Genomic DNA, 56,886 nt, shown 5'->3' with positions numbered 1-56,886 from the left:
CGCGGGACAAGCTCCGGACCACGCTGTCCGAGCCTTGCGATAGTGCCGCTTTCTCATTGAAAAAAGTTTAATCCCGCCGGTGCAACACCGGCAAAAACGCACCATTTTCGGACATTTGCGAAATGCACTAATTTGCGAATGATTTGCAATAGCGTTGACAAGCGTGATTTTATAACAGATGGTATTGCGAATTAATCGCAACAAAATCTGGTGAGCCCCGTGAACTTCCATAAAATCCGCCACGCGATTTTCGCTTTTTCGCTTTTTCTGCCCGGCGCTGCCGTTGCTCAGGAAAAGCCGACTGTCGTGACGACCTTCACCATCATCGCCGACATGGCGCGCAATGTGGCGGGCGATGCGGCCGAGGTGGAAAGCATTACCAAGCCGGGCGCTGAAATTCACAACTACCAGCCGACACCGCGCGATATTCTTAAAGCCCGCAAGGCCGATCTGGTGCTTCGCAATGGCCTCAATCTGGAATTGTGGTTTGAAAAGTTCCTGGCCAACCTTTCCGGCGTGCCGAGCGTGACGGTGAGCGACGGCGTGGAACCCATGGCGATCAGCGGCGGCGCCTATCAGGGCAAACCCAATCCGCACGCCTGGATGTCCCCCGATAACGCCTTGATCTACGTGGAAAATATCCGCAAGGGCTTGACCGAGATCGATCCCGCCCATGCCGATGTCTATGCCGCCAATGCCAAGGCCTATTCGGACAAGATCAGAGCCACCGTGCAGCCGATCCGCCACACGCTTTCCGTTCTGCCGGAAAACAAGCGCTGGTTGGTAACGAGCGAAGGCGCGTTTTCTTATCTCGCCCGCGATTTCGGCCTGAAGGAACTGTTCCTGTGGCCGGTCAATGCCGACAGCCAGGGCACACCGCAGCAGGTGCGCGGCGTGATCGACGCCATGCGCGAGCACAATATCCACGTCATCTTCAGCGAAAGCACGGTTTCCGCCGATCCCGCAGAGCAGGTGGCCAAGGAAACCGGCGCGGCCTATGGCGGCATCCTCTATGTGGACTCGCTGAGCGAGGCGGACGGCCCGGTTCCGACCTATCTGGACCTTTTGCGCGTGACCAGCGAAACCATTGCCAAGGGGCTGTCTTCATGAGAATGGGCAGTAAAAAATCAGGCGGCGGCCTGACGGTTCAAAATGCGACAGTGACTTATCGAAACGGCCACACCGCATTAAGAAATGCCAGCTTTTCCATCCCCCGCGGAACGATCACTGCACTTGTCGGCGTCAATGGCGCCGGCAAGTCCACGATTTTCAAAGCGATCATGGGTTTCGTGCCGCTGGCCGCCGGCTCCGTCTCTATTTTCGACCTGCCGGTGAAGGAAGCGCTCAGGAAAAACCTCGTCGCTTATGTGCCGCAGGCCGAGGAGGTGGACTGGAGCTTTCCGGTGCTGGTGGAGGATGTGGTGATGATGGGCCGTTACGGCCACATGAATTTCCTGCGCATTCCCTCGAAACGCGACCATCACATGGTCGAAGAGGCGCTGAAACGCGTCAATATGCTGGACTATCGCAAGCGCCAGATCGGCGAACTCTCCGGCGGGCAGAAGAAGCGGGTGTTTCTGGCCCGCGCGCTGGCGCAGGAGGGTCAGGTGATCCTGCTGGACGAGCCTTTCACCGGTGTCGACGTAACGACGGAAGAGCAGATCGTCGCACTTTTGAAGGCGCTGCGCGACGAGGGCCGCGTCATGCTGGTCTCCACCCATAATCTCGGCAGCGTGCCGGAATTCTGTGACCGCGCCGTCTTCGTCAAGGGCACGGTGCTGGCATCGGGCAAGACGGCGGATACCTTCAACGAGGAGAACCTGCAAAAAGCCTTCGGCGGCAGCCTGCGCCACTTCGTGCTGGGCGGGGCAGACCTGCATAACGACGCCGATCCGCGCCGGGTGAAGGTTATCACCGATGACGAGCGGCCTTTCGTGATCTACGGCAAGAATGGCCAGAACGGGCGCGATCCTGAGGCTCCGAAAGAAAAAGTCGATGATAGACAGCCTTCTTGAGCCTTTCACCTATGGTTACATGCTGAACGCCATCTGGGTCAGCGCACTGGTGGGCGGCGTCTGCGGCTTTCTCTCTGCCTATCTGATGCTGAAGGGCTGGTCGCTGATCGGCGATGCGCTTTCCCATGCCATCGTTCCGGGCGTGGCGGGCGCCTATATGCTGGGCCTGCCCTTTTCGCTGGGCGCGTTCCTTTCCGGCGGGCTTGCGGCCGGTTCCATGCTGTTCCTGAACCAGAAGACACGACTGAAGGAAGACGCGATCATCGGGCTGATCTTCACCTCGTTTTTCGGGCTCGGCCTGTTCATGGTGTCGCTCTCGCCCACCTCGGTGAATATCCAGACCATTGTGCTCGGCAATATTCTGGCGATCACCGCCGAAGACACCATCCAGCTCGCGCTGATCGGCGGCATCAGCCTCATCGTGCTGGCGCTGAAATGGCGTGACTTCATGGTGGTGTTCTTCGATGAGAACCACGCCCGCACCGTGGGGCTGAAGCCGGAAGTGCTGAAGGTGATCTTCTTCACCCTGCTGGCCGCTTCCACGGTTGCCGCCCTCCAGACCGTTGGGGCCTTCCTCGTCGTCGCCATGGTGGTGACGCCAGGCGCCACCGCCTATCTCTTGACCGACCGTTTCGAGCGGCTGATCCTGATGAGCCTCATCATCGGCGCGGCCACCAGCTTCGTCGGCGCTTATCTCAGCTATTTCCTCGATGGTGCGACCGGCGGCGTCATCGTCGTGCTGCAGACGGCGATATTCCTTGCTGCCTTCGTTTTTGCGCCCAAGCACGGCCTGCTTGCTTCCCGCGCCAAGGCCCGCAGGGCGCTGGAGGAGACGCCATGAGCGACTATCTCGAACTCGCCATCCTGCCGTTTCAGCTGCCCTTCATGCAATATGCCTTCGTCATCACCCTGATGATCGCGGTGCCGATGGCGATGCTCTCCTGTTTTCTGGTGTTGAAGGGCTGGTCGCTGATGGGCGATGCGGTTTCCCACGCCGTGCTGCCCGGCGTGGTGCTGGCCTATATCGTCAACATCCCGCTTTCCATCGGCGCCTTCATCGCCGGCATGATCTGCGCGCTCGGCACCGGTTTCATCAAGGAAAACAGCCGCATCAAGGAAGACACGGTGCTGGGCATCGTTTTTTCCGGCATGTTCGGGCTGGGGCTGGTGCTTTATGTGAAGGTGCAGAGCGATGTGCATCTCGACCACATCCTCTTCGGCGACATGCTGGGCATTGCGCCGTCGGACATGCTGGAGACGGGCCTGATCGCACTTTTCGCCACCCTATTTCTCGGCATCCTGCGAAAGGACCTGCTGGTCAACGCCTTCGATGCGCAGCATGCGAAAGCCATCGGCCTGCCGGTGCGGGTGCTGCATTACGGTCTGCTGATGGTCCTGTCGCTCACCGTCGTCGGGGCGCTGAAGGCGGTGGGTATCATCCTCTCGGTCGCCATGCTGGTCGCGCCGGGCGCAATCGCCTTCCTGCTGACCCGGCGTTTTTCCGCCACGCTGCTGGTGGCCATTGCGGTGGCGATAACCTCATCGCTGGCAGGCATATGGCTGAGCTTCCTCATCGACAGCGCGCCGGCCCCCACTATCGTCATGTTCATGAGCCTTGCTTTCGTTGCCACCTTCATCCGCACCACCTTGAAGGCGAGGCGGATCGATGCGGCAGGGGAAACAGGCTTCTAGAGCATTCCCAGGAAAAGTGGACCCCGGTTTTCCGTCCGGAAATGCGCCAAAACAAGAGTTAGAGTGTTTTCGCTATTCGAAGAAAAGCGAAAACACTCTAAAATAACGATTTTTGCGGGCGTATGGAACATTTTCGCCTTTTGCGCGTCATTTTACCGAGCCTGTCGCGGGGCGGCGGGCTCGGGAAATTATGCAAAAGGGGAAGCGCCATGCTGAAGTGGGCTCTTATTTTCTTTGTTATCTCTTTGATCGCGGGCGTATTCGGCTTTACCGGCATTTCGGCAGCCGCGGCGGGCGTGGCCCGAATCCTGTTCTTCATCGCCGTGGTGATCTTCCTGGTCTTCCTCGTGCTTGCACTGATGGCCGGAAGCGCCGTCGTCTGAATGAAAAAAGGCGACCGGTTTTCACGCCGGTCGCCTCTCCTTTCTCCCTTAAAAAGATTCAGCCAGTCCAGCCGCCGTCAATGACGTGAATCTGGCCGGTGGTGAAACCTGCCTCGTCCGAAGCGAGATAGGTAACCAGCGCCGCGATTTCTTCCGGCGTGGCGATACGGCCCATCGGCTGGCGGGCGATGAAATCGGCCAGCGCCTGTTCGTAATTGCCGGTGGCGCGCAGGCGGTCATGCAGGGACGGGCTATCGACCGTGCCGGGGCAGATGGCGTTGCAGCGAATGCCCTTTGTCACGAAATCGGCGGCGATGGCCTTGGTCAGACCCACCACGGCCGCCTTGGAGGCGGTATAGGCGAAACGGTTCGGCACGCCCTTCACACTGGAAGCGACGGAAGACATGTTGACGATTGCGCCCTTGCCCTTTTCCAGCATGCCGGGCAGGAAGGCGCGGCAGGTGCGATACATGGCCTTGGCGTTGAGATCGAAGGAGAAATCCCAGTCCTTCTCTTCGCAATCGAGAATGGTGCCGGAATGAACGAAACCCGCGCAGTTGAACAGCACATCCGCATGGCCGATATCGGCGGCGAAATCCTTGACGCCATCGCCATCCAGCACGTTAAGAACCCGGGTTTCCGCACCTTTAAGCGTCGAAAGCGCCTGTTCGTTGATATCGGTGGCGATGACGCGCGCGCCGAGCGACACGAACCGCTCCGCCGCCGCCCGGCCGATACCCTGACCGGCGGCGGTGATCACCACTGTCCGGCCGTTAAAATCCTGCACCATGAATAGCCTCCCGCTAAGGCCCGCCCGTCCTTCAGGCACCGGACCGCTGAATTTCGATGATCTCAAATATGGATCGACAATTCATATGTAAACGCGGTATTCATATGGCGTCAAGCAAACTTGCGTCGATGTCGGCTATCGGGCAACCATATTTTCAGGCTGCCCACCCGGCGACCGCGCAAAACACCATCGAGGCCAGATGACCGACGACGACAGCGAAAGATATCGCGCTCCCGCCCTCGACAAGGGTCTGGACATTCTCGAACTTCTGGCCCGTACCGATGGCGGGCTGACGCAGATCGAGATCGCCAAGTCTATCGGCAAAAGCCCGAACGAGCTTTATCGCATGCTGGACCGGCTGGTGCGCCGCGGCTATGTGCAGCGACTTGACGGAGACCGCTTCTCACTGACGCTGAAGATGTTCGGGCTGGCGCATTTCCACGCGCCGATCCGCCGGCTGGTTTCTTTCGCCGCACCGGTCATGCGCGATTTTTCGGCAAGCGCCGAGCAGGCCTGTCATCTGGGGGTTTATGATCGCGGCAGCGTCGTTGTCATCGCCCAGCAGGAATCGTCCACCTATTGGGCCATGTCCATGCGGGTCGGCGCGCAGATGAGCCTGTTCCACACCGGCTCCGGCCATGTGCTTCTGGCCTTCCAGACGGAAGCGCAGCGCCAGATCATGATAACCGAACAGGTGCGCGGCAGCGGCGAAACCGTGCCGCCGGACCTCGCCGGGCGGCTGGCGGAGGTGCGCAAAAACGGTTTCGAATCCATGGACAGCCTTCAGACCGCCGGCGTGCGCAATATTTCCGCCCCGGTGCTGACGCTGGACGGCACTGCGCTTGCCGTCATCACCTGCCCCTATATTACCCCGCTTGGCGGCAAGGCCCCGACACGCGAGGCCTGTGAAGCGCTGATCCGCGAGGCGGCAAAGCGGATTTCCGAAGTGGCGACGGGAAACGGAAATTCCTGAAACGCACAAAAAAACGCGACCGGCAGGGACCCGATCGCGTTTTGAGTGACTGGAGATTTATATCTCTTAAACGCAGGGGGAACGTGGATGGTTCCCCCTTTTTGTATCAGGCCGCAGCCAGCGTCAGTTCCTTGCGGACCATTTCGCGCAGCGTCACCAGATCCTTGGCGAAGAGGCGGATGCCTTCCGAGAGCTTCTCGGTGGCCATCGCATCTTCGTTGAGCGCCCAGCGGAATGCCTTCTCGTCGAGCGACTGCAGCGGCTCTGCCTTGACATTGTCGGGCGAAAGCTTGCGCTCCAGCTTGCCGCTGTCCTTGTCCAGCTCTTCCAGCAGCGCCGGGCTGATCGTCAGGCGGTCGCAACCGGCCAGCGCTTCGATTTCGCCGACATTGCGGAAGGAAGCGCCCATGACGACGGTGCTGATGCCATTGGCCTTATAGTAATTGTAGATGCTGCGCACAGAAACGACGCCCGGATCGGTCTCGGCGGTGTAGGTCTCACCGGTGGACTTCTTGTACCAATCGAGAATACGGCCGACGAAGGGCGAGATGAGGAAGACCTTGGCTTCGGCGCAGGCAATCGCCTGTGCCTGCGAGAACAGCAGGGTCAGGTTGCAGTCGATGCCTTCGGACTGGAGAACCTCGGCAGCCTTGATGCCTTCCCAGGTGGAGGCGAGCTTGATGAGGATACGTTCACGCTCGATGCCGCGCTCCTTATAGGCGGCAATGATGTGGCGCGCCTTGGTGATGGAGGCTTGCGTATCGAAGGAAAGGTCGGCATCGACTTCGGTCGACACACGGCCCGGAACGAGGCCGGCAAGCGCCGCGCCCACGGAAATGGCGAGACGGTCGGCAACGGCGGCAACCACGGCGTCAGACTGGCCGCCCTGCTTCTTGCCCCATGCGACGGCTTCCTTCACCGCATCGGCAAAGGCCGGTGTGCCGAGCGCTTTGAGAACGATGGTGGGGTTGGTGGTGCAATCCACCGGCTTCAGGCGCGCAACCGCCTCGATATCGCCGGTATCGGCAACGACCGTGGTGATGGCGCGAAGTTGTTCGAGTTTGGATGTCATATCTGATGATCCTTCATGATCTCTTGAAAACTTGCTCAGCCGTCATTTCGTTCCCGCACCGGGGGTGCGCCCAAGGCCGAAATCGCGGTTTATCCGGCTCCGACTATCGCAAGCGGCACGGTCGAAAGTCAAGACATTTGCGCATCGCAATTGACATAAGTTTCACGCCTGCGATACTCGGTCACTCATAAAGAATGGCGGAAACCGTGGCGAAACTGAGAAGAGAAACCCATACGGCCTATTCGGAAGCGGCGTCTCTGCGGCTGCGCGCCGCATGGCTCTATTATAATCAGGGCATGACGCAGAAGGATGTCGCCGAGAAACTGGGCATCAGCCGCTCCACCGTCATCCGCCTTCTGGACGAGGCGATGAAGCGCTCCGAAGTGCAGATATGGATCAACGAAGGCATTGAGGATTTCGTCGAGCTGGCTGGCCGGCTGGAGGCGGCTTACGGGCTGGACGAGGCGGTGATCATCCCTTCCCCGGATAAGGCGAACGCCGAAGGCACGGCCAAAGCCGTCGGGCTGGCGCTCGGCCAATTCCTCTCAGAAGCGGTGCCGAATGAGGCCACCATCGGCGTCGGCTGGGGCCGCACCATGACCGCCTCGCTTTCCAGCTTTCGCCCGCCGCGCCGGGAAAACTGCAAGGTCGTCTCGCTGCTCGGCGGTATCGTCGCCGTGCACCAGACCAACCCGTTGGATTACACCTGGCGGCTGGCGAGCGCGCTCGGGGCGGAATGTTACATGTTTCTCGCGCCGCTTCTGGTAGATTCCGTCGAGACAAAACGGGCGCTGATCGAAAAATGCGGGCTCGCGACGCTTTATGATCTCGCCGAAACGCTCGATCTCGCCATCGTCTCCTGCGGCGATATTGGCCCGCATTCGACCTCGCTGTCGGAGGGTTTCATTTCCAAGGCGACGCTGCAGGAACTCATCGATGCCGGCTGTGTCTGCGACACCATGTTCAATTTCATCGATGCCGAAGGTCGCTCGGTCGATCACCCGATCAACCAGCGCGCCATGGCAATCGATCTCGACACGCTGCGCAAGGCAAAACACATCGTGCTGGCCTCCGGCGGCGCCCACCGCGCCATCGCCATCCGGGCCACGATCAAGCGGATCGGCTGTAATACGCTGATTACAGACGAGGCGGCGGCAAGAGCGTTGATGGAGCTGGTTTAGGCCTCGTCGGGCCATTCGCGAGCGGCATGTTGCACGAACAGGATTTCGACCTGTTGCTCCGTCACGCGATAGGCGACGATGTAGGGCAGGCCGGAAATAACCAGCTCCCTAGTCCCTTCGATTTCGCCACTGCGTCCTAAATGAGGATTATCGGACAAAAGACGTGCCGTCGTCTGGTGAATTGCCCTAACGACTTTTACTGCCGCACGCGGATTACGTTCGGCGATATAGTCGCCTATAGCATCAAGCTCCCGGAGATAACGCCGCGTCCAAACCAACCGCACGCGTTTCAGGCCTTGGCATATTTATTCAGAACGACGTTGATTTCTTCTTCAGTAACAAACTCCCCGGCATCGGCCTCCGCCAACCCTGCCCTCACGCCGCTCGTCCATTTCTCCTGCCATGCCAGAGAACGTCCATGAGAAAGCGCATCTTCTATGATGCGGCTTGGAGTCGAGTTCGAGCGCTCGGCCAAGATATCCAGCCGGTGTTTAAGATCGTCGGGAAGTTCAATCGTGCTTTTCATGGGCCAAGAATAACCGATCCCAGGCAGATCGGCAAAGACAATCCAAGCCTCGCCTCACACCTTCCCCGTTTCCCAGCCGAGCATCGCCCGCTTGCGGGTCAGGCCCCAGTGATAGCCCGTCAGCGCCCCACTTTTACCGACAGCGCGATGGCAGGGAACGACGAAGGACACCGGGTTGGCGCCGACCGCCGTACCGACCGCACGCGACGCGGTGGGCTGGCCGATATCGCAGGCGATATGCGAATAGGTAACCGCGCGGCCCATCGGAATTTTCAGGAGACTTTCCCAGACCCGCACCTGAAAATCCGTGCCGAGCAGCACGACGCGCAGCGGCCTGTCCGCCGACCACATGGACGGATCGAAGATGCGCGCGGCATAGGGTGCCGTCGCTTCGCGATCCTCGACATAATCGGCATTCGGCCAGCGGCCGGCCATGTCCTCGAAACAGGCCCTTTCCTCGCCCGGATCGGCGAAGGCGCAGCCGGCAAGGCCACGATCGGTCACCATGACCAGCGCAAGCCCGAAGGGCGAGGTGTGGAAACCGTAACGGATCGTCAGCCCGCCGCCCTTGGCCTTCCATTCGCCGGGCGACATGGCCTCATGGGTGACGAACAGATCGTGCAGGCGTCCGGGGCCAGACATACCGACCTCAATGGAGGTTTCCAGCAGCGGCAAATCCTCTTCGCGCAACAGCCGCTTGGCATGATCGAGCGTTACGGCCTGCAGGAATGCCTTGGGCGAAAGGCCGGCCCAGCGGGTGAAGGTCTTCTGCAATTGCGTCGGCGACTGGCCAAGCTCTGCGGCAATGGCTTCGAGGGAGGGCTGCTCGCGATAATCCAGCGTCAAAAGCTCGATAACCCCGCGCACCGTGTCGTAATCCGATCCGATGGGGGTGATGTCTTCGTTCAGCGTAATATTGGCGTTCATCGCAAATCTCCTAACGGGTAAGAGAAAACCATTAAAGCGACTGCGTCTCCACCCGTTTCTTGCGCCCTGCTCCATTTCTACCGTCATACCGGCCTCGAGCCGGTATCCAGCCAGCCCAAGTCCTTGGGCTGAAAGGAGTCTTTTCCGCCGCGCGGACGCGCGTCGGCTGGATTCCGGCTCAGGGCCGGAATGACGGAGGGAGAGCTGGATTATCCTCTTACATCCGCCGCCTGACAGTCGCCAGCGCACCGCCAAACGCCTTCGCGAAACTTTCCCGGTCATCCGGATTGAGAAACGAACCGATATCGGTCGCCCGGCCTTCACCCGTCACATGCATGGAGACGATGCCGATCTCGTCATGCCGCCTCACCCTGAAGCGCGCCCAGAAGGGATTGAAGCGATGCTCCACCATCCGCCCGGCGGGAGAAAATTTGCGGATCGACAGGCTGGTGCGCGAGACGCTGACCTCTTCCCGCGCCTTCGCCGCCCGGTAATTGGCGCGGAAGGCGGCATAAAGAAGCAGGAAATCCAGCCCTAAAAACAGGCCGACCGGCCATGCCCCGGTGGCGAGGAAAAAGCCACCATAGACAAGGCAGGCCAGGCCGGAGAAAAGCAGGAGCAGCCGGAAACCCCTTCTGCCAAGCGAACGGTGCGGAACGAGTTCCGCCGCGAAAATCGGCTGGTCGTTGAGCGTATCCACGTTGCTTTCCTCAGGGCGGGCTGGCTATAGATAGTCCATGACAGTCGTCAAAAAACGATCCAGCACCCAAACATTGAAAAAGTCAAATCCGGCATCCGCGCGCAAGCCGGCGCGGGTGAAAACGGCCTATTCGAAGGACGAGCTCACCGAAATCTTCCGGCGCTTTTCCATTCAGCGGCCGGAGCCGAAAGGCGAGCTGGAACATACCAATCCCTTCACCCTGCTGGTGGCTGTGGCGCTTTCCGCGCAGGCGACCGATGTGGGCGTGAACCGGGCCACACGCGCGCTGTTCAAGGTGGCCGATACGCCGGAAAAGATGCTGGCGCTCGGCGAGGAAGAACTGATCGGTTATATCAAGACCATCGGACTTTACCGCAACAAGGCGAAAAACGTCATTGCCCTGTCGCAGATGCTGATCGACAATTTCGGCGGCGAGGTGCCGAAAACCCGCGAGGAGCTGGTGACGCTGCCGGGTGTGGGCCGCAAGACGGCCAATGTGGTGATGTCCATGGCCTTCGGCGTGCCCACGCTTGCGGTGGATACACACGTCTTCCGCATTGCCAACCGGCTCTGTCTTGCGCCGGGCAAAACCCCTGACGAGGTTGAAGACCGGCTGATCCGCATCATTCCCGAACAATATCTGTTCCATGCCCATCACTGGCTGATCCTGCATGGGCGTTATTGCTGCAAGGCGCGCAAGCCGGAATGCGAACGCTGCGTGATTGCCGATATCTGCAAATCACCGGAAAAGACCTTCGATATTCCAGCGCCGCTGGTGGAATTACCCGCGCAGCTGTTCGGTGCGGCCGCTAGCGAATGAGGGATCGCGCCGGCTGACGGCCTTGTGCAGATGCACCATCATCGAGGCGGCAAAAAGCGGCGTCAACAGGTTGAGGAACGGCACCGCCAGGAAGGCCGCTATCACCAGCCCGGCCATGAAGACGGTGGTGCGGTGTTTTGAGCGGAACAACCTCGCTTCGGCGGGCGAGCGGAAGCGCATCGCCGCGAATTCGAAGAATTCCCGGCCGAGCAGATAGCCGTTCACCAGAAAAAACGCGATGAGATTGATACCTGGCACCAGAAGCAGCAACAGCGCGACAATGTTGCCGGCAATGACGACACCGAAGAACTTGATGGACGACAGAACGGCCTCGCCGACCGGCATCGCCTTGCCCGGCGGATCCTTCGGATAGCTCTTTTTCTCGACCACTTCGGCGACATCGTCGAGAAACAGGCCGGCAATGACGGCGGTGACCGGCGAAATAAGCAGCGCGAGCGCCAGCGCCAGCCCGATGCCGGCGAAAATGGCGAAAACGAAGGTCAACCAGCCCGCCCAGTCCGGCACGCCGGGGATAAGCGTATCCACCCACGGCAGGGCGAAATAAATGAAGATCGAGCGGATGGCGAACCACAGCGCCGCAAGCATGAGAAGCGTGAGCCCCAAAACCTTCCAGAAGACCGACCGGGTTTCGGCGGCAAAGAGATTGTGGAAGGCAAGCCTCGCCGCATCAAAAATCATCCGGAACTCCTCGACGCCTTTCGCGTTGAAACACGCTTACCAGACGAGAGATAAGCGCTGCCAGCCCGCTCTGCAAGACGGGCGGAAATATGCCAAATGGCTGGATTTAAACCGCAGATGGAATTTCTCTTGAATAAAAGGTATCTCTAAAATATAATAATATACCTATTATATTTCGCATTCCGGTCCGGTGGAGGACAAGGCCGGAAAAGCTATCCCCCACCGTCAAATTGCGGTTCGCACGCTCGTTTGCGCGCGCGCATGCATCATCGTTCAAAAAAGATAAAAGAATGAGGCGTTGGTGGAAAAGCTGCTGTTGAACCTTACGCGCGCCATGAAGGCAGGCACCCCTTCAGAGCGCAAGATCGCCAAATATCTGATCGAACATCTGGACGAATTGCCGTTCGAGACGGCCCAGACGCTGGCCGCCAAGCTCAGCCTCAGTCCGATGACGGTCGGCCGTTTCCTGCGCTCGCTGGGATACCGGCAATTCAGCGACATCCGCGCCGATCTGCGCCATGCCGAAGAAACGGCCGGCGCGGACCAACCCGCCATGGCCGAAGGCGGCGAACGCCGTTCCAACCCGTTTTCACAGCTTCTGTCCCAGCAGATTCAGGCCATCCAGACCGCTTTCGACATGACCACCCAATCGATCTGGCGGGTCGCCATGAACGAGATCGCCACGGCGGGCAATGTTTTTCTGGCAACCTCTCCGGAAGGTCTCGATGCCGGGCGGCATTTTTACGGGCGGCTTCTGGAGAGCCGGGGCCATATCCATTATCTCGGCAGCGACAGCGCGGCCTATGTGGCCCTGTGGGATTTCGACCCCGCGCAGGCGCTGCTCGTCATCATGGATTGCGGCGGCGCCCTGTCGCCCCTGCAACGCCTGTCGGCAATGGCGCGCAAGAGCGGCTACAGGACATTGCTGATCACCACACGCTTTTATGAATGGGGACCGGAAAGCGCAGATCTCTGCCTTGCCATGCCGCAGGCGCAGAATGGCGGCCAGGGCCTGCTGCAACTGGTCTCCCTGCTGGAATTTACCCTCTGTTCGCTTGGCGCCAGCGCCGATGACAGCGGCAGGGCAAGGGCGAAGAACCTCACGGCCCTGAAACGCTCGCTGCGCAGCTGAACGACAACAGTGCGTGCTTATGGATCGAGCGGCCACAGCTTGTTTCTTCTCCCCGCCGGGGAGAAGGTCGCGGCAGCGGGATGAGGGGGCGACGGTAGAGATATTCGGAGAGCTTGCCCCCTCATCCGACCCTTCGGGCCACCTTCTCCCCCACGGGGAGAAGAAAGAAGCGGCACCCGCCAGCAATGCGCTCTAACCTGTCATTTCCTTTTAGAAAATCAAAGGCTTTCCAGTTCCTGACGATGGCGGTACATGGCGAGAAAACGGCGGTAATCCCGCTCATAACGGGGGCCACGCGCAGGATTGCCTGATATTTCTGCATTGCCCGGATACATGGCGGCCCCTGCTGCGGCAAGGTTCGCATGCACCCCGCCGGCCGTCGCCGCCGTCATCGCCGTGCCGAGCAGCACCGCATCGGCGGTGGCGGGAACGACGATGCGCTTGCCCGTCACATCGGCATAAAGCTCCATCAGCAGCGGGTTCTTCACGTGCCCGCCGGTAACGTGCAGGCTTTCCACCGCATAACCGAAACGCTCCATCGCATCGAGCACATGGCGGGCGCCAAGCGCAATGGCGACGGCCGTGCGCCAGTAAAGACGGCAGAGACTGTCGAACGACGTATCCAAAGTCAGTCCGCTGATGACGCCGACGGCGTGCGGGTCGGCAAGCGGCGAGCGGTTGCCGTGGAAATCCGGCAGCACATGCAGCCGCTCGGCGAAGGCCTCACCCTCAAGCGCGCGCAATTCCGTTACCCGCGCAACGATGCGGGCATGCAGCGCCGTATCCGGCTCACCGCCAGCCGCGTGCATGCGTACAATATGGTCGAGCAGCGCGCCGGTGGCCGATTGCCCGCCCTCCACCAGCCAGTGACCCGGCAGGATCGCCTGCCAATAGGGCCCCCAGAGGCTGTGGCCGGGCATCTGCCGTTCCGACATGGCGACAAGGCAGCTCGATGTACCGGCGATCAGCGCCACATGCCGGCCCACATCCGCAGACAGGCAGCCGCCCAGCGCACCGAGCGCGCCGGCATAGGCGTCGATCATGCCCGCCGCCACCTGGCAGCCGGTATCGAGACCCAGTTCGGCGGCGGCTTCGGGCGAAAGCGGGCCGATGCTATCACCCGGCATTACCGTGGTTTCGGGAAGCCCTGCCCGCTCCCTCAAATCGGCAAGGCCCGCCAATTCGAGATAATCCGCCTGCCAGCCGGGATTTTCCTGCGCCAGAAAATTCCACTTCGCCGTCTGCGTGCAATTTGAACGCTGCGCTGAACCGGTCGCCTTCCACGTCAGGAAATCCGCCAGATCGAAGGCGAAGGACATGCGCGACCAGCTTGCCGGCATATGCGTCTTCAGCCACATCAGCTTCGGCATCTGCATTTCCGGCGAGACGCTGTTGCCGGCGAAATCCAGCACCCGGTGGCCGGATGCCGTCAGGCTATCGGCCTCCGATATCGCCCGGTGATCGAGCCAGACGATGGTGTCGAACCGGTCTTCACCGGTAACGGAAACCGAAACCGGCTCACCCCGCCCATCGCGGATGACCAGCGAGCAGGTGGCGTCGAAACCGATGGCGGCTATGCTTTGCGGCGAAACACCGGCCTCGGCAAGCGCCGCCCTCACCACGATGCAGACCGCCTTCCATATGTCGGTGGAATCGTGTTCGGCGTGGTTTTCCTGCGGCCTCTGCATCAGGATGGGATGGGTGGAGCGGGCAAGCAGCCGGCCGGCCGGATCGAAAATGCCGGCCCGGGCGCTGGCGGTGCCGACATCGACAGCGACGAGATTTTGACGCATCAAGACTGCAATTCCATCCCTTGCGCAACGACCCGGCGACGGCGGCAGGCAAAATCTGCTTCAGCCCGCATCACGTTCCATTTGGCCGTCAAAACCGCCCTTCCCCACATAGCTGCCGACAAGTTGGACCAAATCCGGCATCGCGTCAAACACCGCATCCGCACCAAGCCCGGCGATCTTTTCACGGAATGCGGGAAAGCGCGCATGCGAACCGCCGGTAAAGGCAAAAACGCCCATGCCAGCCGCCTTTGCGGCGGCAATGCCGGCCGGGCTGTCCTCGATCACGATGCAGTGACGCGGCTCGACGCCCATTTCGCGCGCCGCATGCAGGAAAAGATCGGGTGCCGGTTTGCCGTTCTTCACCATGGTGGCGCTGAAGACATGCGGTTCGAATTTGTCGATCAGGCCCGTCAACCCCAGCGAATAACGGATGCGTTCCGGCTGGCTTGAGGAAGCGACGCAGCGCCGCAGCGGCAGGAGCCTGTCCAGCGTTTCGCCAATGCCGTCAATCGGCCGAAGCTCGGTGCGGAAACGCTCAAACAGCGTCGCCCGCATATGGTCGAGAAAATCGATGTCGGTTTCGACACCGTAATCCTCAAACAACGTCGCCGTCATGCTGGCGACGCTGCGACCGAGGAAGCGCTCATAGGCCTCTTCCTCTCCCATCGTAACGCCGAGATGGGAGAGCATATCGAGAAGGACGGAGATGGAGACCGGCTCGCTATCGACGAGAACGCCGTCGCAATCGAAAATCAAAAGGGGCCCGGTCTCGTCTTCCATCTCATGGTCACTTTTCAGCCAGCTTGTCATCCAGATAAAGCTGCAACGTCTTCGCCGTGCCTTCTTGCCACAGCGTCTTCAATGCATGGGCAAAGCGTTTACGGAAAAGCTCCGATTCGGCAACCGTTCCGAAGATGTCTTCAAGCGCGAGGAAGGCCATCGGATCGTCCTTGGCCTTGATGGCAGCCGCCTGAAGCCGCTCGGCGCTGGCGTCGTTGAAGGTGATTTCCTTGCCGCTATCGGAGGTGCCCTGGAAATAACGGCACCACAGCGCCGAAACCAGCGAAAGGCCGACGATATCCTCGCCGCGCGCCAGACGGTCGGCGGTGGATGGCAGGATGAATTTCGGCTGGCGGTTGGAACCGTCCTGCGCCAGACGCGGAATGGTGTCGCCGATCTTCGGATTGAGGAAACGCCGCTCGATCAGCGCGAAATAATCGGCAAGATTCGTATCGGGAACCGGCGGAATGACCGGAATGATCTCGTCATTTTCAAGCTTTGCCAGAAATGCCCGGATCAGCGGATGTTCCATCGCCTCATGCACGAAATGAATGTCGAGCAGTGCCGCCGGATAGGCGATTGCCGCATGGCCGCCATTGAGAATGCGGATTTTCATGTGCTCATAGGGCGCGACATCCTTGACGAACTGCACGCCAGCCTTTTCCAGCGCCGGGCGGCCGGCGGGGAAATTATCCTCCATAACCCATTGCTTGAACTCCTCGCAGAAGACCGGCCAGTTGTCCTCGATGCCGAAATCGTCGCGGGCGATATTGCGTTCGCGCTCGCCTGTCGCGGGCGTAATGCGGTCGACCATGGAATTGGGGAAAGCGACATTTTCGCCGATCCAGTTGGCGAAGGCAGGATCGGACAGGGCCGCCAGCCCGACCACGGCATTTTTCGTGACCTTGCCATTATGCGGAATGTTGTCGCAGGACATGACGGTAAAGGGTTGCAGCCCCTTGTCCCGCCGCGCCTTCAGCCCGGCGACGATGAGGCCGAACACGGTTTTCGGCGAAGCCGGGTTCCTCCCGTCCTCGGCAATGGCCGGATGCTGCGGATTGAAGGAACCGGAAGCATCGATGAAATAACCGCCCTCGGTAATCGTCATGGAAACGATGCGGATTTTCGGATCGGCGAGCGTATCGATGATGGCCTTCGTGTCGCCGACCTTCAGAATGTCGATCATCGGCCCGGTGACGCGCGCACCGGTGCGGTTATTGTCCTGCTCCACCACTGTCGTCAGGAAATCCTGCGCGGCAAGCTTTTCGCGCATCACCGCATCGGACGGCAGAACTCCAGCGCCGATGATGGCGAAGTCATGGTCCGCACCTGTGTTGAAGAGGTCATCCAGATAAACCGCCTGATGGGCGCGGTGGAAATTGCCGACGCCGAAATGCACGATGCCGGCGGAAAGATCGGCCCGGGAATAGGCCGGAACCGCCGCGGTTTTTCTGGCGTCGTCAAGCGTTGCGAGGGAGAGTTTGCATGTCATGTCACGATCCTCGAAGGGGAAACGTTGTTCGTGCCAAGGCCGGGCGGCAGGCGCCCGATACTCAGCTCATCCAGTTGCCGCCATCGACATTATAGGTCTGGGCGACGATGTATTGTGCCTCATCGGAGGCAAGGAAGATCGCCATGCCGGTCAGGTCTTCGGCACGGCCCATGCGGCCGAAGGGTACTGCCTCCCCGACCAGCCGCTTCTTTTCACCGGTGGGGCGGTTTTCGTATTTCGCAAACAGCGCATCCACGCCGTCCCAGTGCTCGCCATCGACCACGCCCGGCGCAATCGCATTGACGTTGATGCCGTGCCGGATGAGATCGAGCCCCGCCGATTGGGTGAGGCTGATGACGGCGGCCTTGGTGGCGCAATAAACCGCCACCAAGGCCTCGCCGCGCCGGCCGGCCTGGCTTGCCATGTTGATGATCTTGCCGCCTTTTCCCCGAGCGATCATTGTTTTTGCGGCGGCCTGCATCATGAACAGCGTGCCGGACACGTTGATCGAAAACAGTCTTTCGTAGCTCTCGCGTTTGATCTCGACAATCGGTGCGAGGTCGAACAGCGCGGCATTGTTGATGAGGATATCGAGCCCACCGGTCTGGCCCTCCACCGTGCGGATAGCGGTGTCGATGGAATGCTGCTTGGTCACGTCGAGTTCGACGGCATAGGCATTCTCGCCGATCTCGCGGGCGGTCTTGCTGGCGCGCTCGAAATCGATATCGGCAATGGCGACGGTTGCCCCCTCGCGTATATAGGCTTCGGCAAAGGCACGGCCAATGCCGCGCGCCGAACCCGTTATCAGCGCGGATTTGCCTTCCAGTCTTCCCGTCATATCGCCACACCCTTTTCATCGAACCTGTGGATCTTGGTGTCATCCGGCGTGATGAAGACGGTATCGCCGTGTTTGCACTCGAACTCGCCATCGGTCCTTGCGGTAATCGGCCCGATGCCGTTCACCTCGAGATGCAGGAAGGTATCCGATCCGAGATGTTCGGCGACGGTGACCTTGCCCTGCCAGAGCCCACTTTCCTTCGACAGCACCAGATGCTCCGGCCGCACGCCGGCGGTGGTCGCACCCTTTTGGCGGGCAAAGTCGCCGGTGATGAGGTTCATGCGCGGCGAGCCGATGAAGCCGGCGACGAAGAGGTTGGCGGGGGAGCGGTAAAGCTCCATCGGTGAGCCGACCTGCTCGATATTGCCGCGGTTGAGCACCACGATCTTGTCGGCCATGGTCATGGCTTCCACCTGGTCGTGGGTGACGTAGATCATCGTCGTCTTCAGCGTGTTGTGCAGTTCTGAGATTTCCAGCCGCATGGTGCCGCGCAGCGCCGCATCGAGGTTGGAAAGCGGTTCGTCGAACAGGAAGGCGGAAGGTTCGCGCACGATGGCGCGGCCGATGGCGACACGCTGGCGCTGGCCGCCCGACAGCTGCGAGGGCCGGCGCTCGAGATAGTCGGTAAGGTTCAGCACCCTTGCGGCGTCTTCGACCTTCTTATCGATGATCGCCTTGTCAAGCTTGGCCATCTTCAGCGGAAAGGCGATGTTGTTCCTGACACTCATATGCGGATAAAGCGCATAGGACTGGAACACCATGGCAAGGCCGCGCTCGGCCGGCGCCTTTTCCGTCACATCCTTGCCGTCGATGACGATCTTGCCGCCGGAGACGTCTTCCAGCCCGGCAATCAGGCGCAGCAGCGTGGACTTGCCGCAGCCGGAGGGGCCGACGAAGACGACGAACTCGCCGTCATGAATATCGAGATTGATCGACGGGATGACTTTCGCCTCACCGAAGACCTTGGACACGTTCTGAAGGGAAATGCTGCCCATGTTTGTCGTTCCTTATTTCACGGCGCCAAAGGTCAGGCCACGCACGAGTTGTTTCTGCGAGAACCAGCCGATGACGAGAATGGGGGCGATCGCCATCATCGAGGCGGCCGAGAGTTTTGCCCAGAACAGCCCCTGTGGGCTTGAGAAGGAGGCGATGAAGGCCGTCAGCGGGGCTGCATTGGTGGTCGTCAGCCGGATGGTCCAGAAGGATTCGTTCCAGGCGAGGATGACGTTGAGGAGCAGCGTTGAGGCAATGCCCGGAACCGCCATCGGGGTCAGTACATGGACGATCTCATTCCACAGCGATGCGCCATCCATGCGGGCGGCTTCGAGAATCTCGCCGGGGATTTCCCGGAAGTAGGTGTAGAGCATCCAGATGACGATCGGCAGGTTGATGAAGGTGAGCATGATGGTGAGCCCGATGCGGGTATCGAGCAGGCCGGCATTGCGGAAGATCAGATAGATCGGCACCAGCACGGCGACGGCCGGCATCATCTTGGTGGAGAGCATCCACATCAAAATGTCCTTGGTGCGCTTGGTCGGCGAGAACGCCATGGCCCAGGCGGCGGGAATGGCGATGATCAGCGCGATGATCGTCGAGCCGAGCGACAGCACCACCGAATTCATGAACGGCTTGAAGTAATCGCGCTGGGTCTGGACCGTCACGTAATTCTCGAGCGTGCCCGACGGAATGAGGCTGAAGCCGGCGATTGCCTCGGGCTCGGTCTTGATCGAGGTGAGGAAGGCGTAGAGGATCGGGAAGAACAGCAGCAGCGCCACGGCCCAGGCCGCGATGGAAAAGCCGATCTTTGCGCGTGTGGTTGTCTTGCGGGCCATGATGTTTCCCCCTTACCGGTCGAGGTTCTTGCCGACGGCGCGCATCAGGAAGATGGCGACGATATTGGCGAGGATGACGGCGATGATGCCGCCGGCCGAAGCGCCGCCGACGTCGTAGCCCAGAAGTGCTGTGCGATAGATGAGGAAGGCGAGGTTGGTGGAAGCGTAACCGGGGCCGCCATTGGTGGTGACGAGGATTTCCGCGTAAACGCCGAGCAGGAAGATCGTCTGGATGAGAATGACGACGGTGATGGCGCGCGACAGATGCGGCAGGGTCAGATAGACGAAGCGGTTGACGAAGTTGGCGCCATCCATCTCGGCGGCTTCCTTCTGTTCGCCATCGAGCGACTGCAGGGCGGTCAAGAGGATCAGCGTTGCAAAGGGCAGCCATTGCCAGGCGACGATGATGATGATGGACAAGAGCGGAAACTGCGCAAACCAGTCGACCGGCTGGAAACCGAAGAAGCGGGAGAGATCGGCCAGCACGCCGTAACCGGGATGCATGATCATGTTCTTCCAGACCAGTGCGGCCACTGGCGGCATGACGAAGAAGGGCGAGATGATCATGATGCGCACGATGCCCTGGCCGAAAATGTCATTGTCGAGCAGAAGCGCAATGGCGATGCCGCCAACCACCGTGATGAGCAGCACACCGCCGACAATCAACAGCGTGTTCCAGATCGACTGGAAGAAGGCCGGGTCGGTGTAGAAATACTGGTAATTGAACAGACCAGCGAAGCTGACATTGGCCGGGTTGAGGAGATTGTAGTTCTGGAACGAGAACCAGAGCGTCATCGCCAGAGGCACGATCATCCACACCAGCAACAACAGCACCGATGGCGCAAGCATCACCCGCGCTAATCCGCTCGTGTTTCGGGTTGCCATTGCACTCACCTCCCCTTGGGCCGGGGCGTCACGACATGCGCCCGGCATATCCGGAAGAACCGGCTCATTCTTGTTTTGATTTGAAAGGCTTAAACGCCGCCGTACAGACCGGCGGCTTTCCATCCCAAGGTTCGCTGCCCGGCATTGGCGCCGGGCAGCGATCTTCGGGAGGATTACTTGATGTAGCCGGCGCGGGTCATTTCACGCGTCGCGGTCGACTGGGCGCCCGCAAGCGCATCGTCAACGCTGGACTGACCGGCAACGACCGCCGAGAACAGCTGACCGACCGTGGTGCCGAGCGCCTGGAATTCAGGGATCGCCACGAACTGACCGCCGGTGTAAGGCACGGGCTTTACGGTCGGCTTGGTGATGTCAGCGGCATCCATCGCGGCAAGCGTCGGCTTGGCGAAGGCGGCGGCCTTTTCATACTCGGCATTCTTGTAAAGCGAGGTGCGGGTGCCCGGAGGCACATTTGCCCAGCCTTCCTTGGAAGCGACGAGCTCGGTATATTCCTTGCTGGTTGCCCAAGAGATGAACTTCTCGGCCGCTTCCGCCTTCTGCGAGCTCTTCGGGATCGCGAGGTTCCACGACCACAGCCAGTTGCCGTGGTTCTTCAGCTCGCCATGCGTCGGGAAGATGGCATAACCGACCTTGTCGGCAACGGTGGAATCCTTCGGGTTGGAGACGAAGGAAGCAGCGACCGTAGCGTCGATCCACATGCCGCACTTGCCCTGCTGGAACAGCGTCAGGTTTTCGTTGAAGCCGTTCGAGGATGCACCGGAAGGGCCGGCATCTTTCATCAGATCGACGTAGAACTGCAGGGAGCTCTTCCATTCCGGCTGATCGAACTGCGGCTTCCAGTTTTCATCGAACCAGCGGCCGCCGAAGGAGTTGGTGAGCGCGCTGATGAAGGCCATGTTTTCGCCCCAGCCGGCCTTGCCGCGCAGGCAGATGCCGTTGATATCGGCCTTGCGGTCAGTAATCTTGCGGGCAGCGTCGCCGATGAATTCCCAGGTCGGGTTATCGGGCATCTTCAGGCCGGCTTTTTCGAACAGGTCCTTGCGATACATGATCATGGCGGATTCGCCATAGAAGGGCGCGGCGTAAAGCTTGCCTTCGCTGGAGAGGCCGCCGCGGATCGCCGGCAGCAGATCGTCGACGTCATATTTGTCGCCGAGCTTTTCGAGCGGCAGCAGCCAGCCCTGCTTGGCCCAGATCGGCACTTCGTAATTGCCGATGGTCATGATGTCGTATTGGCCGCCATTGGTGGCGATATCGGTGGTCACGCGCTCACGCAGGACGTTTTCTTCAAGCGTCACCCACTCGACCTTGATGTCGGGGTTCTTGGTGGTGAAGTCCGAGGTCAGACCCTGCATGCGGATCATATCGCCGTTGTTCACGGTCGCGATGGTCAGCGTCTCGGCGGAAGCAAGGGTCGAAAAGGCGAGTGCCGAGCATGCGCCCAGCAAAATGGTCTTCAATGTCATATCTTCCTCCCAGAAGAAAAATGATGAGCATTCGCTTTGCTCTAGGGCATTTACTCACCTCATCAGCAAAAAAGTCAAGCGACATCCTGTGCTGCGACGCACATGGAAAAACCAAGCCATTGATTTTATGTGTTTAATTTTTGCTCAGTGCGTGAGCAAATATTCGCTTGTGACTTCATCGGTGATGAGGCCGTTCAGCAGACCACCCCTCAACGCCGCCAGAATCGAGGCGTTCTTGCGTGCGCCCTGCGCCATGCCGATGACGGTGCAGGTGTCTCTTGAAGGGATGGGAACGGAGGCGACGCGCTCGTTGACGGAATGCTCGAGAATGCGGCCATTGGCATCATACATCCAGCCGCAAATCTCGCCAACGGCACCGCTTGCCATCAGCGCCTTCATCTCGTCGACACCCAGAAAACCGTCGACGCAGAGCGGTGCGTTTTCGCCGAGTTCGCCGACACCGACGAAGGTGACATTGGCGGCAGAACCCAGCGCCAGCGTGGAGCGCACCATGGACTGGTCGTGCAACAATTCGCGCTCTTCCGCAGAAGAACATAGAACCGGCAGCGGCATTGGGAAATGCCGTGCCTTGATAGCATCGGCCATGCTGAAGATGACGTTATAATAGGCGGCCGAGCCATCCGGCCCGATATTGCCCGTCAGCGACACGATGCGATGCTGGGGGCATTCCATCGGGGGCAGCTGGTCGACGGCGGCCTTCAAGGTACGGCCGGTGCCGATGGCGAGCACGATGGGATCGGCATTCTTCAGCCAGCGCTCGATTTCCGCCGCCCCGGCCTCGGCAATGCCGACAGTTGAGGAGACCCCGGCCGGATCGCTCGGCACCACCTCGATATATTTCAGGTCGAATTTCTCTTTCAGCCGTTCGGCTTTTTCGAGACAGGCGGCGATAGGGTGATCGAGCCGCACCTTGATCAACCGCTCGGCGACGGCAAGCGACACAAGCCGCTGCGCCGATTGCCGGGAAATGCCCATGGCGGCGGCGATCTCATCCTGCGTGCGCCCAGCGACATAATAAAGCCAGCCGGCACGGGCCGCATCATCCAGCCGTCCATGTGCGTCGTTTCGTCTGGCCATGCCGCCGCCCTTTAAGAATTATGCTTGCGCATTTGCTGGCATTTTTTTGCGTCGGCTGTCAAACGGGGGATTCGGAAGAGGGCGTGCGGCGGGCCTAAAATCATCTGGCGTGGCGGTGCGGCAAATTTCTTCTCCCCGCCGGGGAGAAGGTGGCCCGAAGGGTCGGATGAGGGGGCAACGTTAGCGATATACGGAGAACTTGCCCCCTCATCCCGCTGCCGCGACCTTCTCCCCCACGGGGAGAAGAAATGCGCGGCGACCGCTCGGTTCCTTACCAGCTCTCCGCCCATACCCTCATTCACGCTGCTTCCTGCACCAGATGCCCGGCGGAAACCTCGCGGTAATGGCGCTGCGGCGGCACATAATCCACCGGCCGAATCGGGCTTTTGATCTCGTCGGTCGCCATGTTGCGCCGGATCTGCCGCCGCGCCGGGTCCGGCACCGGAACGGCGGACATCAGCTTTTTCGTATAGGGATGTTGCGGATTGTCGAAAACCGCCGCGCGCGGCCCGATTTCGACGATCTCGCCGAGATACATCACCGCCACACGATGGCTGACGCGCTCCACCACCGCCATGTCATGGCTGATAAACAGGAAAGCGAGGTTGAGGCTCTGTTGCAGGTCGAGCAGCAGGTTGCAGACCTGCGCCTTGATGGACACATCGAGCGCAGACACCGCCTCATCGGCGACGATAACCTTCGGATCGAGCATCAGCGAGCGGGCAATGGCGATACGCTGGCGCTGTCCGCCGGAAAATTCGTGCGGGAAACGCCGCATCATATCCGGGCTGAGGCCCACCTTTTCCAGAAGATCGGCCGCCTTTTCGCGAGCCTGCTGCTTGGTTCCAAGGCGATGCTCGATAAAGGGCTCCATGATCGCCGTGCCGATGCTCATGCGCGGATCGAGCGAGGCGAAGGGATCCTGGAAGATCATCTGCACGCTGCGGCGCATGGTGCGCAGCGTCGTCTTGTCGAGCTTCAGCACCTCGTAACCGTCAAGCATGACATTGCCGGATGTCGGCTCGATCAGCCGGGTGATGGAGCGGCCCGTGGTGGACTTGCCGCAGCCCGATTCACCCACGAGAGACAGGGTTTCGCCCTCGGCGAGATCGAAGGAGACCTTTTCCACCGCATGCACGGCGCCGGATTTGCGGCCGAAAAGGCCGGTGCGGATATCGAAACGGGTGGTGAGGTCCTTGACGGAAAGAATGGGCGTGCGGCCGCCGGAGACCGTATCCTTCACCTCCGCGACGGGCTGGCTTTCGCCGGTCTTGATATCGATGATCGGGAAACGGGCCGGCAGCACCCTCTCCTTCATCGAGCCGAGCTTCGGCACCGCCGAAAGCAGCGCCCGCGTATAAGGATGGCGGCCACGATGGAAGATGTCGTCGGTGGTGCCGGTTTCCACCACATCGCCGCGGAACATGACGATGGTGCGGTCCGAGACTTCCGCCACCACGCCCATATCATGGGTGATGAACAGGACCGACATGCCCTCCTCTTCCTGCAGCGTCTTGATGAGGTCGAGAATCTGGCCCTGAATGGTGACGTCGAGCGCCGTTGTCGGCTCGTCGGCGATCAGCAGCTTCGGTTTGGAGGCGAGCGCCATGGCGATCATCACGCGCTGGCGCATGCCGCCGGAAAACTGGTGCGGGTAATCATCGAAACGGTTCTTCGCATTGGGAATACGGACCTTCTCAAGCAGGCGAATGACCTCGGCGCGCGCAGCGGATGAGGAAATATCCTGATGCACGGTCAGCGCCTCGGCGATCTGCTTGCCGATCGGGAAGATCGGGTTAAGGCTGGTCATCGGCTCCTGGAAGATCATCGAAATGTCCTTGCCGCGAACCTTGCGCATCTCCTCTTCCGGCAGCGCCAGCAGGTCGCGCCCGCCGAGCATGACCTTGCCTTCGATGCGGCTCGTCTTTTTATCGAGCAGCCGCATGATGGAGAGCGAGGTAACGCTCTTGCCGGAGCCGCTTTCGCCGACGATCGCCACCGTTTCGCGCGGCGCGATCTCGAAACTCATATTGCGGACCACGGATTTCCAGCCGCCATCGACGCGGAAGGATGTGGTGAGATTTTGAACCGATAAAACCGGGCTTACCGAACCGCCGGTCTGTTCCATGGACGTTGCCGCCAAAAGCATGCCGATCTCCTGAAAAGCAAAAGGCGGCCATGAAGGCCGCCGGATGTCTTACGCAGCAAGTGCGGTTTCGGCCATCGAAACCCAGTAGCTGATGCCGTAAGGCAGCGCATCGTCGTTGAAATCATAGGCCGCATTGTGCAGCCCGGCGGTATCGCCATTGCCGATGAAGATGAAGGCGCCGGGGCGCGCTTCCAGCATATAGGAGAAATCCTCTGCCCCCATATGCGGGTTTGGATTGGTGTTGACGGCGTTCGCACCGGCCACGCCCATCGCCACGCCGGTCGCGAATTCGGTCTCGTCACTGTGGTTGAAGGTGACGGGATAACCGCGATGATAATTCACCTCCACGGTGGCGCCATGCGCCATGGCGGTGGCGGTGGCCACTTCCTTCAGGCGCTTTTCGGCGAAATCGCGGGTTTCCGGCAGCAGCGTGCGCACCGTTCCCGTCAGCGTCACCGCACCGGGAATGACATTGACGGCCGTGCCGCCATGGGTGGTGGCGACGGTGACGACCAGCGATTTCAGCGGATCCGTCTCCCGCGAGACGATGGATTGCAGGGCGATGATGATATGCGCCGAGGTCAGCACAGGATCGATGGAAAGATGTGGGGCGGCCGCATGGCTGCCCTTGCCGGTGATGACGATTTCGAAACTATCCGCCGCCGCCATGGTCGATCCCTTGCGGATGGCGAAATTGCCGACCGGAATGCCCGGCTCGTTATGCATGCCATAGACCTGCGAAATGCCGAATTTCTCCATCATGCCGTCGTTCAGCATGGCGAGCGCGCCAGCGCCGCCCTCTTCCGCCGGCTGGAAAATCACCGCCACGGAGCCCTTGAAATTGCGGGTCTCGGCCAGATATTGCGCCGCACCCAAAAGCATGGCGGTGTGCCCGTCATGACCGCAGGAATGGGCCTTGCCCGGCGTCTTCGAAGCCCAGGGCTTGCCGCTTGTCTCAAGGATCGGCAGCGCGTCCATGTCGGAACGGAAACCGATGGTCGGGCCATCCCCGTGCCGGCCCTTGATGATGCCGACCACGCCGGTCTTGCCAATGCCGGTCTCGACGACGTCGCAGCCGAAGGATTTCAGTTTTTCGGCCACGAATTTCGATGTTTCGAAGACATCGTAGAGCAGTTCCGGGTGTTCGTGCAGATGGCGCCTCCAGCCGGCAACTTCTTCCTGCATTTCAGCCACACGGTTCAATATCGGCATTCTCTTTTTCCCTTTTTTTGTTCCCCGCCGGGTTGTCGGACGCCATATTGCGTTTGGAAATTCTCGTTTTGCAAGCATGAAATTTGCTGCATGAGCGAAAAATAGGCCCAAAACTGAATGGCTCAATTTTTGTTCATCAAAGGAACATTGGGACTTGCTTTTCAAAAAAACTGACAATAGCATCATCGGGAATGGAGGAATATTCCTTAGCAAAGTCAAATACTTAGAATAACAGACCTTGCACATGACGACGGGAAAAGCGTCAAACATTCAAACAGATAAAATCCAAAAAGGGGAAAACGACAATGAAGAAGCGCAGCGTTCTCTTTGCCAGCACGGTGGCGGCCATGGCCCTGGCAGGCTCTGCCGCCCATGCCGAGCGCGGCAGTGACGGCGAACTGAAAATCCTGTTCTGGCAAGCAGTATCGACACTTAATCCTTATCTTTCCGGTGGCACGAAGGAAGTCTACAGCTCGTCCATGGTGATTGAGCCGCTGGCGCGCTACGACGAAAAGGGCGAGCTGGTGCCGATGCTGGTCACCGAAATTCCGACGATCGACAATGGCGGCGTCGCGAAGGATTTGCTCAGCATGACCTGGAAGCTGAAAAGCGACGTGAAGTGGTCGGATGGCACGCCGTTCACCGCCGAGGATGTTATTTTCACCTGGAAATATTGCACCGCACCGGATGGCGGCTGCGCGCAGGCGGCGCAATATGAGGGCGTGAAGAATGTCGAGGCCGTCGACGCCCACACCGTCAAGGTCAGCTTCACCGAACCGAAACCTTACCCCTATTCCGCATTCGTCGGCGCACAGTCGCCGGTCATCCAGAAGAAGCAGTTTGAAAAATGCGTCGGCGCTGCCGCACCCGGCTGCACATCCGCCAATTTCGGTCCCATCGGCACCGGCCCCTTCGTGGTCAAGGATTTCAAGCCGAATGACGTGATCAGCTTCGTCGCCAACACCAATTACCGCGACCCCGCCAAGCCCGCCTTCGCCACGGCGACCCTGAAGGGCGGCGGTGATGCCGCTTCCGCCGCACGCGCCGTTCTTGAAACCGGCGAATTCGACTATGCCTGGAACATGCAGGTGGAGCCGGAAATCCTCGCCACCATGGTGGCCGCCGGTAAAGGCAAGCTTGAGACAGCCTTCGGCACCCAGGTCGAGCGTATCAATCTCAACTGGTACAATGCCGATCCTTCGCTGGGCGACAAGCGCTCCACCAGGCAGGCCGGCCCGCACCCTGCCCTTTCCGATCCCGCCGTGCGCCGTGCATTGTCGCTCGCCATCGACCGCGATGTCATCGACGAAGCGGGTTATGGCGAAGCGGGCAAGCCGACCTGCAACATCGTGCCGGCGCCGGAAGCCGTCGCTTCCACCAAGAATGACAGCTGGTGCCTGAAGCAGGATGTGGAAGGCGCAAACAAGCTGCTGGACGATGCCGGCTGGGTGAAGGGCGCCGATGGCATTCGCGCCAAGAATGGCGTGAAGCTCTCCTTCCTCTACCAGACCTCCACCAACTCGGTTCGCCAGGCCACGCAGGAACTGGTGAAGGACATGTGGTCGCAGATTGGCGTTGCCTCCGAACTGCGCAATGTCAGCGCTTCGGTCTTCTTCGGCGGCGACCCGGCAAGCCCGGATACCTTCCAGAAATTTTATGCCGACGTCGAAATGTACACCAACAATTTCGACGGCACGGACCCGGAAAAATATCTGGCGGAATGGCTGTGCGACAAGATTCCGGCCCCGGAAAACGGCTGGCAGGGCCAGAATATTCCGCGTTATTGCAACCCGGAATTCGACAAGCTGGTGGGTGAACTCTCCAAGACCGCCGAGCTTGCCAAGCGCGCGGAGATTTCCAAGCAGCTGAACGACATGCTGACGGAGGAAGGCGCGCATATTCCGCTCATCCACCGCGGCAGCGTTTCCTCGCATTCGCTGACGCTGGAAGGCGTTCGTATGAATGCCTGGGATTCGGAACTCTGGAACGTCGCGGACTGGTCCCGCAAGAAGTAACACGCAGATGCGCCGGCTTCTCCCCCCGGAGAGGCCGGCCTTCTGCATGCCCCTGGACCATGATCTGAAGACACATTTGCCGCGTTAAGGCGAAAACGCTCCCAATTTTCGTCCTGTCGCGCTCTGGGTCTGGAGAGTTTCAGATGTTTACCTTTACGCTCCGGCGGCTTGCCTTTGCCGTACCGACGCTGCTTGTCATCAGCTTCGTCATCTTCGCGCTGCTCGATCTTGCGCCGAACGACCCGACCGGCGACCTGCCGCTCACCATCCCGCCGGAAGTGCGCGAGCAAATCCGCGCCTCGCTTGGCCTCGACCAGCCCTTCTTCATCCGTTACCTCATGTGGCTTCAGCAGTTCTTCATCAACGAACCGCTGAACCTCCTGGAAAAGCTGACCGGCTGGCAGATCGGCGATGGCAGCCGCATGCGGGTGCTCTCCTGGGCGACACGCAGCCCGGTGGTCGATCTCGTCATTCAGCGCATGCCGCAGACGCTGTGGGTGGTGGGCCTCGCCTATCTCTTCGGTGCGCTGCTGGCGATCCCGATCGGCGTCATCTCCGCCTATAAGCAATATTCGATCTTCGACCAGATCGGCACCTTTGTCTCGATGGTCGGTTATTCGGTGCCGACCTTCTTTACCGGCGTTCTGCTGGTCGTCATCTTCAGCTCCTACCTGCAATGGTTCCCTTCCGTTTACGACACCAATCTTCAGGTGACCGACTGGGGAAGTTTCGTGGCGCAGGTAAAGCAGATGTTCCTGCCGGTGCTGGTGCTAACGCTCTACAATGTCTCGCAGATCAGCCGCTTCGTACGCGCCTCCATGCTCGACAATCTGCATCAGGATTATGTGCGCACCGCGCGCGCCAAGGGCGTGAAGGAAAAATCCGTGCTGCTCATCCACGTGCTGCGCAACAGCCTGATCCCGGTCGTGACCGTGATTGCGCTCGGCGTGCCGACGATCTTTTCCGGCGCCATCATTACCGAGCAGATTTTCCGCGTGAACGGGCTTGGCCAATTGCTGATCACCGCCGTTCAGGGCGCGGATATTCCGCTGGTGCAGACGCTGACCTTCATTTTCGCCGTGCTTATCGTGCTCTTCAACCTGATTGCCGACGTGCTGTATGGCATTCTCGACCCGAGGATCCGCTATGACTGACGCCACCATCGCAGCGCCGACGGTTGCGGCCACCCCCACGCAATCCGCCCTTGCCGATATCTGGAAACAGTTCCGCGTTCACAAGGGCGGCGTGGCGGGCCTCTTCGTCTTCGTTTTCATCCTGCTGGCGGTCTATGTCGGCCCTTATATCCACACCGTTGCGCCCAACGCCATCAATGTGAAGGCGCGCAACCAGTGGCCGTCGCTTGCGCATCCTTTCGGCACCGATAATCTCGGCAAGGACATGCTGGCGCAGGTTCTGGCCGGCGGGCGCATTTCGCTTGCCGTCGGCATCACCGCCATGCTGCTGGCGCTGTTTCTCGGAACGCTGGTGGGCGTGCTGTCCGGCTATTTCCGCAGGCTCGACGGCCCGCTGATGCGGCTGACCGACCTGTTCCTGGCGCTGCCGCTCTTGCCGCTGCTGCTCGTCATCCTGATGCTGTTTCGCGATACGCTGCGCGCCGCCTTCGGGCCGGAAACCGGCATCTTCATCCTCATCGTCTTCGTGATCGGGATAACCAGCTGGATGCATACGGCCCGTATCGTGCGCGGCGATGTGCTGACGATCAAAAGCCAGGAATTCATCATGGCGGCGAAATCGAGCGGCATGCGCGAATACCGCATCATCCTCAGGCATATATTGCCGAATGTGCTGAGCTCGATCATGGTCTCGGCCACGCTCGGCATTGCCGCCGCCATCATCACGGAATCCGCGCTGTCCTTCCTCGGCCTCGGCTTCCCCTCCGATTTTCCGACCTGGGGACGGCTGCTGTTCGACGGCGCGAACTTCCTGCAACTGACGCCCTCGCGCGTGCTGTGGCCGGGGCTGGCGATTTCGCTAACGGTTCTGAGTGTGAATTACATCGGTGATGCTGTGCGTGATGCGCTTGATCCAAGGGCGCTTAAGAGCTGAGCGCTCCCCTTCCCTCATCCCTGTGCTTGTCACAGGGATCCAGCCAGCCCAAGTCCTTGGGCTGAAAGAACTCTCCCCGCCGCGCAGACGCGCGTCGGCTGGATTCCTGTGACAAGCACAGGAATGAGGTTGAGGGGATGCCCCGGCACATAAAAAACGAACGTGCCCTAGTGGTAATTCACCTTCTCCGCCTCAAGAATGCTGTCCGCATCCAGCGCGGCAATCGGAATATCGCTGCGCGCCGGAATATCGCCGGAAAGCTGAAGCGCGAGATAACGCCCGCAGCAGACCCGAAGGAACGAGGTGAAATTGCCCAGATCGTGCCCGGCATCGATCGATTCATTATAAAGCTTGGCGATGAGCTGCACGCTGTTCATGCCGTCACGCCGCGCGATCTCGTCCAGCGTCGACCAGAAGAAGTTTTCAAGCCTGACACTGGTGACCATGCCATCGATCCTGAGCGACCGCGTATGGCTCTCCCAAAGCGTCGGGTCTGCCTTGATGAAAAGCTTGCACATGGTTTCCTCCCTCACCACGCCTGAAAGATAGGCGGAAAACGAGGCCGGAAAAAGCCCCGTTTCGCCGGTCTCATTTGCCGAGCACGGCCATGAATTGCGAAAGCCAGGCCGGATGTGCCGGCCATGCGGGCGCCGTCACCAGCTTGCCGTCAGTAACGGCCGCATCGATGGCGATATCGGCATAGGTGCCGCCCGCCAGTTCCACTTCAGGGCGGCAGGCGGGATAGGCCGAGCAGGTGCGGCCCTTCAGGACGCCCGCAGCCGCCAGCAGTTGCGCACCATGGCAGACGGCGGCCACCGGCTTGTCGGCCTCGAAGAAATGTTTCACCGCAGAAAGCACATCCGCATTGAGCCGCAGATATTCCGGCGCGCGACCGCCGGGAATGACCAGCGCATCGTAATCCGCAACCTTGATATCGGCGAAGGTGGCGTTGAGCGCGAAATTATGGCCGCGTTTTTCCGAATAGGTCTGGTCGCCCTCGAAATCATGGATGGCCGTGGCAATGGTCTGGCCCGCCTTCTTGCCCGGGCAGACGGCATGTACCGTGTGGCCGACCGCGAGCAGCGTCTGGAACGGCACCATGGTCTCATAATCCTCGGCGAAATCGCCGGCGATCATCAAAATCTTCTTTGGCATGTCTGCTCCTCCCGTTTTCGAATGCCTTTGGGCACCCTAACAGGCGGGATCGAGATGCGGGTATTATGGCAATACTACAGGGTCGATAAAGCTGGGATCAGCGGGCCTGCGGCGGCTGCGGCCAGCGCCGCACACCGCCGCCCCAACTCTCAAAGGCCTTTGAAAGCTTCAGCACGAACAAATCTTCGTAACGCGGCCCGACGATCTGCAAGCCGATGGGCATTCCCGATCTGGAGAAGCCACAATTGATCGAGGAGGCCGGCTGCTCCGACATGTTCCACGGCACCGTGAAGGCTATATGTTCGAAGGGCCGCTCGGGATCATTGGTGGGCGAGGCCCAGTCGGCCGGATAGGACACGATGGGATTGACGGGTGAAATCACCGCATCAACGGACTGCATCAACCGCCCGCAAGCCTTACGCATTTCCATGGTCTGGTTGAAACCGAAAACGGCGCGCGCGCCGGAAACATCCGCCCCCTTCTGCGCCCATTCATGAATATAGGGAAGGATCGCGGCGCGACGGTCCGCGCTCAGCGCCGTCATATCGCCCCAGAACTTCGCCCGCCAGAAATCGTCCAGCCCGTCCAGCATTTCCCGCGTCAGCACCGGCTCGACAGGGATGATGATGGCGCCAGCCGCCTCGAACAGTTTCGCGGCGGAGAGCACGGCGTCGCGCACCTCCTCGTCCAGCGGCAGGCCGCAGCCGGCATCCAGCAGCAGGCCGATTTTCAGGCCCTTCACATTAATATCGAGGTCCATCCAGTCGATATCGTTGGGCGGCAGCGCCGTGCCGTCGCGCCAGTCAGGGCGGGAAAGCGTCGCCATGGCATAGGCGGCGTCGGCAACGGTGCGTGTCATCGGCCCGGCGCAGCGGCCGGTATAATAGGGATCGACCGGGATGCGGCCCTGGCTCGGCTTGAAACCGAACAGGCCGGTCCAGCCCGCCGGCAGCCGCACCGAGCCGCCAATATCCGTGCCGACATGCAGCGTGCCGTAACCCGCAGCCCCGGCCGAGGCCGCACCCGCGCTGGAGCCGCCGGGGTTCTGGGTGGGGTCCCACGGATTGCGGCTGAGCTTGTGGAAACTGGAAAGGCCGGAGGACAGCATGCCGTAATCCGGGCAGGTCGTCTTGGCGTAAATAATCGCGCCATCCTCACGGCAGCGAGCGGCCACCGGCGCGTCCTCTACCGCGGGCACCAGTTCCACCGCTTTGGTGCCGAGCGGCACCGGATGGCCTTTCGTGGCGATCAATTCCTTCAGCGAAACCGGAATGCCATCGAGGGGCCCAAGCGTGTCGCCTTTTTGCCAACGTTGCGTCGAGGCCAGCGCCTGCCTGCGTGCATCCTCCGGATCGTAGGCGTAAAGCGCGTTCACCACCGGTTCGAAAGCATCGATACGCGCTTCCACGGCCTGCCAATATTCCGATGGCGAAAGCTTCCTCTCCCGGTAAAGCGCCAGGATTTCGAGCGTGTTGAGGTCTATGAGATCGGTCATGGCATCGTCTCGTCAGAAAAACAGGAAATAAGGGCGATATCGGCTTGAAACGGTCAGCTGGTATCCCGCGGGTCCAGCAGGTCGCGCAGGCCATCGCCGAGAAGATTGAGGCCGAAGACGGCGAGCGCAATCGCAAGGCCGGGCATGATGGCGAGCCAGGGTGCTGTGCCGAGATAGGTCTGGGCATCGGCCAGCATTCGTCCCCAGGTGGCGGCGGGCGGCGGCATGCCGAGACCGAGGAAAGAAAGGCCTGCTTCCGTCAATATCGCAAGACCGAGCTGGATCGTCACCTGCACGATGATCTGGTTGGAAATATTCGGCACGATGTGGAAAAGCGTGATCTTGGCGCGGTTCTGGCCGATGCTGGTGGCGGCGGTGACATATTCCCGCGACCATATCTGCAACGCCGCCCCCAGCGTCAGCCGGGCAAAGACCGGCACCATGAAGGTGGCGATGGCGATGATGGCGGTAAAACGGCCCGTGCCGATGAAAGCGCCGAGCATCATCGCCGACAGGATGGGCGGCACGGCGAAGATGATGTCGCAGATGCGCATGACCACGGTTTCGATGAAACCGCGCAGCGCCGCAACCGCAACGCCAATGGTCGTGCCGATAAATGCGCCGATGGCGACGGCGGCGATGGAGGTGGAGAGCGAGTTCCACGCGCCGGCCATCAGCATCGACAACACGTCGCGGCCGAAATGATCTGTGCCGAGACCGCCATAAACGAACGGCGATTTCAGCTTCTGGACGATCTGCATCTTTGTGGGGGACACAGGCGTCCAGACCAGCGACAGCAGGGCGACTGCGACCAGAAAGACCGTGACGGCGATGCCGACGGCAAAGGCGGGGCGGCGGCGGATCAATCGCATCATCGCGCACCTGCCCGCAGTCTCGGATCGATGAAGAGATAGGCAATATCGACCACGAAATTCATGACGATCACCAGCGCCGAGAAAAACAGCACGACGGATTGCATGACGACGATATCGCGCTGGGTCAGCGCCTGATAGGCAAGCCGCCCGAGACCCGGCAGGTTGAAGACATTTTCCACCAGCACCGCGCCGGCAATGAGGAAGGTGAATTGCAGGCCGATCATGGTGACGACAGGGATCATCGCATTCGGCACCGCATGGCGCCACAACGCCACCCGCTCGCTCAGGCCCTTGGCGCGCGCGGTGCGCACGAAATCCTCATTCATCACTTCCAGCACGGCGGAGCGGCAGACGCGCGTAAGAACGCCGGCCTGCGACAGCGCCAGCGCCACCGCCGGAAGGATGAGCGCTGTAAGACCCGCTGAAAAGCTCGGCGTCCAGCCGGGAAAACCGCCGGCCGGCATCCAGCCGAGCGTGGTGGAAAAGACGATGATGAGCAGCAGCCCAACCCAGAAGCCGGGCACGGCAATGCCCACATGCGAAAACAGCCCGGCCGCAAAATCCAGCGCCCCGTTGCGGCTCCTCGCCGCCGCCACGCCGAGCGGAATGGCGATGGCCACCGAAAGGCAGACGGCCAGCAGCGCAAGCGGCAGGGTAACGGCCAGCCGCTCCAGGATCAGCCCTGCCACCGGCACGCCATAGGTATAGGATTGCCCGAGATCGCCATGAAACACGCCGGCCAACCAGTGGAGATAACGCAGCGGCAGCGGCTGATCGAGGCCCATCTGCTTCTGCAGCGCCGCGAGCGTATCGGGGCTCGCCGAGGTTCCGAGCATGATGGCGGCAGGATCGCCCGGCAGCAGGCCCATGACGACATAGATGATGAGGGAAACGGCAAACAGGGTGATGACGAGGCTTAAAAGACGCCGGATGAGGACGGCTAACATCTGGCATCTTCTCCTTGCTTTGTTTCGCCTGCGGTCGAAGGTCCGGTTATCTCTCTCCCGTCATTCCGGCCCTGAGCCGGAATCCAGCCGACGCGCGTCTGCGCGGCGGAGAGAGCCCTTTCAGCCCAAGGACTTGGGCTGGCTGGATGCCGGATCATCCTCGGGCTCGACCCGGGGACCGGCATGAAGGAAGAAACGGCTATCGACAAACGTCACTCTTCCCAATGCACATCCGTCAGCACATTCGAGGGAATGGGCTCGTTTTCCCAGAGCCCCTTCACCTTCCTGTCCCAGACGCCGAGTTTCGGCATGACGAAAAGATAAAGGGCGGGTACATCTTCCGCGAGGATTTTCTGAGCTTCGCCATAGAGCTTTTCCTGCTCGCCGGCATCCGCCGTCTTTTCCACATTCGCCACGACTTCGTTGAAAGTCGGGTTCTTGTAATTGAAATAATAGGGGTCGCGCGCATAGATATCGATATCCATCGGCTCGGCATGGGCAACGATGGTCATGTCGTAATCCGCGCCTTTAAGAACATCCGCCACCCATTTCGCCGGAAACTCGGTGGTCTCGATGGTCATGGTCACGCCGATTTCGGCAAACATCGCCTGCAGGATTTGCGAGGTGCGCTGGGCATAGGCCATTTGCGGGGCTTTGATGGTGAAGCTGAAACCATCCGGATAACCGGCTTCGGCAAGCAGCGCCTTGGCCTTGTCTATATCGTAAGGATGTACCCCAGTCGTATCGATATAGCCGCGGTCATTCGGCGTGTAATGGCTGCCGATGGCCGTGCCGAAGCCGGACCAGGCGCCTTCAATGACAGTGCCGCGATCCACAGCCATCATCAGCGCCTGACGCACGCGCTTGTCATCGAAGGGCTTGCGGGCATTGTTCATGCCCGCCACGACCTTCAGCTCGGTATTGCCGACGAAGGTGCCGAGGCGCGCGTCGCCATCGAAGGAGGTCATCAGTTCCGGAGCGCCGAATTCCGGGAAGGCATCGATATCGCCAGATTTCAGTGCGGCGGCCTGCGCCTGTGGATCGGAGACGAAACGGAAGGTCGCTTTCTCCAGCTTCACCGCCACGGCCTTGTCCCAATAGGCGTCGTTCTTCCGCAGCTCGACCTTGTCGCCCTTGGCCCAGGCCACGAATTTGAACGGGCCGGTGCCGATTGGTGTGGTGCGGTTATTCTCCGCGCTTTTCGGCGCCACCATCACGGAGGCCGGCCAGCCGAGCCAGTAGAGAAGGCTGCCGGCCGGCTGCTTAAGCTTCAGCACCAGCGTTGCGGCATCCGGTGTCTCTATACTGTCGATGGCGGCGAAGAAGCGTTTCTGCGGATTGACCGAGCTTTCGCCACGCGCCCGATCCAGCGCAAATTTCGCGACAGTGGAATCGAAAGCCTCGCCATCATGGAAGGTGACGCCCTTGCGCAGCTTGAACGTATAGGTCTTGCCATCAGGGGAAATTTCCCAGCTTTCGGCAAGCTGCGGCTTTACCTTGCCTTCGCGGTCGATCTTCACCAGACCTTCGAAGACATTCTGCCAGGTGACCTGGCCGATGGCGACGGGGGCGGCGATGGTCGGATCGAGACCGGCCGGCTCGACGGCCATGCCAAGCGTCAGCGCGGTTTTCGGCGCGGCTTCGGCAACCGTTGCCGAAAGCGGCAGCCAGAGCGCCGTGCCCAATGCAAGGGTCAGCGCGGTGCGGCGCGAAAGCGTTGCCGCCTGCGAAAGATAAGTGCGTGGCATCATTGTCCCCTGTCTGGCGGCCGGAGCATTTTTGCCCTTCCGAAGACCGCCCGTTGCAAAAAGAGTGTCATGTTGCAGGCGCACACACAATCTCGATTTTTGTGTGCTCCGTGTAGCTGAAATGGCTACACGGAAATGCGGATGGAAATCAACCTTCCGGGCAGATTGCCGGCCATCTCGCTTATCCCGCCGTCGCCTCGCGCATGAAGCGCTCGATGAAATCGGCAAGCTTGGAGGCGGCGAAGGACAATTGCCGGTCGGGCGCGACACAGAGATCGATCTGAGTATGGATGCCCTTCTTGCCGGAGAGCGGAACGGCGACCATCTGCCCGCTGCGGATTTCCCGCGCCACAGAAAGCGCCGGCAAAAGCGTGGCGGCGGCGTGGCCCAGCACCAGTTCCTTCAGCATTTCCAAAGAGCTGGTAATGAAGACGGGATCAAGCTCGATGCCCGCATCGGCAAACAGCGTGTCGAAAGCCTGACGCGCCGCGAAACTCTTGTCCGGCAAAGCAAGCGGCAGGCTGGCCAGCTCTTTGAGCGAGACTTCCGTCTGCCCGGCAAGCGCATGGCCGGCCGGGAAGATGGCGTCGTAGCTGATGCGGGTGTGAGAGCGCACTTTCACGCCAGAAAGCTTAGGGGCAAACAGGCTGACGACCAGATCGGCCTCCGCAGCACCCAGCGCCTCCATTGCCTGCCGGGCGCTGGTAATATGCACCTCGAAACGCAACTTCGGATATTTCAGACTGAACTGCGCCAGCACCGGCGCCAGAAGGTTCGCCACCGTCGCACCATTGGCATAGACCGTGACGCGGCCGCGCTGCAGGCCCTTCAGATCATCGATGAGCTGGTGGACGTGGTCGAGTTCCCGCAACGTCTTGCCGGCGCGGGCAGCTAGCAGCTCTCCCGCAGCCGTCAGCTTCACGCCGCGGCTGGAACGCTCCACCAGCGGCGAGCCGAAATAATATTCAAGGTTCTCGATCTGCCGGCTCACCGCTGTCGGCGCGACATTCAGATTTTCCGCCGCGGCGCGCATGGAATTGGTGCGGACGAGTTCGTCGAAATACATCAGGGCGCGCAGTTGCATGGTCTGGATACCTTGTTTTGGCCGACACCGTCCGTCATGCCGGGCTTGACCCGGCATCCAGCGCGATCAAGTCCTTGATCGCAGTAGAGTCTCTGACCGCGCAGACGCGCGGTCGCTGGATTCCGGCTCAAGGCCGGAATGACGGAAGATGTCATTTGACCCGACTATAGCGGCACCTCAAACGCGCTTGAAGCCCTCGCTCGCCACCAGCAACTGCCTTGTATAATCCGCGCTGAATTCCCGGCTTTCCAGCGCCTCGGCCTCCAGCATTTCCACCACCCTGCCGCTTTTCATCACCGCAAGGCGATCGCACATATGGCTGATGACGCCGAGATCGTGGCTGACCATGACGAAGGTGAGGTTGCGATCCTTGCGGGCCTGTTCCAGCAGGTTGAGGATTTCCGCCTGAATGGAGGCGTCGAGCGCCGAAGTCGGCTCATCCAGCAGCAGGATTTTCGGCTCGACGATCAGCGCACGCGCAATGGCGATGCGCTGGCGCTGGCCGCCGGAAAGCTGGTGCGAATAACGGAAGCGGAAGCCGGAACCGAGGCCCACCTCGTCCAATGCCCGGGCAATGCGCTGCTCGCGATTATCGAGACCGTGGATGACCAGCGGCTCGAGCAGCAGCGCATCCACCGTCTGGCGCGGGTGAAGCGAGCCATAGGGGTCCTGAAACACCATCTGCACGTCGCTATAGAAGCTCTTGTCGCGGTGCTTGCCGGTATAGGAGCGTCCGGCCACCATCAAGGAGCCTTCATCGAAATGATTAAGGCCGGCAATGGCGCGCAGCAACGTCGATTTGCCGGAGCCGGACTCGCCGACGATGCCGAAAGATTCACCCTCGGCCACATCGATGCTGACGCGGTCGAGCGCGATATAACCGTCGAAATCGACCACCATGTCGCGAACGGAAAGAACTGAACTCATGCGCGCCACTCCGGCTTGCGTTCCAGAACCGGCAGCGGATGCCGGTGGCCGCCGATTTCCGGCAGGCAGTTCAGCAGGCCCTGCGTATAGGGATGTTTCGCTTCTTTCAGATTGGCCGAGGACAGTTCCTCCACCACCTTGCCGGCATACATGACCAGAACGCGGTCGCAGAAAGACGATACCAGCCTGAGATCGTGGCTGACGAAGATCAGCCCCATGCCGCGGTCGCGCACCAGCTTGTCGAGAATGTCGAGCACTTCCAGCTGCACCGTCACGTCGAGCGCCGATGTCGGTTCGTCGGCGATCAGCAGTTCCGGGCCGCAGACCAGCATCATGGCGATCATGACACGCTGGCCCATGCCGCCCGAAACCTCGTGCGGGTAAAGATCGAAGACGCGTTCCGGGTCGCGTATCTGCACGGCTTCGAGCATGGCGAGCGTGCGCTGGCGCGCCTCGCCGCCACCGATCTTTTCATGGGTGCGCAGGGTTTCCATGATCTGGCGGCCGATGGTCATGACCGGGTTCAGCGAATATTTCGGGTCCTGCAGGATCATGGCCATGCGCTTGCCGCGCATGATCCGCCGCTCTTTTGCAGACGCCTTGAGCAGATCAATATCGCCGAAGCGCAGCGCATCGGCCTCGATGCGCGCATTTTTGGGCGTCAGCCCCATGATGGCGCGGCCGGTCTGCGATTTGCCGGAACCGGATTCGCCGACGATGCCGAGACGCTCGCGGCCGAGCGTGAAGGACACGCCGCGCACCGCCTCCACCAGCCCGGTGCGGGTGGGAAAGGACACGCGGAGATTCTGGACGGTCAGAAGCGGCGCGCTCATTGGCCCGCCTCCTTGGGGTCCAGCGCATCGCGCAGACCGTCGCCCAGAAGATTGAAACCGAGGCTGACGATGAGGATCGCCACGCCGGGCATGGCCGCGACCCACCATTGGTCGAGGATGAAGCGGCGGCCGGAAGCGATCATCGCGCCCCATTCCGGCAGCGGCGGCTGTGCGCCGAGACCGAGGAAGCCGAGGCCTGCGGCGGTGAGGATGATGCCCGCCATATCCAGCGTCACGCGCACGATGAGCGACGACAGGCAGAGCGGCATGACGTGCTTCAGCACGATACGGAAGGGCGACGCGCCCATGAGTTTGACCGCGGCGATGAAATCGGAATTGCGGAAAGTCATGGTTTCGGCGCGCGCGATGCGCGCATAGGGCGGCCATGAGGTGAGCGCGATGGCGAGCACCGCGTTTTCAATGCCCGGCCCAAGCGCCGCGACCAGCGCCAGCGCCAGAACGAGCTTCGGAAAGGCAAGGAAAATATCGGTGATGCGCATCAAAACCGCATCCACCCAGCCGCCGGCATAACCGGAAACCGTGCCGACGATGAGGCCGACGGGGGCTGCGATGATGGCGACCAGAAGCACGACGAAAAGCGTCAGCCGCGAACCGTGAATGAGGCGCGAGAGAATATCGCGGCCCTGATCGTCGGTGCCAAGCAGATAACCTTCCGTGCCGGGCGGCAACAGCCGGGCATTGCGCAGATCGCCCTGCACCGGGTTATGCGGCGCCAGAACATCGGCAAACAGCGCCACGAACAGCAGCGCGATGATGATGCCGAGCCCAAGCAGCGCCAGACGGTTTTCCGAAAAGCGCCGCCAGATGACATAGGCGCGGCCAAGCCGCGCCTGCCTGCGCGAGGCCGGCCGGTCGGAGAGCAGCCATTCGCGGCTATAGGGTTTGATCGTATCGGTCGAAAGGGTCATCGGCTGCGCGTCCTTGGATCGAGCGTCCGGTAAAGCAGATCGGAGAAGAGATTGATGCCAACGAAGATGGCGCCGATCACGATCGTGCCGCCGAGAACGGCATTCATATCCGCATTCTGCAGGGAATTGGTGATGTAGAGGCCAAGCCCCGGCCAGGCGAAGATGGTTTCGGTGAGCACCGAACCTTCCAGCAGACCGGCATAGGAGAGTGCAATCACTGTCACCAGCGGCACGGCGGCGTTGCGCAGCGCGTGGAACCAGATGATGCGGGTTTCCGAAAGCCCCTTGGCGCGGGCCGCGACGATATATTCCTGGCTAAGCTCGTTCAGCATGAAGGAGCGCGTCATGCGGCTGATATAGGCCAGCGAAAAATAACCGAGCAGACAGGCCGGCAGGATGATGTGGCGGAAGAGATCCCACAACACGTCCCATTGCCGCTGCCAGATCGCGTCGATCAGGAAGAAGCCCGTGACCGGCGTGAAGGTGAATTCATAAACGATATCCATGCGGCCGGGATAAGCCACCCATTGCAGCCGGGCGTAAAACACCAGCAGCGCCAGAAGGCCGAGCCAGAAGATCGGCACAGAATAACCGATGAGGCCGATGACGCGCACCACCTGATCGGCAAAGCTGCCACGCTTGACGGCGGCAAGCACGCCAAGCGGAATGCCGAAGACGGCGCCGATGATGGTGCCGAGCGTGGCAAGTTCTATCGTCGCCGGAAACACCCGCTTGATATCCTCCATCACCGGATTGGTGGTGAGGACGGAGGTGCCGAAATCGCCCGATAGCGCCTGTTTCAGATAAAGGAAGAACTGCTGCCAGAGCGGCAGGTTGAGGCCGAGCTGCTCACGCACCCGCTCGACCACATGCGCAGGCGCACGGTCGCCGACGATCGCCAGCGCAGGATCGATCGGCACGACGCGGCCAATGAAGAATGTGACCGCCATCAGCCCCAGAAAGGTGGTGATGACGGTGACGGCGAAGCCGAGAACGGCTTTCACGCGGGCATTGACACGGCGTTTGCCGTGCCTCGCCCTGCTGTTGCTTTCAACCATGCTCAAGAGACCGATCCTTCCGGATCATTCCTTGGAAATGGTGTAGACGAAGTTGGTGTCGAAGCTCGGTCCGAGCTTCAGGCCCTTCAGCTTGGCGGAATATCCTGCCACTTCCGTCTGCTGGAAGATGATGACGAAGGGACCCTTCGCCAGAACTTCCTTCTGCAGGTTTTCATAGATGGCGGCGCGCTTGGCGCTGTCCTTCTCCAGAAGCGCCGACTGGGTTTCCTTGGTCAGGTCAGGAACGTCCCAGGCATTGCGCCAGGCGAGCGTCTTGTTCTTGCCCTCGTCGGAATTGTCGTAGTTGATGGTGAAGGTTTCCGCATTCGAGTTCGGGTCGAAATAGTCCGAACCCCACTGGCCAATGTAGATATCATGCGTGCGGGCGCGATATTTGGTCAGCGTCTGCTTGCCGTCGCCGGGGATGATTTCCAGCTTGATACCGGCCTGCGCCAGCGTCTGCTGCACGCTTTCGGCAATGCCGGTTACCGGCTGGGTGTTGCGCACATCCATGGACACGGTGAAGCCGTCCTTCAGGCCGGCCTTGGCGAGAAGCTCCTTCGCCTTGGCGACGTCCAGCTTGTAGGGGTTCTCGTCAAGCGCGCCGAGCTGGCCCTTCGGCAGGAAGGTCTGGTGAACTTCGCCGATGCCCTTGATGATCGTCGCACCGATGGCATCGTAGTCGACCAGATATTTGAAGGCTTCGATGACTTCGGGCTTCTTCAGGTTCTCGTTCTTCTGGTTGAGGCTGAAATAATAGACGGTGCCCTTCGGCGCGGAGGTGACGGCAAGGCCTTCCTTCTTGGAAACGGCTTCCATGTCGCCCGGCTCGAGGTTGCGGGCCACATCGATGTCACCGTTCTCAAGCGCCAGGCGCTGGCCCGAGCTTTCCTTCATGTGGCGATAGACGACGCGCTTCAGCTTCGGCTTCTCACCGTAATAATTCGGGTTGGCCTCGAGGATGACCGCTTCATTGGCCTTCCAGCCGAGGATTTTGTAGGGGCCGGAACCGGCATAACCGGTCTTCAGGAACTCGTTGCCGAAATCGGTATCGTATTTGTAATCGGCGCTCGGCGTAACCGACTTGGCCTTTTCCGTCACGAATTTCTTGTCGACCACCGAAGCGACGGTTGCGGTCAGCACGTTCAGCACGAAGCTCGGCGCATAGGGCTTGTCGACCGTCAGAACGAATGTGTTCGCATCCGCAGCCTTCGCCTTTTCGGTGACGTTGTCACCGCTGAGGCCGAACTGCGTCAAGAGGAATGCCGGCGACTTGTCGAGCTTCACGGCGCGTTCGAAGGAGAAGGCCACATCATCGGCCGTGACCGGATTGCCCGACGCGAATTTCAGGCCGGATTTCAGCTTGAACGTATAGGTGAGGCCGTCGTCGGAGGTCGTCCAGCTTTCGGCCAGATCGCCGATCACCTTGGACGTGTCGTTAAGATCGATGGAAACCAGCTTGCTGTAGGTGTTGCCGGTAACTTCAGCTGCGGAAAGTTCGAAAGCCTCGCCCGGATCGAGCGTGATGATGTCGTCGATGGCGAAACCTTCGACCAGCGTATCGGCCGGCGTTGCGGCAAAAGCATGGGGCGCGGCCAGCATCATCAGCGACAAAGCGGCGCTGGCGCTGAGAATACGCATGGATTTGTTGAGCGATTTGATCATAGGATCTCCCCTTTTGTTATAAGCTTGATTTGGTTCGCTTCAGCTCTTCTCAGGCCGCCTCGTGCCAGGCCTGAGACAAAACACGCAGCCAGTTTTCCCGGCATATTTTAGCAAGTTCTCCATCACCGTAGCCCGCCGATTTCAGCGCCGCAACCAGATTGTGATTGCCGCTCGCATCGGCAACGCCGACGGGTATCGTCGCGCCGTCGAAGTCCGATCCCAGCGCCACGCAATCAATGCCCATGCGCTCCACCATGTAATCGATATGGCGCACCATGTCGGAAAGCGGCGTATCGGCAATGTCCCGCGCATCCGCGCGCAGCATGGTCACGGCATAATTAAGCCCCACCAGCCCGCCGCTTTCCCTGATGGCATCCATCTGCCTGTCGGTGAGATTGCGGGCGACGGGGGTAAGCGCATGTGCGTTTGAATGGCTGGCGATCAGCGGCTGGTTGGTGGTCTTCGCCACATCCCAGAAGCCTTTTTCGGTGATGTGCGCGAGATCGATGAGAATGCCGAGCCTGTTGCATTCCTTCACCAGCGCAAAACCGGCATCGGTGAGGCCGGGCGCCGTATCGGGAGACATGGGGTAAGAGAACGGAACGCCATGGCCGAAGATATTGTGCCGGCTCCAGACCGGGCCGAGCGAGCGCAGGCCGGCGGCGTAAAACACGTTCAGCGCATCGAGATCGGCGTCGATCGCCTCGCAGCCCTCCATATGCAGCACGGCGGCGAAGATATCCTCGGCAAAGGCCTTGCGGATATCGGCCGTGGAGCGGCAAAGCCGCCACGCGCCGGCGCGGTCGAGCCTCAGCGCAATCGCCGCCTTTTCCATGGCGATATCGAGCGAAGGCTGGCGCTCCAGTGGGGAGGCGAGCGGCGTGTTGTAATGGCCGCTTTCATCCGGTTCCTGCAAGATGAGATCGCCGGAGGGAATATAGATCGCGCAGATGCCGCCGCCGAGACCGCCTGCCCTTGCACGCGGGCCGTCTATATGGCCTTCGCGCGTGCCGTTCCTGAATTCGGCCACCGGATCGGCACCGGCCCTGCTGTTGCGCCACAACCGAAGCAGCACATCATTATGACCGTCAAACACTGCATGCATGGGAAGAAATTCCAGTCATCGGAAAGAACAAAACGGGGGCGGGCAGACGCCGGGATGACACCGCGCGAAAGCAAACCGGCGCATTGTTCGCCGACCGCTATTGTCTGTCGGAGGCGATCTTAGGACGATCTCTTCGAGCTTCGCAAGACACAAATTAGGCAGCGGTGAAATTATCACCACTTGCCTTTTGCCGGAATTTGCGCTTCGTCAGGCGCGCCAGCCGCCTTCCGCTTTGGTGAGCAGCGGCGTTGAAAAAACACCCCTCACCCGCTCCGGCCATTCCGGCCCGAAAGCGGCGATTTTTTCCCGCCAGCGATCCGATTGCAGCATGGCCGCGCCGATGACGGCGGGCCGAATGCCGGAGGCGGCGAGAAGAGAAAGACCCGCTATGATGGAGCTGCCGCTGGAGATCACATCATCCACCAGCGCCACCCGCCGGTTCTCGATGAGCGGCAGCATGCGCGGATCGATATAAAGCCGTTTTTCCTGCCTTGTGGTGACGGAGGACATCGGCACCGACAGTTCCTCGAGATACCAGAATTTGCGCGAAGTGCCGAGCGGCACGTAACGGGAATGGCCGAGATGCCGGGCGACGGCGGCGGCGAGCGTCAGCCCCAGCGTCGGCAGGCCGATGACGACATCGGGCTTGAAGGGAAGAAGCTGTGCGGCAAGGTCGGCCGCCAGCGCCTCGAGCACTTCGAAAGAGGCCTGATTGACGATAAGCGAGGCGAGCGCATGTTCGCCATCCGCGAGCGGCCTTATCGGCAGGCATATCTGCCTTCCGTCATCCAGCGCCGCCGGAAAAAAGGTGGAATGCGGGCCTGCCGTTTCGAAGCTGCGGAGCGGATGGATCTCCTGCCAGAACTCATGCGGCGCGGCGGGAGAATGGGCGGCAGGCGATGCGGATGGCGGCATCGGTTTTTCCTTTCAGAACCGGGATGGCGCAAGGCGCAGGCGGTTTTCGGCCACGCCAATCCCGTTCGGCAGATTAGTCATTTTAGCAACCACAGAGACACTGCGGGTTCATTTCATTGGCTTTTTCCGCTAGGGTATTTCCGTTTTTATCCGAAACACGGAAATACCCTGGCTCTTTGGTTTACGCATTTCCGAACGCAAAACCGCTACACACTTTTGCTGGAAATGCTCTAGAAGAGAAAAAAGCAACAGGCATTCGGATGAACCCACCTATGACGCGGGTTTTTCCCATATTCAAGGACAAGCTGCCCATGAGACTGCTGGACCGCATCGGCGAGGACCTGCCATTCCTGACGGAGCTTCGCCACGACCTGCACGCGCATCCCGAACTGGGCTTCGAAGAGGAAAGAACCAGCGCCATCGTCGCCGATCTTCTCGAGCGTGCCGGGCTGAAGGTGCATCGCGGTCTCGGCGGCACCGGCGTGGTCGCCACGCTGCAGGTGGGCAACGGCACCCGCAGCATCGGCCTGCGCGCCGACATGGATGCGCTTGCCATGCCGGAAGTGCCCGACCGGCCCTATAAATCGAAATTTCCCGGCAAGATGCATGCCTGCGGCCATGACGGCCACACCGCCATGCTGCTGGGTGCGGCGCGTTACCTCGCAAAGACCCGCGATTTTTCCGGCACCGTGCATTTCATTTTCCAGCCGGCCGAAGAAGGCCGCGGCGGCGCGAAAAAAATGGTGGAGGACGGGCTTTTCACCCTGTTTCCCTGCGATGCGGTCTATGGCCTGCACAATATGCCGGGGCTCGGCATCGACGAAATGGCGGTGGTGGAAGGCCCGCAGCTCGCCTCTTCCGACAGCTGGCGCGTCACCTTCAAAGGCATCGGCACGCACGGCGCCAAGCCGCATCTCGGCCGCGATCCGGTGACGGCGGCGGGCACCTTCCTCGCCTCGCTGCAAACCATCGTCGGCCGCGTCGTCGATCCGCTGCAGCCCGCCGTGGTCAGCGCCTGTTCGGTGCAGGCGGGCGACCCGAAGGCGCTCAACGTCATTCCCGATCTCGTCGAAATCGGCGGCACGGCGCGCGCTTATGCGGCTGACGTGCGCGACCAGCTGGAAGCGGAAATCGGCAGGCTGGCAAAGGGCACGGCGGCGATGTTCGGCATCGAAGCAAGTTATGAGTTCATCCGCCGCATTCCGCCCGTCATCAACGACGCCGATGCAACGAAACGGGCGCTCCGGGCCGCCAAAACAGTCTTCGGCAACAGGACCCGCAACGCCTTCCCGCCCTCGACCGCCGGCGACGATTTCGCCTTCTTCGCAGGCGAAGCGCCCGGCTGCTATGTCTGGCTCGGCAACGGTCCTGCGGTGGATGGCGCGCTGCACCACAACACCTCCTACGACTTTAACGATGCGGCCATCGTGCCGGGCGTGGCGTTCTGGGCGACGCTGGTGGAGCAGGAACTGGCGGCGGATCAATGAAGCCCGCGGCACGCTCCGTCCGCGCGATGACAACCGAAAGATGTGAGCGGATGTTCTAGCTCACAACCGAAATCACCGGGCTTTCCATCACCCTGCCCGTCAACACATCGGCAATGCCCATATCTGTCTGGTGCGGGCCGATATTGCAGGCGAGTGTGGCGCCGAAGCAGGCCTTGAAGACGAGATAGGGCGGCTGCCATTCCACCAGCCTGCCGACGGCTTCGCGCAATTCTTCGAAAGCCTTTGCCACGTCGTCAAGCGGGGCATCGGAAACGAGGCCGGAAAGCGGCAACGGGAGAAGTGCGGTCACCCTGCCTTCGGAAGCGACAGCCATGCCGCCGCCGGCCTTTATCACCGCATTTGCGGCGAGCGCCATGTCCTCCGCATTACCGCCGAAAACGGTGAGGTTGTGGCTGTCATGCGAGACGGTGGTGGCGAAGGCGCCGTTCCAGTTTCCCCAGCCGGTGAGAAAGCCGGTTCTGGTGATCGGCTCGGCCATGCCGTGGCGATGGGTGACGGAAATCATCGTGGCGCCCTCAGGGGGAACGACGAAACCGTCCTTCACCTCGGCTTCCGCCTCGCCCCATTGCGTGAAGCGCGGGCGGTCGATGGTGGCGAGGCGTACCTTTGCCCCTTCGCAGGCAACCCGGAAATCATCGGCTGCGCGCAGCGGCAGCTTCATCGAGCCTTCGAGCGCCGCCGCATCGCAGGCCTGAACGTCGACGAGCATATGCCCGCCTTCCGCAACCGCCCTGCCCTCGGCCAGAACGTGGCGGGCGGCAAAACCGCTCAAATCCTCAAAGACGACGATATCGGCGCGACGGCCGGCGGCGATGAGGCCGAGATCGGCACGGCCGAGCCTTTGCGCGGCATTGAGCGTTGCGGCGCGCAGCGCCCATTCGGGCTTCAGGCCATAACGGACGAGGCGGCGCACCACATCGTCAAGCCCACCGCCTCGTAGCAGATCATCGGGGAAGACGTCGTCGGTACAGAGTGTCACCGTCTGCGGCAGGTGGCCGAGGGCGTTCAGCGCTTCCACGAATTCCGGTAGCAGGTGATCGTGCGAGCCGCGCAACTCAATCGTCATTCCTGCCCGCAGTTTCGCCATCAGGTCTTCGCCCGAGACCAGCTCGTGATCGGAAGAAACGCCCGCCGCCATGAAGGCGTTGAGATCGGCGCCCTTCAGGCCGCGTGCATGGCCGCAGACCAGCTTTTCCGAGGCAAGCCCGGCCTGCACGATGCCGCTCATGCGCGGATCGCGCTCGATGACGCCGCGCATATTCATGATTTCCGCGACACCGCCGACCTGCGGCCACGACAGGATATCGGCGAGAGTGGCAGCGTCGAAATCCGCCCCGCCGCGCTCCAGCCCCGGTGCGGAAGGCACGCAGGAGGGCGCGAGCAGAATGGCGCGCAGGGGCAGGTTCTGGATGGATTTCGCCGCCCAGCGCACCCCTTCCACCCCATGCACATTGCCGAATTCATGCGGGTCCCAGACGATGGTGGTGACGCCACGGGCAACCACGGCTGCCGCATAGGCGGCCGGCGTGACCATCGAGCTTTCGATATGCATATGTGTGTCGATGAGGCCGGGCGAGACATAGGCGCCTGCCGCATCGATGATCCGTGCAGCGTCGCTGCGGCTTGCTCGCTCGTGCACGCTGGCGATCAAAGCGCCGACAATGCCGATATCGGCGGCGCGAAGCTCTCCCGTCACCACATCCACCAATGTTCCGCCGCTGACGAGAACATCGAAAGGTGCATCGCCGCGTGCGGCGGCGACCGCGCGGCTGCGCAGCGCATCATCGGTGAGATCGGCAGGCTCGCGTGTCGGAAAGTTCGCGCTCATCGGGCGGCCTCCCGGCGCAACGCCTCGAGAATCGCCGTCTTCGCACCTTCGGCATCCACCGTTTCGGCGAAATGCGCGTTGAAGGCGTGAGCTTTCTCAGCGCGCGTCTCGACCACGGTTCGCCCGCGCGTCAGCGTCGCCTGAAGCTCGACATCGATCCGCGCATGACGCCAACCGATGAGACCGGAGACGAATGCGACGGCGGCAACGGGATCGTAAAGCGCCATGGCAGCTCTGCCACGGCTGGTGACGATGCCGATGAAACCTTCCAGCAGATCGGCGATCAGCCCGGCATTCTTGCCGCCGGCATTACGGATCGGCAGCACATCGGCCGGCGAGGCGGTGACTTTGCGGCAGGCGTCCAGATCGACCATGCGCAACGGCAGGCCGTGGGAGAGCACGATGGCCAGCGCTTCCGGATCGGCAAAGGCGTTGAATTCGGCCGAGGCCGTGTGGTTGCCGCTGGTCACGCCACCACCCATCCAGGTGAGATCGGAAATTCTGGCGGCAAGATCAGGCCGGGCAAGGCAAAGCGCGGCGATATTGGTGAGTGGGCCGAGTGCCAGAATGCGCTTCTCACCATCACCCTCAAGCCAGTTGCACAGGGCGGCAAAGGCATCGCTTTTCGGCAAGACCGGCGCATCCGGCAAGTTTTGGCCGACGGTCGGAATGCCGTTATCGCCCAGAATGCATTGCGCGGTTTCGAGTGCACCGAGCACCGGCATGGTGCGGCCCTGATGGATCGGCATCGACCAGCCGAAGGCTGAGACGGCGCCTGCGGCATTGCGGCAGACGGCCTGAAGTGTCGCGTTGCCGAAGACCAGCGAAATGCCGTCGATGGCAAGGCCCGACGATTGCACCACCATGATGGCGGCGATATCGTCGAAGCCCATATCGGTATCGATCCATACACCCATGGTCAGTTGAACACCTTGAGGCTCGCCGCTTTTTCGACCGGCAGGTCGAAGGCGAGCGTATCGCCGATTGCGTGGGAGGTCAGGGCGGCGTCCGTTTCCGCCTTGATGGGGCCAAGCGGCGTATCGAGCAGATATTCGCGGCTGTTGCCGGCAAAGGAGGTGCCGCGCACGGTTCCCTGGAAAGGACCTGAACCGAGGGTGACCATGCGCGGCCGCCAGGCCAGTCCGGATGCTGAAAGGACTGGTCCGGGAAGCGGTGTTGCGCCGTTTGCGGTTTTGAGCGCGCCGCCTTCCAGCGCGAAGATGTTTTCAAAGCCGACGAAATCCGCCACGAAGGACGAAACCGGCGCGTTGTAAATGTCTTCCGGCGTGCCGATCTGCTCAATCTTGCCGCCCTTCATGACGACAATGCGGTCGGCGAGCGCCAAAGCCTCGATCTGGTCATGGGTGACGAAGATCATCGTCACGCCGGTCTCCTTCTGCACGCGCTGCAATTCGGTGCGCATTTCGAGCCTGAGACGCGCATCGAGGTTGGAGAGCGGCTCATCGAGCAGGAGCACCTTCGGCTCCATGACCATGGAGCGCGCCAGCGCCACGCGCTGCTGCTGGCCGCCGGAAAGCTCCGCCGGCTTTCGCGAGGCGAAGCTGGACAAGCCCACCGATTTCAGGCCGGAGGCGACCTTGTCTTCCAGCGCCTTGCCGTTCATGCCCTTGAGCTTCAGGCCGAAGGCGACGTTTTCATAGACCGTCAGATGCGGGAAGAGCGCATAGGACTGGAACACCAGACCCACGGCACGCTTGTTGGCTGCAACGCGCGTGATATCGGCCCCATCGAGATCGATGCGCCCGCCGGCCACCGGCATCAGCCCGGCAATGGCGCGCATCGTCGTGGTCTTGCCGCAGCCGGAAGGCCCGAGAAGCGCGAGCAGCTCGCCCTTGCGGATATCGAGATCGAGGTCCTTGACGGCGACATTGCCGCCATAGGCGAGCGAGACTTTTTTGAGCGAAAGGTAATTTGCGTCAGACATAACGGGAGAACCCCAAGAAACGTTCGGCCAGGAAGACGATGCCGATGGAAAGGAAGGCGAGCAGCGAGGAGAGTGCGGCCACGGAAGGATCGAAGACGATTTCCATGTAGCCCAGCATATCAATGGGCAGCGTGCGAACGCCGGGGCCTGACAGGAACAGCGACACCGGCACCTGGTTGAAGCTCGTTACGAAACCGAGAATGAAGGCTGAGAGAATGCCGCCGCGAATATTCGGCAGCACAACGCGGAAAAACGCACCCACCCGCGACGAGCCGAGCAGCACCGCCGCCTCCTCGATATCCGAGCGCAGATTGTTGAGGCTGGCCGACACCACCCGCACCGCATAGGGCAGGATGAGCGCCGTGTGGGCGAGGAACAAAGCAAGCGTGATGCCGATGCCGAAAGGCACGACGAAATAGCGCAGCAGCGCTAAGCCGACGATGATACCCGGCACGATGATCGGCGCGGAAACGATGGTGCGCACCGTCTCGGCAAAAGGCAGCTTATAGCGCGACATGGCGTAAGAAGCGGGGATGCCGAGGATGAGCGCCGCAAACGTACCGCCGATGGCGAGGAACATCGACATCGCAAAGCTTTCGCGAAAACTTTCCACCGTGAAGACCTTGGCGATCCATTTCAGCGAAAAACCCTGTGGCGGAAAGGCGAGCGTATCGCCGGCCGAAAACGAGGCCGCGACGATGATGAGGAACGGCCCGATCAGGAAACCGACGACAAGCAGAAGCGTGAGCGGAATGAAGAGCTGCCGGGTCATTTCTTGTTCCTTGCGGTGGCGATGCGCTTCAGCAGGATATTGGCGGCAAAGCTCATGACGATCAGGATGAAGGCGATGACGCTGGCGGAGACGAAATTGTTGGAAACCGTGACCTGCTGGTAAAGCAGGGTTTCCAGCATCAGCACCTTGGAGCCGCCGAGAATGGCGGGCGTGATATAGGCCGTGAGCGAACCGGTGAAGACCAGCGTGCCGCCGACGACCAGCCCTTCCTTGGTGAGCGGCAGGATGACCTTCCAGAACACCTGCAGCCAGCTTGCGCCGAGAACGCGGGCAGCCGCAATCGTATCCTTCGGCATATTCTCAAGCGCGCTGATGAGCGAGATGATCATCAATGGCAAGAACAATTGCAGAAGGCCGATGAAGACGGCGGTTTCGGAAAACAGGATGCGGATCGGCCCGTCGCTGAGGCCGACAGCCTGCAGCGCCTGATTGACGATGCCGGTTCGACCCAGAATGACGATCCAGGCATAGGTGCGGGCGACGGGTGAAATCATCAGCGGCAGCACGACCAGATTGACGACGTGCCCCTTCGCGCCCTGCGACAGGTTGACGATGGCGAAGGCCGCCGCATAACCCACCACCGCCGAGACGATGGTGACAAGCGCGCCGAGCTTCAGGGTGCGCAGGAAAACCGTCTGGTTCAGCGGATCGGTGAAGAAATCGGCGTAAGCCGACAACGTCCAGCCATCGGCGGTGCGAAAACCCTCCGACAGCAGCATGAAGACCGGCACAAGAAAGACCGCCGCCGCGAAAATTGCGGCAGGCAAGGCAAGCGCCAGCGCTTCGGCCCGGTTCTGAAACATGGGTTTATTCCCTGAACGGCCTGAGGGCCGGTTGTTACGGCAGCCAGACGCGCCGGCCTACGATCAAAAAGGGTGGAAAAGCGGTCAGGGGACGACCGAACCGCTTTTCCGGGAATGGAGCCGTCCTTGCGGACGTTTAAATGCCCCATTCCAAACGGTGAATGGGCTTACTGGCCCACCTTCGCGTTCCACTCCGACAGCCACTTGTCGCGGTTATCCAGCGTCACGTCGGACGGAATGAGCTGCAGGCTTTTTGCGGTTTCGTCGCCATAGGTGATGTTATTCGCCACCTCATCGGAAACCTTGACTTCCCTGTTGGTCGGGCTGTCCACCAGCTTTTCGGCCAGCGCCTTCTGAACGTCGGTCGATAGCCAGAAATCCATGAACTGCAACGCCAGATCTTCGTTCTTCGTACCCTTCGGCACCACGAGCACGTTCATGCCGCCGGTCTGGCCTTCCTTGGGCGTCGCCCAGGCAAGCGGCAGGTCGAGCTTGGTGAAAGGCGCCCAGGAGAAGCGGCCGATCGGGGCTGCCCAGATTTCTTCCTGCTGCATCAACTGCACCAACTGCGAGGATTTGACGTAGAAAGTGACGATGTCGTCCTTCTTTTCGCCCACGGCCTCGATGGCGCCGGAAAGATCGGGCGTGTCCTTGCCGATAGCTTTGCCGAGCATATAAAGCGCCGGCGGGCCCTGATTGGTGGTAACATTCGGGAAGGCGACGTGGTCGACGATATCGTCCTTCAAAAGATCGGCCCAGCTGTCGATCTTCATCTTGTCGGTGCGGTAAACAATTGAGGTGGCGTAGAAATTGACGCCGACGCTCATGCCGTCGCCATTCGGATCCTTGGCGATGTCATAGAGCTTTTCGATATTCGGAACCTTGGAAGCATCGATCTTCTGGATCAGATCCTTGCGGGTGGCCGAAAGCGCATCCGCCATGGAGACGATGGCGAGATCGACCACCGGATTGGCCTTGTTGGCCTCCATCTTGGCCAGACGCTCGACGCTGTTGCCGGTCTCGACGACCAGCTTGCAACCGCATTTCTGCTCAAACGGCGTATAGACCAGTTCCTTGAATTCGTCCTGCGCGAAGGCATAGACGGAAATCGTCAGCGTCTTGTCCTGCGCCTCAGCGGCCCCCATCGTCAGCATCAGGGCGCTGCCCGATGCGAGAATGATCTTTTTCATGGTGTGAGTTCTCCTGCTGTCGTTTTTTTGGCTTCAATCGCATCATGCTTTGCCTTGCCGGTGGAACCGCGCATGATCAGCGCCATCGGTACTTTCGAAATATCCGCGGTCACTTCGCCCGCGATGCCGTTTTCGCCCGCGCCATCGATCGCGCGCAGCAGCGCGCCGACGGCGAGATCGGCTATCCGGCCCATATCCATGCGCATGGTCGTGAGCGGCGGGGTGACCACGGCGGAAAAGATGAGATCATCGAAACCGGTGACGCTTGCTTCTTCCGGCACCTCGATGCCCTCACGCTGCAACTCGGTCAGCGCCCGCAGCGCATGCAGGTCGGAAATGGCGGCAAAGCCGGTAAAACCATCCGCCACCAGATCGGCAAGCCCCAGCCGGCAACCCGCACCGTCAGACTCTTCGATGCTGTCGATCCAGAGCGTCCGGGTCACGCAGGCCTTGCCAAGACCATCCCGAATGCCGCCGAGACGGTCGTTCTGCACATTGGAATCGCGGTTCTTGCCCACCAGCACCACCTTGCGGTGGCCAAGGCCTGCCAGATAGTCACCCACCTGCCGGCCACCATCCCAATGGTCGGCGGCGACGGTATTGCCCGGTGTTGACGGGCTGTCGATGACGGCGACCGGGCAATCGACATCGGAAATGCGCGTGCCACGGCGGGGAACGACCACCATACCATCGACCCCGCGCTCGATCAGCCGGTTGATCGCATCCGTCTGCAGGGCGATATCGCCACGGGAGTCGGCGATCAGCACGCCGTAACCGGCAGTAACGGCAGCCTTTTCAATGGCCTGCGCGATCTGCGGGAAGAGCGGGTTAGCAATGTCAGGCAGAACCAGCCCCAGAACACCGCTTCTGCCGGTGCGCAACGCCCTGCCCGCCGAACTCGGCACATAACCCAGTTCACTTGCCGTCTTGCGGATACGCTCTACCAGATCAGGTGAAACACGGCCTTTACCCGACAGCGCATTGGACACGGTTGCAACCGACACGCCGAGTGCCGCTGCTATCGCGCTCAGATTGGTGGCAGGCCGTGACGACGCCATGGATGGTCCGGGAAAGCTGATTAAACGTTTAATCAGGATAAGCGAGGCGCGGGCCGCTGTCGAGTCCTGCGCCGGCGAAATACGGCGAAAAGCTGGGCACAAAGGTTAAATGCCCGAAAAAAGAGCGATTATTTTTTACAGGGCCTGAGTGCTGGCGGCGCGATAAGCCTCAACCTGGCGCACCAGCCAATCGCGAAACAGCACGACCGGGACATGATTGGCACGCGAAAGCGGCGCCACCGCATAATAGGAACTGGGGCTTCTCGCCTGATGATCGAAGGCCTTTACCAGTTGCTTCGATTTCAGCTCGTTATCGATCAGAAACAGCGGCATCAGCGCCACACCGAGCCCGGCGATGCAAGCCTGCGCCACGCTGGAAAACTGTTCGAAGCGCATGCCCTGCGGCAGGGCGAGCGACAGGCCGAGGCTTTCGAACCAGTGCCCCCATGCGCCGGGCCGCGAGGCCATGTGCAGCAGCGGCAGGGCGGCGATATCCTCTCCCTTTTCCACGGGATGGGCGCTGAGGAATTGCGGGCTGCACACCGGCGCGACCATTTCATGCATGAGAAAGGTGCTTTCCGCCCCCGGCCAATCGGCCTGGCCGATATGGATCGCCATATCCAGCTGCTCACGCTCAAAGTCGAATTGGCCGATGCGGGTGGCGAAATTGATGGTGATTTCGGGGTGGTTCGCCACGAAATCCGGGATACGCGGCAGAAGCCAGCGGGTGCCGAAGGTGGGCAACATGGCAAGGTTCAAGGTATTGCCATGCGTTTTGGTCATGATCTGCAGTGAGGCGGAGCGTATCTCGCCAAGGGCGGAGGCAATCGATTTTGCATAGGCACGGCCTTCCGCCGTCAGCGCCACGCCGCGTGCGCCGCGTTCGAAAAGGCGCACGCCAAGCTGTTCTTCCAGTGACATAACCTGCCGGCTGATCGCCCCCTGCGTCAGGGCAAGCTCATCGGCGGCCGCGGAAAAGCTGCCGAGCCGGGCCACGGAATCGAAGGCGGCGAGCGCACTGGTGGAAGGCAGGAGTTTGCGGCTGAGAGACGTCATCAGCCATTACTATATGTAATGCAAAAATGAGTAAACATGGCTTGTGCCGACTGGCTCGAATACCAATAATCCGGCCACCAAATCCGGAGGCATCACGTGAGCGAACACGCAGCATTCAATTGGCAGGACCCTTTTCTGCTCGAAGACCAACTGACCCACGACGAGCGGATGATCCGCGACGCCGCCGCCGCCTTTGGCAAATCCGAACTCTTGCCGCGTGTCTCCGAAGCCTATCTTTCCGAGACCACCGAGCCGGAACTGTTCCGCCTGATGGGCCGCACCGGCCTGCTCGGCGTCACCCTGCCGGAAGAATATGGCGCGGCCAATGCCAGCTATGTGGCTTACGGCCTCGTCGCCCGCGAGGTGGAGCGCATCGACAGCGGTTACCGCTCGATGATGAGCGTGCAGTCCTCGCTCGTCATCCATCCGATCTTCGCCTATGGCTCCGACGAGCAGAAGAAGAAATACCTGCCCGGCCTCGTCTCGGGTGAACTGATCGGCTGTTTCGGCCTGACCGAGCCGGATGCCGGCTCCGATCCCGGCGGCATGAAGACCCGCGCTGAAAAGATCGCCGGCGGCTATCGTCTGCGCGGTTCGAAAATGTGGATTTCCAATGCGCCAATCGCCGATGTCTTCGTCGTCTGGGCGAAATCGGAAGCGCATGACAACCAGATCCGCGGCTTCGTGCTGGAAAAGGGCATGAAGGGCCTCTCCGCTCCCAAAATCGGCGGCAAGCTGTCGCTGCGCGCCTCCATCACCGGCGAGATCGTTCTGGACGGTGTGGAAGTGGGCGAAGACGCGCTGCTGCCCAATGTTTCCGGCCTGAAAGGCCCGTTCGGCTGCCTTAACCGCGCCCGTTATGGCATTTCCTGGGGTGTCATGGGGGCTGCGGAAGATTGCTGGTTCCGCGCCCGGCAATATGGTCTCGACCGCAAGCAGTTCGGCAAGCCGCTGGCCGGCATGCAGCTTTACCAGAAGAAGCTCGCCGACATGCAGACCGAAATCGCGCTCGGACTTCAGGCATCGCTCCGCGTCGGCCAACTGATGGACGAGCACAAGATGGCGCCGGAAATGATCTCCATCATCAAGCGCAACAATTGCGGCAAGGCGCTGGATATCGCCCGCCAGGCCCGCGATATGCATGGTGGCAACGGCATCCAGATCGAATATCACGTCATGCGCCACGCCCAGAACCTTGAGACGGTCAACACCTATGAGGGCACGCACGACGTCCACGCGCTGATCCTCGGCCGGGCGCAGACGGGCATTCAGGCGTTTTTCTGAGGCTTTATCCACGTCGGGGATCTCGGCTTTAAAGAGGCCCAAAGCCTCTCCTTCGTCATGCTCGGGCCTGTCCCGAGCATCTGCAACCGATTGTTCTAACGAGACGTGGTTGGATCCTCGGGACAAG

54 protein-coding genes are annotated in these 56,886 nt (G+C 60.8%); 14 read left to right on the top strand and 40 right to left on the bottom strand.

Going from position 1 to position 56,886, the window contains the following annotated elements; genetic code table 11:
- Positions 1-219 precede the first annotated feature (219 nt).
- The 5 genes from RAC79_RS11695 to RAC79_RS11675 all read left to right on the top strand — a co-directional run bounded on the left by RAC79_RS11695 (position 220) and on the right by RAC79_RS11675 (position 4,090).
- A complete protein-coding gene (locus RAC79_RS11695) occupies positions 220-1,110 on the top strand; it encodes a metal ABC transporter substrate-binding protein (protein WP_185740832.1) in 891 nt (296 codons plus the stop codon).
- Entirely contained in the window at positions 1,107-2,015 is a 909-nt protein-coding gene (locus RAC79_RS11690) for a manganese/iron ABC transporter ATP-binding protein (protein ID WP_374997019.1), read from the top strand. Before RAC79_RS11695 ends, RAC79_RS11690 begins: the two co-directional genes overlap by 4 nt.
- Positions 1,996-2,856 (top strand): metal ABC transporter permease, encoded by an 861-nt coding sequence (locus RAC79_RS11685; RefSeq protein WP_125146076.1) that lies wholly within the window; start codon positions 1,996-1,998, stop codon positions 2,854-2,856. The genes RAC79_RS11690 and RAC79_RS11685 overlap by 20 nt, the downstream gene beginning before the upstream one ends.
- A complete protein-coding gene (locus RAC79_RS11680) occupies positions 2,853-3,707 on the top strand; it encodes a metal ABC transporter permease (protein ID WP_374997018.1) in 855 nt (284 codons plus the stop codon). Before RAC79_RS11685 ends, RAC79_RS11680 begins: the two co-directional genes overlap by 4 nt.
- A gap of 209 nt (positions 3,708-3,916) precedes the next feature.
- Positions 3,917-4,090, top strand: coding sequence for a DUF1328 domain-containing protein (locus RAC79_RS11675; protein WP_003499086.1), 174 nt, complete (start codon positions 3,917-3,919; stop codon positions 4,088-4,090).
- A 58-nt stretch (positions 4,091-4,148) separates the two neighbouring features.
- On the opposite strand, the gene RAC79_RS11670 is transcribed toward RAC79_RS11675, so the two are convergent.
- Complete coding sequence (locus RAC79_RS11670) at positions 4,149-4,880, bottom strand: SDR family oxidoreductase (protein WP_065656346.1); 732 nt, start codon at positions 4,878-4,880, stop codon at positions 4,149-4,151.
- 199 nt (positions 4,881-5,079) lie between these two features.
- On the opposite strand from RAC79_RS11670, the gene RAC79_RS11665 reads away from it, so the two are divergent.
- Positions 5,080-5,853, top strand: a complete 774-nt coding sequence (locus tag RAC79_RS11665) for an IclR family transcriptional regulator (protein ID WP_374997017.1) — start codon at positions 5,080-5,082, stop codon at positions 5,851-5,853.
- A gap of 106 nt (positions 5,854-5,959) precedes the next feature.
- Here the strand turns inward: RAC79_RS11665 and tal are convergent, their stop codons facing one another.
- Positions 5,960-6,925: a transaldolase gene (tal, locus tag RAC79_RS11660; protein ID WP_065656345.1), complete on the bottom strand. Its 966-nt coding sequence runs from the start codon at positions 6,923-6,925 to the stop codon at positions 5,960-5,962.
- A gap of 206 nt (positions 6,926-7,131) precedes the next feature.
- On the opposite strand from tal, the gene RAC79_RS11655 reads away from it, so the two are divergent.
- Positions 7,132-8,106 (top strand): sugar-binding transcriptional regulator, encoded by a 975-nt coding sequence (locus RAC79_RS11655; protein WP_065656361.1) that lies wholly within the window; start codon positions 7,132-7,134, stop codon positions 8,104-8,106.
- Here RAC79_RS11655 and RAC79_RS11650 read toward each other — a convergent pair.
- From RAC79_RS11650 to RAC79_RS11635, 4 genes are all read right to left on the bottom strand, one after another.
- A complete protein-coding gene (locus RAC79_RS11650) occupies positions 8,103-8,390 on the bottom strand; it encodes a type II toxin-antitoxin system mRNA interferase toxin, RelE/StbE family (RefSeq protein WP_059759532.1) in 288 nt (95 codons plus the stop codon). The genes RAC79_RS11655 and RAC79_RS11650 overlap by 4 nt on opposite strands.
- A 5-nt stretch (positions 8,391-8,395) precedes the next feature.
- Positions 8,396-8,632: a CopG family ribbon-helix-helix protein gene (locus RAC79_RS11645; protein WP_035228253.1), complete on the bottom strand. Its 237-nt coding sequence runs from the start codon at positions 8,630-8,632 to the stop codon at positions 8,396-8,398.
- A gap of 54 nt (positions 8,633-8,686) precedes the next feature.
- Entirely contained in the window at positions 8,687-9,559 is an 873-nt protein-coding gene (locus tag RAC79_RS11640) for a methylated-DNA--[protein]-cysteine S-methyltransferase (RefSeq protein WP_374997016.1), read from the bottom strand.
- 217 nt (positions 9,560-9,776) lie between these two features.
- Positions 9,777-10,259: a DUF2244 domain-containing protein gene (locus RAC79_RS11635; protein ID WP_080857888.1), complete on the bottom strand. Its 483-nt coding sequence runs from the start codon at positions 10,257-10,259 to the stop codon at positions 9,777-9,779.
- A gap of 37 nt (positions 10,260-10,296) precedes the next feature.
- Between RAC79_RS11635 and nth the strand changes: the two genes are divergently transcribed.
- On the top strand, positions 10,297-11,079 hold the full coding sequence (gene nth / locus RAC79_RS11630; RefSeq protein WP_374997015.1) for an endonuclease III: 783 nt from the start codon (positions 10,297-10,299) through the stop codon (positions 11,077-11,079).
- Here the strand turns inward: nth and RAC79_RS11625 are convergent.
- Entirely contained in the window at positions 11,041-11,778 is a 738-nt protein-coding gene (locus RAC79_RS11625; protein WP_374997014.1) for a sulfate transporter family protein, read from the bottom strand. The two genes, nth and RAC79_RS11625, sit on opposite strands and share 39 nt — an antisense overlap.
- 298 nt (positions 11,779-12,076) lie before the next feature.
- Between RAC79_RS11625 and RAC79_RS11620 the strand changes: the two genes are divergently transcribed.
- Complete coding sequence (locus tag RAC79_RS11620; RefSeq protein ID WP_374997013.1) at positions 12,077-12,910, top strand: MurR/RpiR family transcriptional regulator; 834 nt, start codon at positions 12,077-12,079, stop codon at positions 12,908-12,910.
- Positions 12,911-13,128: 218 nt separating this feature from the next.
- Here RAC79_RS11620 and RAC79_RS11615 read toward each other — a convergent pair whose 3' ends face one another.
- From RAC79_RS11615 to RAC79_RS11565, 11 genes are all read right to left on the bottom strand, one after another.
- Positions 13,129-14,703 carry an FGGY-family carbohydrate kinase gene (locus RAC79_RS11615; protein ID WP_162934256.1) on the bottom strand — a complete coding sequence of 525 codons (1,575 nt, stop codon included), beginning with the start codon at positions 14,701-14,703 and terminating at the stop codon, positions 13,129-13,131.
- Between the two features lie 60 nt (positions 14,704-14,763).
- On the bottom strand, positions 14,764-15,483 hold the full coding sequence (locus RAC79_RS11610; protein ID WP_059759542.1) for an HAD family hydrolase: 720 nt from the start codon (positions 15,481-15,483) through the stop codon (positions 14,764-14,766).
- A gap of 7 nt (positions 15,484-15,490) precedes the next feature.
- Entirely contained in the window at positions 15,491-16,975 is a 1,485-nt protein-coding gene (locus tag RAC79_RS11605; protein WP_078052244.1) for a mannitol dehydrogenase family protein, read from the bottom strand.
- 61 nt (positions 16,976-17,036) lie between these two features.
- Positions 17,037-17,813, bottom strand: a complete 777-nt coding sequence (locus RAC79_RS11600) for an L-iditol 2-dehydrogenase (RefSeq protein ID WP_374997012.1) — start codon at positions 17,811-17,813, stop codon at positions 17,037-17,039.
- Entirely contained in the window at positions 17,810-18,808 is a 999-nt protein-coding gene (locus RAC79_RS11595) for an ABC transporter ATP-binding protein (RefSeq protein ID WP_374997011.1), read from the bottom strand. Before RAC79_RS11595 ends, RAC79_RS11600 begins: the two co-directional genes overlap by 4 nt.
- A gap of 12 nt (positions 18,809-18,820) precedes the next feature.
- Complete coding sequence (locus RAC79_RS11590; RefSeq protein ID WP_003525171.1) at positions 18,821-19,645, bottom strand: carbohydrate ABC transporter permease; 825 nt, start codon at positions 19,643-19,645, stop codon at positions 18,821-18,823.
- 12 nt (positions 19,646-19,657) lie between these two features.
- Positions 19,658-20,530 (bottom strand): carbohydrate ABC transporter permease, encoded by an 873-nt coding sequence (locus RAC79_RS11585; protein ID WP_104679882.1) that lies wholly within the window; start codon positions 20,528-20,530, stop codon positions 19,658-19,660.
- A gap of 173 nt (positions 20,531-20,703) precedes the next feature.
- Complete coding sequence (locus RAC79_RS11580) at positions 20,704-22,017, bottom strand: sugar ABC transporter substrate-binding protein (RefSeq protein WP_065655300.1); 1,314 nt, start codon at positions 22,015-22,017, stop codon at positions 20,704-20,706.
- Between the two features lie 144 nt (positions 22,018-22,161).
- Positions 22,162-23,115 carry a sugar-binding transcriptional regulator gene (locus RAC79_RS11575; RefSeq protein ID WP_020813212.1) on the bottom strand — a complete coding sequence of 318 codons (954 nt, stop codon included), beginning with the start codon at positions 23,113-23,115 and terminating at the stop codon, positions 22,162-22,164.
- 298 nt (positions 23,116-23,413) lie between these two features.
- Positions 23,414-25,264 (bottom strand): ABC transporter ATP-binding protein, encoded by a 1,851-nt coding sequence (locus RAC79_RS11570; protein ID WP_065655299.1) that lies wholly within the window; start codon positions 25,262-25,264, stop codon positions 23,414-23,416.
- A gap of 48 nt (positions 25,265-25,312) precedes the next feature.
- Positions 25,313-26,476, bottom strand: coding sequence for a M20 aminoacylase family protein (locus RAC79_RS11565; protein WP_125146488.1), 1,164 nt, complete (start codon positions 26,474-26,476; stop codon positions 25,313-25,315).
- A gap of 305 nt (positions 26,477-26,781) precedes the next feature.
- Between RAC79_RS11565 and RAC79_RS11560 the strand changes: the two genes are divergently transcribed.
- The 3 genes from RAC79_RS11560 (at position 26,782) to RAC79_RS11550 (ending at position 30,558) form a co-directional block, all read left to right on the top strand.
- Complete coding sequence (locus RAC79_RS11560; RefSeq protein ID WP_174037635.1) at positions 26,782-28,491, top strand: peptide ABC transporter substrate-binding protein; 1,710 nt, start codon at positions 26,782-26,784, stop codon at positions 28,489-28,491.
- A 143-nt stretch (positions 28,492-28,634) separates the two neighbouring features.
- Positions 28,635-29,645, top strand: coding sequence for an ABC transporter permease (locus tag RAC79_RS11555; RefSeq protein WP_174037633.1), 1,011 nt, complete (start codon positions 28,635-28,637; stop codon positions 29,643-29,645).
- Positions 29,638-30,558, top strand: a complete 921-nt coding sequence (locus tag RAC79_RS11550) for an ABC transporter permease (RefSeq protein WP_003523158.1) — start codon at positions 29,638-29,640, stop codon at positions 30,556-30,558. Before RAC79_RS11555 ends, RAC79_RS11550 begins: the two co-directional genes overlap by 8 nt.
- Before the next feature lie 167 nt (positions 30,559-30,725).
- Here the strand turns inward: RAC79_RS11550 and RAC79_RS11545 are convergent, their stop codons facing one another.
- From RAC79_RS11545 to RAC79_RS11480, 14 genes are all read right to left on the bottom strand, one after another.
- Positions 30,726-31,076 (bottom strand): ribbon-helix-helix domain-containing protein, encoded by a 351-nt coding sequence (locus tag RAC79_RS11545; protein WP_078053235.1) that lies wholly within the window; start codon positions 31,074-31,076, stop codon positions 30,726-30,728.
- A 70-nt stretch (positions 31,077-31,146) separates the two neighbouring features.
- Positions 31,147-31,713, bottom strand: coding sequence for a DJ-1/PfpI family protein (locus tag RAC79_RS11540; RefSeq protein WP_003523156.1), 567 nt, complete (start codon positions 31,711-31,713; stop codon positions 31,147-31,149).
- A 97-nt stretch (positions 31,714-31,810) separates the two neighbouring features.
- Positions 31,811-33,208 (bottom strand): amidase, encoded by a 1,398-nt coding sequence (locus RAC79_RS11535; RefSeq protein ID WP_374997010.1) that lies wholly within the window; start codon positions 33,206-33,208, stop codon positions 31,811-31,813.
- Positions 33,209-33,261: 53 nt separating this feature from the next.
- Positions 33,262-34,083: an ABC transporter permease gene (locus tag RAC79_RS11530; protein ID WP_374997009.1), complete on the bottom strand. Its 822-nt coding sequence runs from the start codon at positions 34,081-34,083 to the stop codon at positions 33,262-33,264.
- Entirely contained in the window at positions 34,080-35,030 is a 951-nt protein-coding gene (locus tag RAC79_RS11525) for an ABC transporter permease (RefSeq protein ID WP_059760891.1), read from the bottom strand. The genes RAC79_RS11530 and RAC79_RS11525 overlap by 4 nt, the downstream gene beginning before the upstream one ends.
- Positions 35,031-35,242: 212 nt before the next feature.
- On the bottom strand, positions 35,243-36,778 hold the full coding sequence (locus RAC79_RS11520; protein ID WP_374997008.1) for an ABC transporter substrate-binding protein: 1,536 nt from the start codon (positions 36,776-36,778) through the stop codon (positions 35,243-35,245).
- 181 nt (positions 36,779-36,959) lie between these two features.
- On the bottom strand, positions 36,960-37,862 hold the full coding sequence (locus RAC79_RS11515) for a LysR family transcriptional regulator (protein ID WP_220318259.1): 903 nt from the start codon (positions 37,860-37,862) through the stop codon (positions 36,960-36,962).
- 177 nt (positions 37,863-38,039) lie between these two features.
- The gene (locus RAC79_RS11510; protein ID WP_080858207.1) at positions 38,040-38,789 is read right to left on the bottom strand and encodes an ABC transporter ATP-binding protein; all 750 of its coding nucleotides are present in this window, start codon (positions 38,787-38,789) and stop codon (positions 38,040-38,042) included.
- Positions 38,786-39,622 carry an ABC transporter ATP-binding protein gene (locus RAC79_RS11505; RefSeq protein ID WP_080857873.1) on the bottom strand — a complete coding sequence of 279 codons (837 nt, stop codon included), beginning with the start codon at positions 39,620-39,622 and terminating at the stop codon, positions 38,786-38,788. The genes RAC79_RS11510 and RAC79_RS11505 overlap by 4 nt, the downstream gene beginning before the upstream one ends.
- The gene (locus RAC79_RS11500) at positions 39,619-40,551 is read right to left on the bottom strand and encodes an ABC transporter permease (protein ID WP_080857872.1); all 933 of its coding nucleotides are present in this window, start codon (positions 40,549-40,551) and stop codon (positions 39,619-39,621) included. Before RAC79_RS11500 ends, RAC79_RS11505 begins: the two co-directional genes overlap by 4 nt.
- On the bottom strand, positions 40,548-41,615 hold the full coding sequence (locus RAC79_RS11495; RefSeq protein ID WP_137005550.1) for an ABC transporter permease: 1,068 nt from the start codon (positions 41,613-41,615) through the stop codon (positions 40,548-40,550). Before RAC79_RS11495 ends, RAC79_RS11500 begins: the two co-directional genes overlap by 4 nt.
- A gap of 18 nt (positions 41,616-41,633) precedes the next feature.
- Positions 41,634-43,274, bottom strand: coding sequence for an ABC transporter substrate-binding protein (locus RAC79_RS11490; protein ID WP_374997007.1), 1,641 nt, complete (start codon positions 43,272-43,274; stop codon positions 41,634-41,636).
- Between the two features lie 49 nt (positions 43,275-43,323).
- On the bottom strand, positions 43,324-44,379 hold the full coding sequence (locus RAC79_RS11485; protein ID WP_174046302.1) for a dipeptidase: 1,056 nt from the start codon (positions 44,377-44,379) through the stop codon (positions 43,324-43,326).
- A gap of 207 nt (positions 44,380-44,586) precedes the next feature.
- Positions 44,587-45,294, bottom strand: a complete 708-nt coding sequence (locus RAC79_RS11480; protein WP_174046300.1) for a phosphoribosyltransferase — start codon at positions 45,292-45,294, stop codon at positions 44,587-44,589.
- A gap of 311 nt (positions 45,295-45,605) precedes the next feature.
- On the opposite strand from RAC79_RS11480, the gene RAC79_RS11475 reads away from it, so the two are divergent.
- Entirely contained in the window at positions 45,606-46,781 is a 1,176-nt protein-coding gene (locus tag RAC79_RS11475) for a M20 aminoacylase family protein (RefSeq protein ID WP_065655306.1), read from the top strand.
- Between the two features lie 55 nt (positions 46,782-46,836).
- Here the strand turns inward: RAC79_RS11475 and RAC79_RS11470 are convergent, their stop codons facing one another.
- The 8 genes from RAC79_RS11470 to RAC79_RS11435 all read right to left on the bottom strand — a co-directional run bounded on the left by RAC79_RS11470 (position 46,837) and on the right by RAC79_RS11435 (position 55,475).
- Complete coding sequence (locus RAC79_RS11470; protein WP_142845240.1) at positions 46,837-48,630, bottom strand: adenine deaminase; 1,794 nt, start codon at positions 48,628-48,630, stop codon at positions 46,837-46,839.
- Positions 48,627-49,547 (bottom strand): nucleoside hydrolase, encoded by a 921-nt coding sequence (locus tag RAC79_RS11465; RefSeq protein ID WP_374997006.1) that lies wholly within the window; start codon positions 49,545-49,547, stop codon positions 48,627-48,629. Before RAC79_RS11465 ends, RAC79_RS11470 begins: the two co-directional genes overlap by 4 nt.
- A gap of 2 nt (positions 49,548-49,549) precedes the next feature.
- Positions 49,550-50,575 (bottom strand): ABC transporter ATP-binding protein, encoded by a 1,026-nt coding sequence (locus RAC79_RS11460; RefSeq protein WP_374997005.1) that lies wholly within the window; start codon positions 50,573-50,575, stop codon positions 49,550-49,552.
- Positions 50,568-51,347 (bottom strand): ABC transporter permease, encoded by a 780-nt coding sequence (locus tag RAC79_RS11455; protein ID WP_149743152.1) that lies wholly within the window; start codon positions 51,345-51,347, stop codon positions 50,568-50,570. The genes RAC79_RS11460 and RAC79_RS11455 overlap by 8 nt, the downstream gene beginning before the upstream one ends.
- The gene (locus RAC79_RS11450; protein ID WP_080857866.1) at positions 51,344-52,171 is read right to left on the bottom strand and encodes an ABC transporter permease; all 828 of its coding nucleotides are present in this window, start codon (positions 52,169-52,171) and stop codon (positions 51,344-51,346) included. Before RAC79_RS11450 ends, RAC79_RS11455 begins: the two co-directional genes overlap by 4 nt.
- A 167-nt stretch (positions 52,172-52,338) precedes the next feature.
- A complete protein-coding gene (locus RAC79_RS11445; RefSeq protein ID WP_078053249.1) occupies positions 52,339-53,361 on the bottom strand; it encodes an ABC transporter substrate-binding protein in 1,023 nt (340 codons plus the stop codon).
- Positions 53,358-54,419: a LacI family DNA-binding transcriptional regulator gene (locus RAC79_RS11440; RefSeq protein ID WP_374997004.1), complete on the bottom strand. Its 1,062-nt coding sequence runs from the start codon at positions 54,417-54,419 to the stop codon at positions 53,358-53,360. Before RAC79_RS11440 ends, RAC79_RS11445 begins: the two co-directional genes overlap by 4 nt.
- 135 nt (positions 54,420-54,554) lie before the next feature.
- Entirely contained in the window at positions 54,555-55,475 is a 921-nt protein-coding gene (locus tag RAC79_RS11435) for a LysR family transcriptional regulator (RefSeq protein ID WP_174040393.1), read from the bottom strand.
- A gap of 96 nt (positions 55,476-55,571) precedes the next feature.
- On the opposite strand from RAC79_RS11435, the gene RAC79_RS11430 reads away from it, so the two are divergent.
- On the top strand, positions 55,572-56,759 hold the full coding sequence (locus tag RAC79_RS11430) for an acyl-CoA dehydrogenase (RefSeq protein ID WP_374997003.1): 1,188 nt from the start codon (positions 55,572-55,574) through the stop codon (positions 56,757-56,759).
- The last annotated feature ends 127 nt before the right edge of the window (positions 56,760-56,886 follow it).

It is taken from the genome of Agrobacterium sp. LR_9, from assembly GCF_041954855.1.
GTDB classification, from domain to species: Bacteria; Pseudomonadota; Alphaproteobacteria; order Rhizobiales; family Rhizobiaceae; genus Agrobacterium; species Agrobacterium leguminum.
Note: the sequence above shows the minus strand (reverse complement) of the source record. Positions and strands in the feature narration are given on the sequence as shown.

Excerpts from the sequence above, each read along its gene's own strand:
- RAC79_RS11610 (WP_059759542.1), bottom strand. The coding sequence starts at position 15,483 with ATGGAAGACGAGACCGGGCCCCTTTTGATTTTCGATTGCGACGGCGTT.
- RAC79_RS11540 (WP_003523156.1), bottom strand. The coding sequence starts at position 31,713 with ATGCCAAAGAAGATTTTGATGATCGCCGGCGATTTCGCCGAGGATTAT.
- RAC79_RS11680 (WP_374997018.1), top strand. The coding sequence starts at position 2,853 with ATGAGCGACTATCTCGAACTCGCCATCCTGCCGTTTCAGCTGCCCTTC.
- RAC79_RS11440 (WP_374997004.1), bottom strand. The coding sequence starts at position 54,419 with ATGGCGTCGTCACGGCCTGCCACCAATCTGAGCGCGATAGCAGCGGCA.
- RAC79_RS11460 (WP_374997005.1), bottom strand. The coding sequence starts at position 50,575 with ATGTCTGACGCAAATTACCTTTCGCTCAAAAAAGTCTCGCTCGCCTAT.
- RAC79_RS11645 (WP_035228253.1), bottom strand. The coding sequence starts at position 8,632 with ATGAAAAGCACGATTGAACTTCCCGACGATCTTAAACACCGGCTGGAT.
- RAC79_RS11520 (WP_374997008.1), bottom strand. The coding sequence starts at position 36,778 with ATGCCACGCACTTATCTTTCGCAGGCGGCAACGCTTTCGCGCCGCACC.
- RAC79_RS11605 (WP_078052244.1), bottom strand. The coding sequence starts at position 16,975 with ATGACATGCAAACTCTCCCTCGCAACGCTTGACGACGCCAGAAAAACC.
- RAC79_RS11595 (WP_374997011.1), bottom strand. The coding sequence starts at position 18,808 with ATGGGCAGCATTTCCCTTCAGAACGTGTCCAAGGTCTTCGGTGAGGCG.
- RAC79_RS11550 (WP_003523158.1), top strand. The coding sequence starts at position 29,638 with ATGACTGACGCCACCATCGCAGCGCCGACGGTTGCGGCCACCCCCACG.
- RAC79_RS11570 (WP_065655299.1), bottom strand. The coding sequence starts at position 25,264 with ATGCTTTTGGCGGCAACGTCCATGGAACAGACCGGCGGTTCGGTAAGC.
- RAC79_RS11580 (WP_065655300.1), bottom strand. The coding sequence starts at position 22,017 with ATGACATTGAAGACCATTTTGCTGGGCGCATGCTCGGCACTCGCCTTT.
- RAC79_RS11575 (WP_020813212.1), bottom strand. The coding sequence starts at position 23,115 with ATGGCCAGACGAAACGACGCACATGGACGGCTGGATGATGCGGCCCGT.
- RAC79_RS11475 (WP_065655306.1), top strand. The coding sequence starts at position 45,606 with ATGAGACTGCTGGACCGCATCGGCGAGGACCTGCCATTCCTGACGGAG.
- RAC79_RS11465 (WP_374997006.1), bottom strand. The coding sequence starts at position 49,547 with ATGGGTGTATGGATCGATACCGATATGGGCTTCGACGATATCGCCGCC.
- RAC79_RS11505 (WP_080857873.1), bottom strand. The coding sequence starts at position 39,622 with ATGAGCGCGCCGCTTCTGACCGTCCAGAATCTCCGCGTGTCCTTTCCC.
- RAC79_RS11450 (WP_080857866.1), bottom strand. The coding sequence starts at position 52,171 with ATGTTTCAGAACCGGGCCGAAGCGCTGGCGCTTGCCTTGCCTGCCGCA.
- nth (WP_374997015.1), top strand. The coding sequence starts at position 10,297 with ATGACAGTCGTCAAAAAACGATCCAGCACCCAAACATTGAAAAAGTCA.
- RAC79_RS11555 (WP_174037633.1), top strand. The coding sequence starts at position 28,635 with ATGTTTACCTTTACGCTCCGGCGGCTTGCCTTTGCCGTACCGACGCTG.
- RAC79_RS11510 (WP_080858207.1), bottom strand. The coding sequence starts at position 38,789 with ATGAGTTCAGTTCTTTCCGTTCGCGACATGGTGGTCGATTTCGACGGT.
- RAC79_RS11525 (WP_059760891.1), bottom strand. The coding sequence starts at position 35,030 with ATGTTAGCCGTCCTCATCCGGCGTCTTTTAAGCCTCGTCATCACCCTG.
- RAC79_RS11590 (WP_003525171.1), bottom strand. The coding sequence starts at position 19,645 with ATGGCCCGCAAGACAACCACACGCGCAAAGATCGGCTTTTCCATCGCG.
- RAC79_RS11435 (WP_174040393.1), bottom strand. The coding sequence starts at position 55,475 with ATGACGTCTCTCAGCCGCAAACTCCTGCCTTCCACCAGTGCGCTCGCC.
- RAC79_RS11640 (WP_374997016.1), bottom strand. The coding sequence starts at position 9,559 with ATGAACGCCAATATTACGCTGAACGAAGACATCACCCCCATCGGATCG.
- RAC79_RS11455 (WP_149743152.1), bottom strand. The coding sequence starts at position 51,347 with ATGACCCGGCAGCTCTTCATTCCGCTCACGCTTCTGCTTGTCGTCGGT.
- RAC79_RS11675 (WP_003499086.1), top strand. The coding sequence starts at position 3,917 with ATGCTGAAGTGGGCTCTTATTTTCTTTGTTATCTCTTTGATCGCGGGC.
- RAC79_RS11625 (WP_374997014.1), bottom strand. The coding sequence starts at position 11,778 with ATGATTTTTGATGCGGCGAGGCTTGCCTTCCACAATCTCTTTGCCGCC.
- RAC79_RS11500 (WP_080857872.1), bottom strand. The coding sequence starts at position 40,551 with ATGACCCTTTCGACCGATACGATCAAACCCTATAGCCGCGAATGGCTG.
- RAC79_RS11445 (WP_078053249.1), bottom strand. The coding sequence starts at position 53,361 with ATGAAAAAGATCATTCTCGCATCGGGCAGCGCCCTGATGCTGACGATG.
- RAC79_RS11585 (WP_104679882.1), bottom strand. The coding sequence starts at position 20,530 with ATGGCAACCCGAAACACGAGCGGATTAGCGCGGGTGATGCTTGCGCCA.
- RAC79_RS11545 (WP_078053235.1), bottom strand. The coding sequence starts at position 31,076 with ATGTGCAAGCTTTTCATCAAGGCAGACCCGACGCTTTGGGAGAGCCAT.
- RAC79_RS11515 (WP_220318259.1), bottom strand. The coding sequence starts at position 37,862 with ATGCAACTGCGCGCCCTGATGTATTTCGACGAACTCGTCCGCACCAAT.
- RAC79_RS11485 (WP_174046302.1), bottom strand. The coding sequence starts at position 44,379 with ATGCATGCAGTGTTTGACGGTCATAATGATGTGCTGCTTCGGTTGTGG.
- RAC79_RS11530 (WP_374997009.1), bottom strand. The coding sequence starts at position 34,083 with ATGATGCGATTGATCCGCCGCCGCCCCGCCTTTGCCGTCGGCATCGCC.
- RAC79_RS11600 (WP_374997012.1), bottom strand. The coding sequence starts at position 17,813 with ATGACGGGAAGACTGGAAGGCAAATCCGCGCTGATAACGGGTTCGGCG.
- RAC79_RS11670 (WP_065656346.1), bottom strand. The coding sequence starts at position 4,880 with ATGGTGCAGGATTTTAACGGCCGGACAGTGGTGATCACCGCCGCCGGT.
- RAC79_RS11470 (WP_142845240.1), bottom strand. The coding sequence starts at position 48,630 with ATGAGCGCGAACTTTCCGACACGCGAGCCTGCCGATCTCACCGATGAT.
- RAC79_RS11565 (WP_125146488.1), bottom strand. The coding sequence starts at position 26,476 with ATGCCGATATTGAACCGTGTGGCTGAAATGCAGGAAGAAGTTGCCGGC.
- RAC79_RS11685 (WP_125146076.1), top strand. The coding sequence starts at position 1,996 with ATGATAGACAGCCTTCTTGAGCCTTTCACCTATGGTTACATGCTGAAC.
- RAC79_RS11490 (WP_374997007.1), bottom strand. The coding sequence starts at position 43,274 with ATGATCAAATCGCTCAACAAATCCATGCGTATTCTCAGCGCCAGCGCC.
- RAC79_RS11480 (WP_174046300.1), bottom strand. The coding sequence starts at position 45,294 with ATGCCGCCATCCGCATCGCCTGCCGCCCATTCTCCCGCCGCGCCGCAT.
- tal (WP_065656345.1), bottom strand. The coding sequence starts at position 6,925 with ATGACATCCAAACTCGAACAACTTCGCGCCATCACCACGGTCGTTGCC.
- RAC79_RS11560 (WP_174037635.1), top strand. The coding sequence starts at position 26,782 with ATGAAGAAGCGCAGCGTTCTCTTTGCCAGCACGGTGGCGGCCATGGCC.
- RAC79_RS11615 (WP_162934256.1), bottom strand. The coding sequence starts at position 14,703 with ATGCGTCAAAATCTCGTCGCTGTCGATGTCGGCACCGCCAGCGCCCGG.
- RAC79_RS11665 (WP_374997017.1), top strand. The coding sequence starts at position 5,080 with ATGACCGACGACGACAGCGAAAGATATCGCGCTCCCGCCCTCGACAAG.
- RAC79_RS11690 (WP_374997019.1), top strand. The coding sequence starts at position 1,107 with ATGAGAATGGGCAGTAAAAAATCAGGCGGCGGCCTGACGGTTCAAAAT.
- RAC79_RS11535 (WP_374997010.1), bottom strand. The coding sequence starts at position 33,208 with ATGACCGATCTCATAGACCTCAACACGCTCGAAATCCTGGCGCTTTAC.